This is a genomic window from Ruegeria sp. A4 (assembly GCF_056543025.1).
Window position 1 is genome coordinate 285571 of record NZ_JBQGAW010000002.1, and the last position, 57671, is coordinate 343241.

The 57671-nt window shown below is 56.8% G+C and carries 48 protein-coding genes and 1 tRNA gene (2 of these 49 only partly in view); 28 read left to right on the top strand and 21 right to left on the bottom strand.

Going from position 1 to position 57671, the window contains the following annotated elements; translation table 11 throughout:
* From ACR0E2_RS10575 to ACR0E2_RS10610, 8 genes are all read right to left on the bottom strand, one after another.
* Positions 1-1878 carry the 5' portion of a serine/threonine protein kinase gene (locus ACR0E2_RS10575; protein ID WP_480446373.1) on the bottom strand. 309 nt of this gene lie to the left of the window's left edge, so the window shows 1878 of its 2187 coding nt (coding positions 1-1878); its start codon is at positions 1876-1878; its stop codon lies off the left edge, out of view.
* Between the two features lie 341 nt (positions 1879-2219).
* Entirely contained in the window at positions 2220-3506 is a 1287-nt protein-coding gene (locus tag ACR0E2_RS10580) for a dynamin family protein (protein ID WP_480446374.1), read from the bottom strand.
* Positions 3503-5545 (bottom strand): dynamin family protein, encoded by a 2043-nt coding sequence (locus ACR0E2_RS10585; protein WP_480446375.1) that lies wholly within the window; start codon positions 5543-5545, stop codon positions 3503-3505. Before ACR0E2_RS10585 ends, ACR0E2_RS10580 begins: the two co-directional genes overlap by 4 nt.
* A gap of 68 nt (positions 5546-5613) precedes the next feature.
* On the bottom strand, positions 5614-6486 hold the full coding sequence (locus ACR0E2_RS10590) for a hypothetical protein (protein ID WP_480446376.1): 873 nt from the start codon (positions 6484-6486) through the stop codon (positions 5614-5616).
* A gap of 23 nt (positions 6487-6509) precedes the next feature.
* Positions 6510-6911, bottom strand: a complete 402-nt coding sequence (locus ACR0E2_RS10595) for a hypothetical protein (RefSeq protein ID WP_152460278.1) — start codon at positions 6909-6911, stop codon at positions 6510-6512.
* Between the two features lie 52 nt (positions 6912-6963).
* Complete coding sequence (locus ACR0E2_RS10600) at positions 6964-8715, bottom strand: dynamin family protein (RefSeq protein ID WP_480446377.1); 1752 nt, start codon at positions 8713-8715, stop codon at positions 6964-6966.
* 8 nt (positions 8716-8723) lie between these two features.
* Positions 8724-10736 carry a dynamin family protein gene (locus ACR0E2_RS10605; RefSeq protein WP_152460280.1) on the bottom strand — a complete coding sequence of 671 codons (2013 nt, stop codon included), beginning with the start codon at positions 10734-10736 and terminating at the stop codon, positions 8724-8726.
* Between the two features lie 2 nt (positions 10737-10738).
* Positions 10739-11161: a hypothetical protein gene (locus ACR0E2_RS10610; protein ID WP_480446378.1), complete on the bottom strand. Its 423-nt coding sequence runs from the start codon at positions 11159-11161 to the stop codon at positions 10739-10741.
* A gap of 834 nt (positions 11162-11995) precedes the next feature.
* Between ACR0E2_RS10610 and ACR0E2_RS10615 the strand changes: the two genes are divergently transcribed.
* Positions 11996-12080: transfer RNA gene (locus tag ACR0E2_RS10615), tRNA-Leu, on the top strand.
* Positions 12081-12536: 456 nt separating this feature from the next.
* Here the strand turns inward: ACR0E2_RS10615 and ACR0E2_RS10620 are convergent.
* From ACR0E2_RS10620 to ACR0E2_RS10630, 3 genes are all read right to left on the bottom strand, one after another.
* Complete coding sequence (locus tag ACR0E2_RS10620; protein ID WP_480446379.1) at positions 12537-13715, bottom strand: acyl-CoA dehydrogenase family protein; 1179 nt, start codon at positions 13713-13715, stop codon at positions 12537-12539.
* Between the two features lie 194 nt (positions 13716-13909).
* Entirely contained in the window at positions 13910-14929 is a 1020-nt protein-coding gene (locus tag ACR0E2_RS10625) for an AraC family transcriptional regulator (protein WP_480446380.1), read from the bottom strand.
* Between the two features lie 16 nt (positions 14930-14945).
* Positions 14946-15302, bottom strand: a complete 357-nt coding sequence (locus tag ACR0E2_RS10630) for a hypothetical protein (protein ID WP_480446381.1) — start codon at positions 15300-15302, stop codon at positions 14946-14948.
* Positions 15303-15326: 24 nt separating this feature from the next.
* Between ACR0E2_RS10630 and ACR0E2_RS10635 the strand changes: the two genes are divergently transcribed.
* The 6 genes from ACR0E2_RS10635 to ACR0E2_RS10660 are packed head-to-tail and all read left to right on the top strand — an operon-like array spanning position 15327 to position 21509.
* Positions 15327-16640: an amidohydrolase family protein gene (locus ACR0E2_RS10635; protein ID WP_480446382.1), complete on the top strand. Its 1314-nt coding sequence runs from the start codon at positions 15327-15329 to the stop codon at positions 16638-16640.
* Positions 16641-16667: 27 nt separating this feature from the next.
* Entirely contained in the window at positions 16668-17651 is a 984-nt protein-coding gene (locus ACR0E2_RS10640; RefSeq protein WP_480446383.1) for a BMP family protein, read from the top strand.
* Positions 17652-17667: 16 nt separating this feature from the next.
* Positions 17668-18021, top strand: a complete 354-nt coding sequence (locus tag ACR0E2_RS10645; RefSeq protein ID WP_480446384.1) for an amidase family protein — start codon at positions 17668-17670, stop codon at positions 18019-18021.
* Positions 18018-19538, top strand: a complete 1521-nt coding sequence (locus ACR0E2_RS10650) for an ABC transporter ATP-binding protein (protein ID WP_480446385.1) — start codon at positions 18018-18020, stop codon at positions 19536-19538. Before ACR0E2_RS10645 ends, ACR0E2_RS10650 begins: the two co-directional genes overlap by 4 nt.
* On the top strand, positions 19528-20571 hold the full coding sequence (locus tag ACR0E2_RS10655) for an ABC transporter permease (protein WP_171205142.1): 1044 nt from the start codon (positions 19528-19530) through the stop codon (positions 20569-20571). The genes ACR0E2_RS10650 and ACR0E2_RS10655 overlap by 11 nt, the downstream gene beginning before the upstream one ends.
* Positions 20568-21509, top strand: coding sequence for an ABC transporter permease (locus tag ACR0E2_RS10660; RefSeq protein ID WP_480446386.1), 942 nt, complete (start codon positions 20568-20570; stop codon positions 21507-21509). The genes ACR0E2_RS10655 and ACR0E2_RS10660 overlap by 4 nt, the downstream gene beginning before the upstream one ends.
* A gap of 255 nt (positions 21510-21764) precedes the next feature.
* Here ACR0E2_RS10660 and ACR0E2_RS10665 read toward each other — a convergent pair whose 3' ends face one another.
* The 4 genes from ACR0E2_RS10665 to ACR0E2_RS10680 all read right to left on the bottom strand — a co-directional run bounded on the left by ACR0E2_RS10665 (position 21765) and on the right by ACR0E2_RS10680 (position 25205).
* Positions 21765-22604, bottom strand: a complete 840-nt coding sequence (locus tag ACR0E2_RS10665) for a hypothetical protein (protein ID WP_480446387.1) — start codon at positions 22602-22604, stop codon at positions 21765-21767.
* 156 nt (positions 22605-22760) lie between these two features.
* On the bottom strand, positions 22761-23651 hold the full coding sequence (locus ACR0E2_RS10670) for a cation diffusion facilitator family transporter (RefSeq protein ID WP_171228774.1): 891 nt from the start codon (positions 23649-23651) through the stop codon (positions 22761-22763).
* A gap of 164 nt (positions 23652-23815) precedes the next feature.
* A complete protein-coding gene (locus ACR0E2_RS10675; RefSeq protein WP_480446388.1) occupies positions 23816-24724 on the bottom strand; it encodes a c-type cytochrome in 909 nt (302 codons plus the stop codon).
* Between the two features lie 13 nt (positions 24725-24737).
* Positions 24738-25205 (bottom strand): c-type cytochrome, encoded by a 468-nt coding sequence (locus tag ACR0E2_RS10680; RefSeq protein ID WP_480446389.1) that lies wholly within the window; start codon positions 25203-25205, stop codon positions 24738-24740.
* A gap of 86 nt (positions 25206-25291) precedes the next feature.
* Here ACR0E2_RS10680 and ACR0E2_RS10685 point away from each other — a divergent pair, with 86 nt between their 5' ends.
* The 3 genes from ACR0E2_RS10685 (at position 25292) to ACR0E2_RS10695 (ending at position 28428) form a co-directional block, all read left to right on the top strand.
* Positions 25292-26137: a LysR family transcriptional regulator gene (locus ACR0E2_RS10685; protein WP_480446390.1), complete on the top strand. Its 846-nt coding sequence runs from the start codon at positions 25292-25294 to the stop codon at positions 26135-26137.
* Positions 26138-26641: 504 nt separating this feature from the next.
* Entirely contained in the window at positions 26642-27784 is a 1143-nt protein-coding gene (locus ACR0E2_RS10690; protein WP_480446391.1) for a sensor histidine kinase, read from the top strand.
* Positions 27781-28428: a response regulator gene (locus ACR0E2_RS10695; protein WP_171330921.1), complete on the top strand. Its 648-nt coding sequence runs from the start codon at positions 27781-27783 to the stop codon at positions 28426-28428. The genes ACR0E2_RS10690 and ACR0E2_RS10695 overlap by 4 nt, the downstream gene beginning before the upstream one ends.
* A gap of 248 nt (positions 28429-28676) precedes the next feature.
* On the opposite strand, the gene ACR0E2_RS10700 is transcribed toward ACR0E2_RS10695, so the two are convergent.
* Positions 28677-29600, bottom strand: a complete 924-nt coding sequence (locus ACR0E2_RS10700) for a LysR family transcriptional regulator (RefSeq protein ID WP_480446392.1) — start codon at positions 29598-29600, stop codon at positions 28677-28679.
* 117 nt (positions 29601-29717) lie between these two features.
* On the opposite strand from ACR0E2_RS10700, the gene ACR0E2_RS10705 reads away from it, so the two are divergent.
* From ACR0E2_RS10705 to ACR0E2_RS10715, 3 genes are read left to right on the top strand one after another with little or no spacing between them, the layout of a single operon-like run.
* Positions 29718-30344, top strand: a complete 627-nt coding sequence (locus ACR0E2_RS10705; RefSeq protein ID WP_480446393.1) for a pyridoxamine 5'-phosphate oxidase family protein — start codon at positions 29718-29720, stop codon at positions 30342-30344.
* Between the two features lie 59 nt (positions 30345-30403).
* A complete protein-coding gene (locus ACR0E2_RS10710) occupies positions 30404-31384 on the top strand; it encodes an alpha/beta fold hydrolase (RefSeq protein ID WP_480446394.1) in 981 nt (326 codons plus the stop codon).
* A 55-nt stretch (positions 31385-31439) separates the two neighbouring features.
* Entirely contained in the window at positions 31440-32327 is an 888-nt protein-coding gene (locus tag ACR0E2_RS10715) for a PhzF family phenazine biosynthesis protein (protein WP_480446395.1), read from the top strand.
* 177 nt (positions 32328-32504) lie between these two features.
* Here ACR0E2_RS10715 and ACR0E2_RS10720 read toward each other — a convergent pair whose 3' ends face one another.
* Positions 32505-33725: an adenylate/guanylate cyclase domain-containing protein gene (locus tag ACR0E2_RS10720; protein ID WP_480446396.1), complete on the bottom strand. Its 1221-nt coding sequence runs from the start codon at positions 33723-33725 to the stop codon at positions 32505-32507.
* A gap of 348 nt (positions 33726-34073) precedes the next feature.
* Between ACR0E2_RS10720 and ACR0E2_RS10725 the strand changes: the two genes are divergently transcribed.
* The 10 genes from ACR0E2_RS10725 to ACR0E2_RS10770 all read left to right on the top strand — a co-directional run bounded on the left by ACR0E2_RS10725 (position 34074) and on the right by ACR0E2_RS10770 (position 48803).
* The gene (locus ACR0E2_RS10725; RefSeq protein WP_480446397.1) at positions 34074-35099 is read left to right on the top strand and encodes a LacI family DNA-binding transcriptional regulator; all 1026 of its coding nucleotides are present in this window, start codon (positions 34074-34076) and stop codon (positions 35097-35099) included.
* Positions 35100-35194: 95 nt separating this feature from the next.
* Entirely contained in the window at positions 35195-36499 is a 1305-nt protein-coding gene (locus tag ACR0E2_RS10730) for an ABC transporter substrate-binding protein (protein ID WP_152460299.1), read from the top strand.
* 109 nt (positions 36500-36608) lie between these two features.
* Positions 36609-37475 (top strand): carbohydrate ABC transporter permease, encoded by an 867-nt coding sequence (locus tag ACR0E2_RS10735; RefSeq protein WP_480446398.1) that lies wholly within the window; start codon positions 36609-36611, stop codon positions 37473-37475.
* A gap of 12 nt (positions 37476-37487) precedes the next feature.
* Positions 37488-38318, top strand: coding sequence for a carbohydrate ABC transporter permease (locus ACR0E2_RS10740; protein WP_480446399.1), 831 nt, complete (start codon positions 37488-37490; stop codon positions 38316-38318).
* 12 nt (positions 38319-38330) lie between these two features.
* Positions 38331-39335 carry an ABC transporter ATP-binding protein gene (locus ACR0E2_RS10745; RefSeq protein ID WP_171228787.1) on the top strand — a complete coding sequence of 335 codons (1005 nt, stop codon included), beginning with the start codon at positions 38331-38333 and terminating at the stop codon, positions 39333-39335.
* Positions 39332-40105 (top strand): L-iditol 2-dehydrogenase, encoded by a 774-nt coding sequence (locus tag ACR0E2_RS10750; protein WP_480446400.1) that lies wholly within the window; start codon positions 39332-39334, stop codon positions 40103-40105. The genes ACR0E2_RS10745 and ACR0E2_RS10750 overlap by 4 nt, the downstream gene beginning before the upstream one ends.
* A complete protein-coding gene (locus ACR0E2_RS10755) occupies positions 40105-41610 on the top strand; it encodes a mannitol dehydrogenase family protein (RefSeq protein WP_480446401.1) in 1506 nt (501 codons plus the stop codon). Before ACR0E2_RS10750 ends, ACR0E2_RS10755 begins: the two co-directional genes overlap by 1 nt.
* Before the next feature lie 473 nt (positions 41611-42083).
* Positions 42084-45002, top strand: a complete 2919-nt coding sequence (locus ACR0E2_RS10760; protein ID WP_480446402.1) for a M10 family metallopeptidase C-terminal domain-containing protein — start codon at positions 42084-42086, stop codon at positions 45000-45002.
* A 745-nt stretch (positions 45003-45747) separates the two neighbouring features.
* Positions 45748-47487, top strand: coding sequence for a type I secretion system permease/ATPase (locus ACR0E2_RS10765; RefSeq protein ID WP_371809250.1), 1740 nt, complete (start codon positions 45748-45750; stop codon positions 47485-47487).
* Positions 47487-48803: an HlyD family type I secretion periplasmic adaptor subunit gene (locus tag ACR0E2_RS10770; RefSeq protein ID WP_480446403.1), complete on the top strand. Its 1317-nt coding sequence runs from the start codon at positions 47487-47489 to the stop codon at positions 48801-48803. The genes ACR0E2_RS10765 and ACR0E2_RS10770 overlap by 1 nt, the downstream gene beginning before the upstream one ends.
* An 11-nt stretch (positions 48804-48814) precedes the next feature.
* Here ACR0E2_RS10770 and ACR0E2_RS10775 read toward each other — a convergent pair whose 3' ends face one another.
* Genes ACR0E2_RS10775 through ACR0E2_RS10785 form a run of 3 tightly spaced genes read right to left on the bottom strand, consistent with a single transcriptional unit; the run spans position 48815 to position 51838 of the window.
* Positions 48815-49822, bottom strand: coding sequence for an ABC transporter substrate-binding protein (locus ACR0E2_RS10775; protein WP_480446404.1), 1008 nt, complete (start codon positions 49820-49822; stop codon positions 48815-48817).
* Positions 49801-51180 (bottom strand): sensor histidine kinase, encoded by a 1380-nt coding sequence (locus ACR0E2_RS10780; RefSeq protein ID WP_480446405.1) that lies wholly within the window; start codon positions 51178-51180, stop codon positions 49801-49803. Before ACR0E2_RS10780 ends, ACR0E2_RS10775 begins: the two co-directional genes overlap by 22 nt.
* Positions 51170-51838 (bottom strand): response regulator transcription factor, encoded by a 669-nt coding sequence (locus tag ACR0E2_RS10785; RefSeq protein WP_152460309.1) that lies wholly within the window; start codon positions 51836-51838, stop codon positions 51170-51172. The genes ACR0E2_RS10780 and ACR0E2_RS10785 overlap by 11 nt, the downstream gene beginning before the upstream one ends.
* A 107-nt stretch (positions 51839-51945) precedes the next feature.
* Between ACR0E2_RS10785 and ACR0E2_RS10790 the strand changes: the two genes are divergently transcribed.
* The 5 genes from ACR0E2_RS10790 (at position 51946) to ACR0E2_RS10810 (ending at position 56932) form a co-directional block, all read left to right on the top strand.
* The gene (locus ACR0E2_RS10790; RefSeq protein WP_480446406.1) at positions 51946-52929 is read left to right on the top strand and encodes a Bug family tripartite tricarboxylate transporter substrate binding protein; all 984 of its coding nucleotides are present in this window, start codon (positions 51946-51948) and stop codon (positions 52927-52929) included.
* Positions 52930-52995: 66 nt separating this feature from the next.
* Positions 52996-53478 (top strand): tripartite tricarboxylate transporter TctB family protein, encoded by a 483-nt coding sequence (locus ACR0E2_RS10795; protein ID WP_152460311.1) that lies wholly within the window; start codon positions 52996-52998, stop codon positions 53476-53478.
* A 1-nt stretch (position 53479) separates the two neighbouring features.
* On the top strand, positions 53480-54991 hold the full coding sequence (locus tag ACR0E2_RS10800; protein ID WP_480446407.1) for a tripartite tricarboxylate transporter permease: 1512 nt from the start codon (positions 53480-53482) through the stop codon (positions 54989-54991).
* Entirely contained in the window at positions 54984-56168 is a 1185-nt protein-coding gene (locus ACR0E2_RS10805) for a CaiB/BaiF CoA transferase family protein (RefSeq protein ID WP_480446408.1), read from the top strand. The genes ACR0E2_RS10800 and ACR0E2_RS10805 overlap by 8 nt, the downstream gene beginning before the upstream one ends.
* A complete protein-coding gene (locus tag ACR0E2_RS10810; RefSeq protein ID WP_480446409.1) occupies positions 56165-56932 on the top strand; it encodes a citryl-CoA lyase in 768 nt (255 codons plus the stop codon). The genes ACR0E2_RS10805 and ACR0E2_RS10810 overlap by 4 nt, the downstream gene beginning before the upstream one ends.
* A gap of 4 nt (positions 56933-56936) precedes the next feature.
* Here the strand turns inward: ACR0E2_RS10810 and ACR0E2_RS10815 are convergent, their stop codons facing one another.
* Positions 56937-57671, bottom strand: partial view of an acetate/propionate family kinase gene (locus ACR0E2_RS10815; protein WP_480446410.1) — the 3' portion only. Its footprint extends 462 nt past the window's final position; only the last 735 of its 1197 coding nucleotides appear in the window; the start codon falls outside the window, past its right edge; the stop codon is at positions 56937-56939.

Consider the following 57671-nt stretch of genomic DNA (forward strand, 5'->3'; position numbering starts at 1 on the left):
TTGCGCCCGGGTCTGACCCAGCGGGCGATAGCGGGCAGCAACCCTTGTGTACCCATCGGCGTCAACCTTCAGGTTATCCAGAACCTGAGCCGCAAAAGGAACATCCTGACGAACCGGGCTGCCATTCAGGGTATAGATGACAGCGCCACGCTGTACCCAATCGCCGATCACGCTCATGTCCTGATTGGCGTCCACCCCCGTAACTGCGATCGTGGCTCCGGTCGAGCCACGGCGGCGGGATGTCTGGAAGGGGATATCGACATCCCAATGCGCAAAAGCCACCTGCTGTTCCGCCGGAACACCGGCGTTGGCAATTGCATCAGTCGCAGGTGTCTCGATCTCAGACACTGCTGCAACATCAGACGCTTCTTCCGACTGTGCCGGAACTTCGGAACGTTCAGTGTCTGCGGAGGCTGTTTCTGTGGCAGCTGGCTCCGCAGGTACTGGTTGTGCCTGCTCGACAGGCTCTTCCGGCTTGGGTTCGGGTGCGATGGCCACTTCGGGTTCGGGATCGGTGGCCTCTGTGACAGAAGGATCTGTAACGGGCGCCTCTGTCTCGGCGGATTGTATGTCTGCCGCGGGCTGCGCGACCGGTGTTTCTGCCTGGTCTTCCGTCTTGTCGCCGGACATCGCAAAGAAACCACCCGCGGCCAACGCAACTGCAACAACAGCCGCGCCTGCAATCAGCTTGCCGCTGCCGCCGGACCCGCTCTGAACCACTGTATCGACAGCGACCGGGGTTTCCTCTTTCTTAGAGATTTTGGTAAGATCGACATCTTTTTTGTCTTCGTTGCCAAGAACGATGTCCGAGTTTCCGGCCAGCAGGGCCGTAACTACGGCTTCGGCGTTTTCGCTTTCGGCCTTGATCCGGGCCTTTTCTTCCTCTTTATCTTTGCGATCCATTCCGACAATCACGGACACGGGCCGATAGGCGAATGTGTCGAACATGACGCCGGGGCCGCGGAACATGCGCAACCAATCCAATGCAGATTGAAGACGATCCGTGGCGTGAACTTCCATCGCCTTGTCAATCGCCTCGAGGAACCCATCTGGGTATCCTTCGAAACGACCGGTCAATGGCGTGTAGGGGTCATCCTGCCCGTTGTTGAACGCGTTCAGGCGGCTCTGGCCGTCGATGGGGCGTTCACCGCTGATTGCGTGATAAAGCGTGGCGGCCAGAACATAGAGGTCGCTGCTGGGCCCTTGATCCGCGCCCCGGACATAGAATTCGTGCGGAGAGTATCCATCCTTTATCACGCGCAGGGTCAGCAATGCTGCCGATTTGTTCGCCGCTTGCTCACGTGCGGCGCCAAAATCGATCAGGACGGGGTCTCCGTTTTCATCAATCAGAATGTTGTCCGGCGAAATGTCCCGATGCAACATGCCGCTCTGGTGAATGAAAGACACCGCGGACAACATTTTTTCGGTGACCTGAACGATGAAATCAGGACCGCCGTCATTCTCCGGGTTTTCCACGTAATCCAGCAGGTCGCACCCACGGATGAGGTCCATTGCGATATATGCGGTGTCATTGTCTTCGAACACCTGGTGTACGTCCACGATATTGGGATGCACCAGGCGCGCATGATTGCGTGCCTCCTGAATAAAGAGGTCAATGATCGAGCGCAGGTCGTCCTTGTAGGATGGATCATTGGGCTCAACCAGATCACCGTTGCGTCGGCACAGCGCTCCGGGGAAGCACTCTTTGATCACGACGTCGCGCTCCAGGCTGTCGCGCGCCAGGTAAGTGATCCCAAATCCACCGTTGCTGAGATAGCGGAGGATTTCATACTGCCCGCGCAACAGCTTTGCGCCTGGCTGCAATCCTTCAATTTTCGGTTCGTCGTGCGTCGCGCCGACAGCCTGGTTGTGGCTCATTTCAATCCGCCCGTTCTATTCATTTTGCGGCTTAGAAAAACCGGGCCGACAGCCCACGAACTCACAACCAAAAACAACCGCAGGACACTTGAGAACGGTTAGACGTTTCAAATTTGACTTTATTGGGGCCGCCTGATGGCTTCACTATGGATCGTTTTTCGCATGATGGCATATGTTGTGCCCAATGACATCTATCGCACAAAATATAGACATCGAATATGAGCTGATTGAAAACTTAAACCCGAAATCAAGCGTGTTGGTCCACGAATTCGAAACAATAAAGGGCCGATCCCTCGGCCCTTCGAATCGCTGCAATGCAGCTCAATCTTGACGGGAAAGCGTCAGGTTCCGGTTTTCGGTTGCGCCGCTGCGACCGTGCTGCCAGCCCAGGCAAGGTTGTCGCCCAGCTGCGCCAGAATGCTGATTGCGTCCTTCAATGGTGCGTCTCCGCTTTCGAATTGCAGCAACAAAAGCAAGTCTGTCGCCTTTTCGAATTCTGCTGGAATCCAATCAGCTTCGGGGTCGATTTCGCCACCTTGTTCCAGCCGCTCTGCAAAATCTTCGACGATCTCCTGACAGCTGTTCAGAAACGCGGCCGGTTCGATGTCAGAGGTTTCACGTAGATCTTCATAGATGCTTGCTATTGCGGCCAGCCAGTCCTCGAGAATGGGATTGTTCAACGGGGGCAGGGCAGACCCAAGTGTTGACTGCATCGATGTGGTGTCATTCGAAACAGGCTCTGGCTCTGCGCCCTTCAGCGCCTCAAGATAGGGCAGGAAGTCCTGTTGCAAATCTTTCCGCGCAGCCTCGAGATCGCCACGGCGCCGGTCGGATGCCGCTTCCAGCACGTGTTCCGCAAGGTTCTGCCCGCCGCAGGTTTCCCAAAGCGCAAAGTCGGGCTCGGGCTCTTGCGCCATGGCACGCACGGCGACCGGCGTACCAATTGGGACAACGGCGCGGAACATTCCTTCTTTTTCTTTGTTCAGGCGCGCAAGGACGCGGTCCAGGGCACCCTGCACAGGTGGCAGATCGGCATGTGTTACGGCAAGCAGGCTGTTGGCCCTCAGTTCGGGGGGTACCTGAGACCACAAGTGGCGCTCGGTCTCGCGCCAGGCATTGGTTCCATTTGTGCACCAGATGGCACAATCGACGAATTTCAGCAGATCCAAAGTCGGCTTGTAGGTATCATCCAGAGCACCCGAGCCCGGAAGATCAAACAGTGATATTTCCTTGAGAGCCGGTGTATTGATGCCGACCGATATGAAATCGGGCTGTTCCTCGGCCGCTTTTTCCAGCACTATGCCGGAATAGGTCTTTGGTTCTCTGTTCCACCAACCGACAGTCGTTTCGGGCGCATCCGCGTAGGCGACGATCACCAGCGGCAATTTCAGATGCTGCGGGCCAGTTGGCAGAATGTCCGCGCCAGCCAGCATGTTCGCCAGACTTGACTTGCCTGCGCCGAATTCCCCGGCGAAACCGATATTGACCGCGTTTGACAGACGTTCAGCGTGGGACAGAGCCCGCGCACGCATATCCTCCAACGCCTCGTCAGGCGTCAGGTTTTCAGTTGCGGTCAGGAAGCGCTCCAGTTGGCGTACTTCCTTTTCAGTTCCGGGAAATTCAATCATTCCGCAGCCTCTGCTTGTCTTTCATCCGCATCGGGTGTTCCAAAAACCGTCTCCAACTCGGCTGCAATGCGACGCGCCTTGTCGAATGCACCTTGCGCTTCCGCCTGGGCGTTCAGTTCTCCTGAGTTGGACCGGTGTTCAAGATGACCGGCCAGAAGGGCCATATAGTGGTCCAGAACCGTATTCAGCCGTTCCAACAGATCGTCGCGGGTCGTGTCGATCAGGTCATCCCCGATCAGTTCGAATTCCTGCACGATCAGCCGTTCTGCACGCGCCACAACGCTATTGCGCGAGATCAGACGCGACAACCAGTTTACACGCAATTCAACGGTAATGCCACGGGTCAGGGCGGTGGTGTCCGGCCGGAACCAACGTACAGCACTGGTATTCATGCGATTGTCGACCGGTTCTTGCCATCCCGGCAATGCCCGCAAGGCGGCATTGCAATGCATGTCGATCGCGTAAAGCTCGCTGAGCATGCGCTGCCGAACAACTTGCGACGCCCCCTGTACCAGTTCACGCATACGCTCGCGCAATGGTGTAAAATTGAGCTCGGTCTCTCCGCCCTTTGCCAGCAGAGGCGACTGGCCGTCCGGACCGCGCACAACGACAGCCACCGATTCCGAGACAGTGTCATCCATGACCCCGCGCAGATTCGACAGGACATCATCCATGTCACGCGTGATCTCCTGCGTTTTTTCAGCAATCAGCTTGCGCAGGTCGCCCAGTGTCGTGTCGCTTTCATCGGCATTTCGAACATCCGAGCCGTCTTCATCTTGCAGCGCCCGCAAGCGAACCTGAGATCGCTCAAGCTCCCCGCGTGCGAAGCTGTCGAGATGTTGCCAGGCCATCCGCAACTGTTCGTTGATCGGTCCGTCGGTCAAAGCCTGAGTGACATGACGGCGCAGATCGGGCAGGCCCGACGCGATCATTGCGGCAAAGCGCAGAACCGCTTCGCGGCTGATCGGTCCCGGGCCTTGTTTGATCTCGGCCACACCGTTGAGATATTGCTGCATCTGTTCCGGGTGGGCGCGCAGCCATGCCAGAACGTCGTCGTGGTTCACTCCGGTTTCATCACCGGTCAGAGCATAGTGCGCCCATTGCGCGCTGCCCATCAGGACATCGATGTTCGAGTTGCCGAGCGCCTTTTCCAACCCGTCCAACACATCCAGACGAACCTTGGCCGCGTCTTCGGCGCCGCCGCCCAGTTCATCCACACGGTTGATGAAGACGACGATCTGCCCAAGTTCCAGCGCTTGCATCAACCGGAACAATTTCAGATCCGCGCGCGACAATGCCTGATGCGCGGACAGTACCACCACAAAGAAATCGGATTCCTTCAGATACTGTCGCGAAATTTCTTCGCGGATCAGCAGGGGGTCATTCACGCCGGGCGTGTCGGTGACCGTCAGCGGAAACGGAAAATGGCCCAGGTCAAAATAGACCTCGGCCTTGCGGGTGATGTCGCTGTAAAGCCCGCGATCACTGCCCGGATCCAAAGCCCCGTCCTCGGACGGATCATCCCCGGCACAGACATATCTGGCCAGGTCATCTGACGTCAGTTCGTCCAGATCGTGCTGTTGGCCCAGCAGCTGTTCATAGCTGTCACCCAGACGTCGACGCGCCCGGACCTTCATGGCCTCGACCTGTTCTTCGATCATCTCGCGCTTGTAACTGTCCTCGTCATCGGGAAACATGTTGCGCAGTTCTTCACCTTCGGCGATCAGCGATTGCCATTGGTAATTGTCGAAGAAATGGAATTCGGCACCTTGGGTCCTGCCGGACGGGTGCCCGAAATGCATATCGGTGATAACAGTTGTCCAGGGGTTTACATCCGAAGGCAAATACTCGGCTTGACCGGTGAAGCCGTTGATCAGACGCGATTTTCCAGCCTTGATTTGGCCGACAAACGCAATTGATGGTTTAAGATTGCTAAGATCACCAATGATGCGCGAAATGAACTGGCGCGTTTCATCATTGCTTGCCCCGTTCATTTCTTCTGCTATGCGAATAAGTTCGCGACGATGTGTTTCACTCATTACTCATTACCCTGGTTACAATAAAAAACAGATTGAAGTAGTCGAAAATTTGAATTCAACGAAGGCAATCATTTTTCGGCCTCCTGCAAAGAGGTCCACAGGTTGACGACCGCCCCCAGTTTGCGGGCTTCGTGGATGGCGACCGCGATCTGACCACCGTCACTCAAAACGGCCAGACCGGCCCCTTTCCCGCCCGATGGCCGCATGACAATCAACTGCGGGTCTTCACTCTTTTGATGAGAGTCGCCATCCCAGCCGGCAAGATCAGCCACAAAACGGGCCAGCGTGTCTTGGTCGGGATGCATCGGCTCAGATGGCTTGCAAACGCCTTCCAAAAGGGGTGCGGCTTCGTCCGAACTGCCCACAAACACACGACCCGAGGCGAAGCGGCTCGACGCTTCAAAAAAACGTTGGGCAAGTGTTTCCGCTGCATCGGGTGTTGCCTCGGCGGGCAGAGAGTCATCAACAGGTTTCTCAGCACTCGGGACGACGGAAACAATTGGCTCGGACGGAAGCTCGATGGCGGCGCAGGCTTTCTCGATTTCGCTGAAGGTGATACCTACCTCATCCACTTCAAGCGCTGTGTCCGGTCTGCCCGACGTCAACTCAAGCGGGGCAGGCGAGGCCGAGATCTCCGACACCAATCCAGCCAGCTTCTCGATCAGTTCGGCGCGTGATTCCGTTTCAAAGTCCGGAACCTCACCTGACGGTACCTTGAAGACATCGGTGATCCGGGAGCTGTTCACCTCGATTGCCAGACAATCCCCGTTTGCGGCGGTGAATTCCAACCGGCGCGGCAATACTGTGCCACGGATTGCCCGCAATACCGCAGAACGGCGCGCGGCCGCTGTTTCTCCTGCGATCCTCACGGTCGGAGACAGCCGTGCGACCGAGGTCCGCCTGATATCTTCAAGCAGGTCGAGAATGTCCGTGTCCATCATGCCGTGACCCCCTCTGGTCCCGTTCAAACCGCAGCCGCAACCGGCCCCAGACTGAGATGTGATTTGGTAAGCGCCAGTCCGACATTCGCACTGTTGCGGCAGATATAGCAGACCACATGATCAGGATATTCCTTGGTCCGCAGAAAGATGTTTAGCCTGTCCTTGGAAAAAACGGCGACTTCCCCAAAGCCAGCGCTTTCTTCGTCTGCACTGCCAGCCTGACGCAAGAGCGCTTCAAAGGCTGCAACCCCGCGCCCCTGAAACAGATTGGCCACAGCCACCGCCAAAACATCCAACGAATCCGCGCAGTCGGGATCTGAAACAGAGCTGCCCAAAAGCATCCCTGTCTCCATGTCGATATACCCGGCTGCTATACAGTCGGGTATCGTTTCCATGGCGGAGTTCAGTGCGGTTTGAATAGACATCTAATCCATTGTTTTCATTTATGAGTTTCTCACTAGCTCGATTCGGATACCCTTACAACACATGCCATTCAGCGCCGCTATTTTCTTTGGCTTTCGGAATGGATCGAAGTGCCTCTCTGGTCTGCTTTTCGTTGTGCTCAATGGCGATCTGATCGAACTCGGCCAGAAAAGCCTTGAATACGTTCTTCAACCCTTCGGCATCCTGCGGCAGGTCTTCATTTCTTGAAACTTCCTGCCACATATCCGACGCGCTGAGAGGCGATCCGACCGCAACTTCGGGCAGGCCACCCAGCGTGGCAACGTTTCTTTCAACTGCGTCAACCTGTTCGGTGGTGGCCGCTTCGATCAAACCGCTGGTTTCGGGTTCCGGCTCATACTCATCCGCAGTGTTGCCGTTTTGCGCGGCCATCAATGCCGTAATCGAGGAAACAGAAACTTCTATGCCGCGATCTTCAGCCAAATCGGCCTGCTCGGATTCCTCTTCTTCGCCATCCGGCACGATCGGGTTCTCTTGCATCGAAGTGTTCAGCGAGGCAAGCACATCATCGGAATTGTCAACAGCCGCAAGAGGCGCGGGGCTGATTTCAGCATCATCCAGAGCGCCCGTGTCGTCATCCAATGCGTCCTCCAGATCGGCGTCAACGGACAGCTCGAATTCGTCTTCGTCATCCTCAAGGCCCGCGACATTCGTCAATTCCAGCGGGTCGTTCGAGGTGTCCTTGAAAAAGGAACGCAGATCATCGCTTGTGTCGGGTTCAACGGGCAGCGGAACCGGCTCTGCCGTCATCTCTGCGCGCAGCCGTTCAGCCTCTTCCGCATCGATCCGAACCCGCTCGGCCTCATCCGAGCGCCGCTCGACCCGGGCAGGTCGTACCGGGAAGCTGGTTACAACTGTTTCGCCTACAGCGTTCGATTGCCCGGCGTCCTCCAGCGGGTTAACCAACCTCAAGGGTGTGGCTTCGTCTTTGGCCGTCGGCTCGTTTGATGAACGGGCAGGGCGCAAAGGTTTGACTTTGGGTGCGTCGGCCTGGCTCTTGTCGATCTGGTAGCGAGCCAGCTGATCGGCACGGTTGTCCATAATCTGTTCTGTGATCTCCAGGAAACTGTCGATCATCTTGCCTCCGCCGCTGCGCGACCACATCTCGGCATCGCCTGTCTTGTCCCGGGCCGTGATCGCGTCGCGGGCGGAAAACAGAATGGACCGATTGAACAGGTGACCCGCCTCGCGGTTCACGCGGCGCAGTACTTTTTGACGGTCTTTGAGGCTCAGGGCATCTGCCCGCGTCACCAAAAGCAAAGAGTTGTGTTGCAACCTCTCGGGTAGGGAAACCCATGTCGCGCGTTCGGTTTCGCGCCAGGCTTGTGTCGCGTGGGTACACCACAAAACGCCGTTTGCCTGACCCACCGCGCGTTGCCACACATCCGTCGAGATCTTGGGGTCCGAAATGCCGGGTGTGTCGATCAGGTCGACAGCCTCCAGAATATCGGCCTCAAGGAAGATGCGGATGAACTGTGCGTCATTGACGCCAACGGTTTCAAGCTGATCCAGCTCGATCAGTTCAGTGCTTCCGTCATGGCGTTTGATATAGGGCGCTTGATTGCCCCAGCTAAACCAGACCGGTGGCAACTGGGTTGCCGTCACCTGCGTCGGCAAGGTCTGCGTTCGCAGCAAAAAGTTCATCAACGTGGATTTACCGGCGCTGAACTCGCCCATCAGGGCGAAAACCGGTTTGCGACGGGACCACTGCTCGATGCGTTCCCATGCCTTCGGAGAAACAAAGCGTGTTTGTGTATCTTTTGCCATTTTTCTACTTATGCCGCTTCGTTGCTTAGATCTTTCAGTATGTCACCCAGAATCTCGTCCTTGGATTTCTGTGGCTGCAAGCCCGCCATCGCCGCCGCAGTCTGACCCGGGTTCTTGTCGGCAGAAGACGAGATGCTCAGCAGTGTTTCCTTCTGCTCACGCAGGAAATCCGTCAGGATCGCGCGGACGTTTTCCAGAACCGCCGCGATCTGGTTTTCCTCGATATCCTTGGTGATCGAATTTGCCTCGGACGCGATCAACCGCGTGTAATCCGCCGCATATGCCTCAAACCCCTTTCGGCGTTGCCACCAACGTCGCCACCAGGTGCTTTGCAAGTCCAGTGCGATCGTCCGGCCGATGCCGAGAGGCGGCGGAACACGGGGGACAATGGGCGCTTCGATGCTGAATTCGCCCAGATGGTTGCCGAGTATCTTGTGATAAAGCGCTTCGACGTCCGCAGCAGCGGTTGCGTACAACGCCCCGGCATCCTTTCGCATGGCGCGGGCGAAACTGAAATAGGCAGCCTTTTGCAGCGTCCGCAAGCCCGCGGGATCGTATTGCCACGTGCCTTGTTCGCCATTTTTTTCAAGATGCGCGATCAGAGAGTCCGTTGCGCGTTTGACGAAATTGTCCTCTGCTGACTTCAGACGCTCCAACACTTTGTCGCGCAGCGCATTTGTCAATTCGGCGGCTTTCTTTTCGTATTCGGCTGACACCGTGTTTATCGCCTCTTCGGGCGATACGCCGTCAAGATCCCGTGCAACGCCTTCGCCTTCGGACAGATTCTTGGCAACCGCAGTCGCGCGGATCTGACTGGCAATGTTACGCGCCCGATGGCGGACGCGGTCCATCAGGCGCGCTCCGGCACCGTCTGCAATGCGCTCATTCATGGCCAGCAGCAGATCGGGCAGACCGGACAGCGCCCAGATTTTGTCGAGCGAGGCCGCCTGATCACCGAAACCGGCGGCCAGGTAGAACGTATTCAAGGCCTGGCGCGACTCTTCTGTCAGAATATCCGGGTTCCCGGTCAACGCCGCTTCGGCCCACAGTGCGCTGCCAAAAACGACGCTGGTATTTGTGTCGATATTGTTCTGTTTCAGCGTGTCCTGAATGCGGTCACGGATCTCTGGAACCTGGTTCACAGGATCGGACAGCTCGTCGATCCGGTTGACGAACAGGATGATCTGCCGGTTCTCGAACTGCGCGATAATGCGCATCAGGGCCATGTCCATTGTCGTCAGGGCCTGGCTTGCCGCCAACACCACAACGCAGACTTCGGATCCGCGCAGGCTGCGCAGAGTGATTTGTTCACGCACCATGAACGTATCGTTCACACCCGGCGTGTCGCACAGTTTCAGCGCGATGGGGTATTGCGGAATGTCCATATACAGCTCGGCTGATTTGGTAACATCAGCAAACCGGCCCGTTTTGGGATCAATATCGGGATCGTCTTCATCGCCCAGGCAGACATAACGCTGAATCAGTTCCTCATCGAAATGATCATACTGATGGCTTTGACCTAGGATCAGGTCGAAATGTTTGCCAAGACGTTCCTCTGACTTGGCCTTCATCTCACCGATCTGGCGGCGGATGTCTTCCATCTCGTCATCAGCGCCGGCGCGATTGGCCAATTCGCCAAGACGACCGCCACCGACCATCAGGTTGTCCCATTCTTCCTGCTCGAAAAACGTGAACTTGGCCTTTGTATCACCGGGTGGGCGCGTGTTGATGTTCAAGGTCGTAACCACCGACGTCCACGGGTTGACGTCTGACGGAAGCAGGCCGGGGTGCCCGGCAAGAATATTGACGATCGAGGATTTTCCGGCCTTGACCTGGCCCACCATCGTGACGCTGGCGGTAAAGTTCTCCATCCGGGTCTTGAGCGTCGCCAGCCGTGCCGAGGAGCGCGCATCAGCCACCTCAGTCAGTTGATCAATCTGAGCCGTCAGTGAAGCCATGGTTGCCGTCATCGGTGCCAGTGCTTCGTTGCCCACAGACAAAAGGTGATCGTTGCGCGCCATGCTTAACCTCCGGTTCCCGTTGCAGCAATTTCGGGTGCGTGCGCGACACGCCCCGCCGGAACGCTTGTCAGAGTGTCGATCCGCGCGATCAGGTCCAATGCGTTGCCCAGTATTTCGGCCTCGGCCCGAGGTGAAATGGTCTCGTACGATTTGGAATCGGCCAGAACTTCGATCGAGCTGAAGCGGTCGCCGTTCTCGAGGCAAGCAACGCGGCGCCCGGTTGGGAAACCTTCGGATTTTGCAGCTGGCAGCGGCATGCGTGCGTTCGCAAGCAGGTAATGTTCACCGGAATGCGTTCGAAGGGAAATACCAAAGCCTGTGGTCGGGTGGTCGCGATTCAGAGTCTTGAGCTCACCAAGGAAACTCTCACGAGCGAAGAAGACAGCTTCTTGCTCGGCGGCAGCGGAGGGATTCAAATCGGTCACAGCAGAAAGCCTTGTATTGGAGTTGAGCAAAAAAAACTCGTACAGGCGCCAAAGTGGCAAAAAGACTCATTAACTCCTGATAAACAACAAGTACCTTCAAGGCGGTGTTATTTTGGCGCGAATAAGATTTTTTAGCGGTTGAATTGTGGCGGCAATGTGGTCGATTTCTCATAAGAATGCCTCAACCGATGCGAGTATTTCGATGCGGCAGATCAGACCGAGAAACGTCCGGCAAGCTTGTATGTATGCATAGTCGGCGCAGTCAATTGGGGCAGAGGTGACGTCTTTTCCGGTGCATTCGAGTGATTGGAGGGTCGAAAACCTGTTGGCTTCATACTTTTGAATAAAAACACATATTTATGTTTCGTTGCTTTTCTGAAAACACCGGATTTGTAGGATGAAGCTATGTGCCTTGGCAGATCCAGCAGCACAGTCTGGAACAGTTTTCCGGGTCAGACTGCATCAACTCTGGCCCGTTGTGGCTTGATTCTCCACCAAGTCTGGCGGCACAAGTTCCGACCTGTAGTTCTGGCGTCTATTCAACGTTAGCGCGTTTTTGAACGACCCGATTATGCCGGGCGCCAACCTGTCACCCAAAAGCCGAAATGCAGCATCCTATAGCTGCCTGAAAACCGGTTGCAGGTGGCGTTTCAGACGTTTCTGGTTTTGCGGCCGTTGCGTTGCTTGCTGTATCAACCAGGCCGAAAACAGGTTGCCGTTTTCAACCGTGCTGCCCGGCAAGTCACAAACTTTGCGTTCCTCGAATTTTCCCTCTCGCACTCCGATGCAAGCTTTGTTATTGACCGCTTCATTCCAGCGCAAACGCGCTTGGTTGCGGGTGTGGCGAAATTGGTAGACGCACCAGATTTAGGTTCTGGCGCCGCAAGGCGTGGGGGTTCAAGTCCCTCCACCCGCACCAAATGAATTTACCATAATCATCATTATACGTACTATGAGTGCGCCCGTCTTCAGAGATTGTGGGCACCTTCAAGCCCTTCGTTTCCCAAACATACCGGTGGACCCAATTGACTGGGGTACTGCAATGCCCAATGGAGCATATCTGCTTTGGCAGATCCCGGGTTCGTCAGACTGCAATGTTCCGCAATCGCGATTGGCTTGTTTTGGGGGTTGATTGAGTGGTCGGGATTATTGATGTTCTCGACCCCCGTGCCCCTGCCCTTTGCTGGTCACCGTCCCAAATGTCAGTGCCGTCAGAAAGCAAAGCTTCATACGCTTTGCGCGACCTTGTTCATGGCGAGTTAGCACCACGGTCAACCATTCAGGCAACCGGCCGCAATAATGCGGCCGGCCTTTTGATCTTGCTGATGTCCGCGCAGAATCTCAAATTGGCGCCGATCGAACCGGTGCGGGACATTCAGCCGGTCTCGCCAAAACCTTTCGGTACCGGCAGATCAGGCAGAGTTGCCGCACGTTTTTGCAAGGCCCGCCCGATGACCATACGGCTGATTTCCGTCGTCCCGTCCACGATCCGCAGCATTTGCGCAAGGCGGGACAAGCGATCCAGGCCGTAGGGTTGCAACAACCCCGCACCTCCCAGAACCTGCGTACAGGTGTTTGTAGCTTTCACGGCGGCATCAGGCACAAACCTTTTCGCATGGGCAGCCATCAATGGACCTTCGGGCGTGCCAAGGGCTTCTGCTGCCTTTCGGTAGAGAAGCTTTGAGGCTTCAAGGTCGGTTGCAACCTCGCCCAGCATCCACTGGATCCCGTCCAGATCAAGGTTCCTGCCGCCAAACATCTTGCGGTTCTTGGAATAGGACAACGCCGTATCCAGCGCGGATTGCATCAATCCACAACATCCCGAGGCAATCGAAACACGGGCAATGTCGATGGCCATGAGCGCGCCCTGTAAACCCTGACCAATGGGCAGGATGATGTTGGTTTCATCGACCACGACCTTGTCCATGTACATTTCGGCCAAGGGCAGGAAGTTGTAGGACGGGGTATCATAAAGCGGCCCAAAACTGAGGCCCGGTGCACCGGCGGGAATGGCGATCATCGCCATGTCCTTGTGGCCGGGTGCGTCGCTGGTCTTGACCACGGTGAAATAGATATCCGCCTCGGTCGCCAGGCTGACCCATGCCTTCGCGCCGTTGATCGTCCATGTGCCGTCGTCATTGACCACGGCGCGTGAATACATGTTTGTTGCGTCCGATCCGGATTGTGGTTCGGTCAGTGCAAAGTTCGCCAGCTTGCGTCCAGATGTCAGGTCCCGCGCCCACTTTTCCTTGAAGGCATCCGTGCCATAGCCGCAGCCCGCGAAGGTACAGATGTTGTGCATCGACAGCGCAAAAGCATATGCGCCATCGCCCTGTCCCAGTTGTTCATAAACCTGTATGCCTTCTGCCAGCGGCAAGGCCTGCCCGCCAAACTCTTCGGGGGCGTAGAGCCCCGTCAGACCAGCGGACCCGGCCTTGTCCGAAGCATCGCGCGGCCACTTCTTAGCGGCGTTCCAGGCATCCAAATTGGGCAGGATCACCTGCTCGGCGTGGCCGCGTGCGGCTTGGAGTATGGTGGCGAGTTTGTCTGACATTGGCGGATCCTTTCACGACGGTCATTCTCAGATGGCGCCACAACCGGGAAGCCATGGATGAGCGGGATGATGAGTTTTGGAGGGCAAAACTTCCGATAAGAAGTTTTATCTACAACAAGATCTAGCGAGCCTGCCCGCTGGGGACCATCTCGTGCAATGACAGATCATTGTCCAAAAGTGACAAATCGGGCACCCTACATTTGCACCCTGCGGTATGAGCTTGGCGTGCTTCCCGTCCAACGCTGAAAGGCCCGGTGGAAATTGGCCGCCGACGAAAAACCGACATCATGTGCGATGGCTTCAACGCTTTTGCGCCCCGCCTGAAGATCACGGATAGCGATGTCACGCCGCAGGGCATCCTTGATGGCCTGAAACGATGTACCATCCGCATGCAGCCTGCGGATCAGGGTGCGGGGGGTCATGTGCATTGCGGATGCCGTCTGGGTCAGGGTTGCCGCGTCCCATCCCGATTGGACCAGATAGGTGCGCACCCGCAGCGATTGAGTGTGCTCTCGTGAACTGGTGAAGATCCAGTCTCGGGGCGCGTTTTGCAAAAATCTGTCAAGGTCATTTGTGCTGCGCGCCTGCATCGGACCCAGCGCATTCGGATCGAACGAAATCGCTGTGGCACCTTGGCCGAACCGCAGCGGTGCCGGAAAGATGACCGCGTAATCCTGATCAAAGTCGGGGCGCTCAAACACGAAATCGACAGCCTTGACCGGAACTTCGTGCCCCGCCAGCCAAGACATGAGCCCGTGGGCAAGTTTGAGTATCAGCATGTGCCCGAACCGCTGAACCTGGGCCGCGCCCCGTGGCTTCAGGGTAAGCACCAACATGTTGTCGGCGTCATCCAGATCAAACCGATAGTCATCCAGCAACAAGTTCCAGAAGGTCGAAAAGCGATAAAGTGCCGATGAAAGAGACGTAGCTTCCCGGACTGTCGTCAAAAGATGTTGCAGGGCTCTCGGCCGGATCGGGCGGCTCCAAAGCCCCATCATCTCATCACCGGTCTCAACTGCGGCAAGTTGATAGAGACATACGATTTGATCCAACGTGACGCGACCATGTGGGTGACGCGTATCCGCGACCAAACCAGACCGGGCGAGAAGCGACGTCATCTGAGCCTCGGGGCATAGCGTACGCAATGCCGCCAGCCAGTCATCGATAAACTGGCTGGAAACCGTGGAAAGGATCGTTGGTGCGACATTGGTCATGACGTGCAAGGAGGTATCACCAATTCCGGTCGAGATGAAACACGGCACTTTCAGATGGCGGATTATCAATGCCTTCACCAAAAAACGCTTTGGTTGAGCTTATTTCAGTGGGCTGGCGCCCCTGTTCGCCGCACCGGTCATCGAATATCGCTGTGCGTCGGCGGGCCAGAGCTTTTGTTTGCGTCAGCAAGCAATCTTGCGGCTGAAATGGGCGCTCTTTTGGCTCGGGCCGCCAGTGCCCCAAATCCCGGGCTGTAGACGGCCAAAATTTAATCAGTCGGGCTTTGATAATGAGCAGCTGAGAGGCTGAAACAGGCACCAGTTCCAGAACACCGTAAAAATAAATAGCAATTTTTTTGAATACTTTTACCATGTGGTCAAATTAGGGGGCGGATGAATGTTTGACATCATCATCAGAAAGGCCAGCTTGCCGGATGGCCGCGAACCGTTGGATATTGCGATCAAGGGCGACCGTGTTGCGGAAATTGCCGCTGACATCATGGGTGAGGCGCGCGAAGAAATCGATGCAACGGGCCGCCTGGTTTCACCTCCGTTCGTCGACCCGCACTTCCATATGGACGCCACGCTGAGCCTCGGGTCGCCACGTATGAATGTTTCGGGCACGCTTTTGGAGGGCATCGCGCTTTGGGGAGAACTGAAGCCCCTTCTGACGCCCGAAGCGGTGATCGAGCGGGCCATGCGATATTGCGATCTGGCCGTGTCGCAGGGATTGCTGGCCATCCGTTCGCATGTGGATGTTTCGTCAACTCCGTTGGTGGGTGTCGAAGCTTTGCTGGAAGTGCGCAAGCAGGTTGCCCCCTATATTGACCTGCAATTGGTGGCATTCCCGCAAGATGGACTGTATCGCGCGGAAAATGCAGAGAAAAATCTGATCCGGGCGCTCGATATGGGGGTCGATGTGGTGGGCGGCATCCCGCATTTTGAACGCACGATGTCGGAAGGCGCCCGATCGGTCACCAGGCTGGCCGAAATTGCCGCGGATCGCGGCCTGATGCTGGACCTGCACTGTGATGAAAGCGACGATCCGATGTCGCGCCATGTGGAAACCCTCGCCTATGAAACCACGCGCCTCGGGCTCGGGGGTCGTGTGACTGCAAGCCACGTCACCGCGATGCATTCATACGACAACTACTATGCCTCGAAGCTTGTTCCGCTGATCGCGGAAAGCGGCATGAACGTCGTACCGAACCCGCTTATCAATATCACGCTGCAAGGCCGCTCGGACACTTATCCGCGCCGCCGTGGCCTGACACGCGTACCAGAATTGCGTGCAGCAGGTGTGAACGTTTCCTTCGGGCAGGATTGCACCATGGATCCATGGTATTCTCTTGGCTCTGCCGACATGTTGGAAGTGGCCCATATGGGCGTGCATGCGGTGCCGATGACATCCCGCGAGGCGATGGAATGGGCTTTCACATCCGTTACCCAGAACGGTGCCAAGACCATGGGTCTGCCCGACCCGACAATTCGCAAAGGCGGCCCAGCCAACATGGTTGTGCTGCAAGCGCGTGACCCGATTGAAGCTGTTCGCATGAAAGCCACACGTCTTGCCGTCATCAAACACGGCAAGGTGCTGGCGCGCACCGAACCAAGACTGGCCGCGCTTTCCTTGCCCGGCCGCCCCTCGACCCTGGATCCCGCGGATTACGCGCCCAGGCCCAATATTCAGGAAGACCAAGAACAAGAATAGTTGCCACCAACAGAAGAGGATACTCCGATGAAACTCACCACAACACGTCGTCAACTGATGGTCGGCGCTGCGGCCACGCTGGCCCTGCCGGCTTATGTCCGCCGCGCCAATGCACAATCTGCGATCCGCGTCGCTGGCGTGCATATGTCTCCGGTCGAAAACGCATGGAACAGCCGGATCCATGTGGCGATGCAGGAAGCCGCCGAGGCTGGTCTGATCGAATATGAGTTTTCCGAGGGTGTGGCCCCGACCGACTATCCCCGTGCGATGCGCGAATATGCCGAAGGCGGTGCGCAAATCATTTGGGGCGAGTCCTACGCGGTGGAACGCGAAGCACGCGAAGTGGCGGGTGACTACCCCGATACCGCGTTTCTGATGGGGTCTTCCGGCGGACCGGAGGGCGACAATTTCGGTGTTTTCGGCACCCGCAACCACGAGGCGGCCTATCTGGCCGGAATGCTTGCCGGCCGAATGTCGGAAAGCAATGTCTATGGTTCGGTCGGCGGTTATCCGATCCCCGAGGTGAACCTGCTGATCAATGCTTTCCGGATGGGCGTCAGTGAAGTGAACCCTGACGCCACTTTCCTTAACGGTTTCATCGGAGCATGGTTTGATCCGGCTCGCGCGCAGGAAGCCGCGATTGCCCAGATCGACGCGGGCGCGGACATCCTGTTTGGTGAACGCATAGGCACCGCAGATGCCGCTCAGGCGCGCGGCGTGAAGGCCATCGGTTCACTGATAGATTATACGCCGCGCTATCCCGGCACGGTCTTTGCCAACGCGATATGGAACTATGGGCCAACCATCGAAGCCATCGTGGCGGATGTTAAGGCCGGCAATCCAACCGGACGCAACTATACCGAATATTCCTTCATGGCCCATGGCGGCAATGAGCTGATCTATGTCGCCGACGAGGTGCCTGCCGACGCCATCCCTGCGATGAAGGCCAAACAGGCCGCGATCCAATCCGGCGAATGGGACGTTCCGATCGACGAAAGCGAGCCCTCCTGATCCCGGCGGCTTTGACGTGACCGATGCCACGGCTCTTGCTGCTGCCGTTTCTGCGGGGCAGATCACTGCCACCGATGCGATGGAAGCAAGCCTTTCCGCCTGCCACGCGCAGGCGGATCTGGGCGCCGTGGTGTTTCTGGACGAAGACATGGCGCGGCTGGAGGCCTTTGCCCCGAACGCGGCACTTGCCAATGTTGCAGGCTTGCCGGCTTTGGCATTGCCTTTTGGCATGGCAAATGGCCTGCCAATCGGTGTGCAACTGATGGGACCACCCGGCTCGGATGATGCGCTGCTGAAACTTGGTGCTCTGATCGAGGCGCGTGCGCCCGAACTTACCTTTCCGTCTCCAATCGCAGGCCTGCCCACATGAACAAGGTTCTGGAACTTCACGGCATAACAAAGCGTTTTGGAACGCTAACCGCCAATGATGATGTGACACTGTCATTGGCCCAGGGTGAAATCCTTGCATTGTTGGGTGAAAATGGCGCAGGCAAAACGACGCTGATGAACATCCTTTTCGGCCATTACGCGGCAGACGAAGGCTCTGTCAGGGTGTTTGGCAAAGCGTTGCCTCCGGGTCTGCCCCGCGCAGCGATCGAGGTGGGTGTGGGCATGGTACACCAGCACTTTACGCTTGCGGGCAACCTCACGGTTCTTGAAAACGTCATGCTGGGTTCAGAACCCCTGACACGCGCACGGTCCGCACGTGGCGAGGCGCGCGCAAAGTTGTTGCAGATCGCGGATCGGTTTGGTCTGCCCGTGAACCCCGACGACAGGATCAAGTCCCTTTCCGTGGGTGAACGTCAACGCGTCGAAATTCTGAAAGCGCTGTACCGAGACGCGCGCATACTGATCCTGGATGAACCCACGGCCGTTCTGGCCCGGCCCGAGGCAATGCGCCTGTTCGAGACGCTGCGCGACATGACGAAAGAGGGCCTGTCGCTTATCTTCATCAGTCACAAACTGCATGAGGTCATGGCGGCCTCTGACCGTGTGGCCGTTCTTCGTGGCGGTAGGTTGGTCGCGGAACGCAGGACTTCGGAAACCACCCCCGGAGAGTTGGCGGAACTGATGGTTGGCCGCAAAGTGGAACGACCCGTTCGTCAAGACCACGAGATTGGCGCGCCGGTTCTGGTCGCAAACGATGTGCGCGTGAAAGAAGACGGTGAATTGCGGCTGGATGACGTATCATTCACCGTCCATGCAGGCGAGATCCTTGGTATCGTTGGCGTATCAGGCAATGGTCAGGCCTCGCTTGGCGGGCTGTTGTCTGGACTGATCCACCCTAACGCCGGGCAGTTGACACTGCTGAACAAGGATATCGGCCATTTGGGCCCGCGTGGCATGATCCAGGCTGGCGCCGGCAGGGTACCGGAAGACCGCCATGCAGAAGGTGTCGTGGGTGAATTGAGCCTGTGGGAAAATGCAGCTCTTGAACGTCTGCGCACACCGGAGTTTTCGCGCCGAGGCTTTGTCCGACAACGCGCCGCCCGAGAATACACCGCAGGGCTTATCGAACGGTTTGATATCCGAGGGGCCAGTCCCGACACGCGCACACGGCTGCTGTCTGGCGGCAACATGCAAAAATTGATCCTGGGGCGGGTCCTGACCAACGGACCGCGTTTCGTGCTCGCCAACCAGCCGACGCGGGGCCTTGATGAAGGGGCAATTGCCGCAGTTCATGCCGAGCTTCTGGCCGCACGGGCCGAGGGTGCTGCGATCCTGCTTATTTCAGAAGAACTTGAAGAAGCCGTAGCTCTTTCAGACCGAATACAGGCGATCGTTAAGGGTCGATTGTCGAAACCGATATCCGCTGATGATGCTGACCCGCAACGCCTTGGCCTGATGATGGCAGGCGTCTGGAAGGAAGATTATGATGCGGCTTGAACGACGCACATATGTACCGCTGTACCTTGTGGTCATTGCGCCGCTGGCCGCGATCTTTACCGCGTTGTTATTGGCTGCGGGTTTAATCGCAGCGGCAGGTGTGAACCCATTGACTGCCTATGGTGAAATGCTGACCGGCGCCCTTGGGTCACGCCTTTCGATCACCGAGATGCTGACCCGCGCCACGCCGCTGATATTTACCGGGCTTGCCGCGGCCGTCGCCTTTCGGGCCCGTCTTTGGAACATCGGCGGCGAGGGGCAGTTCTTTGTCGGCGCACTGATTACCGCCTGGATCGGGCATTCTCTCGGGGTTCCCGGGTGGATCGGTATACCGATTTTGATGCTGGCGGGCATGGCGGCGGGTGCGGCCCTGTTGGCGGGCCCCGCTTATTTGCGCCTGCGTTTCGGGGTGGATGAGGTGGTGACGACCCTGCTGCTCAACTTCATTGTGATCCTTTTCGTCGGCCTCATGATCGAGGGTCCGATGCGCGATCCGATGGCCTTTGGTTGGCCTTCCTCAGTGCCCGTGGGCGGAGAGTACCGCCTGCCGGATCTTATTCCCCGCACGCGCCTTCATATCGGGTTGCTTTTTGCCATCGCGGCAGCAGGTGTTGTTTGGCTGATCCTGGCCCGCACGGTTTTTGGGGCTGAAACACGCGCCGCAGGCTTGAACGCCGGTGCCGCCGCCTTTGCCGGAATTTCCCTTCCCAAAACGATCATGGGTGTGGCCCTGCTTTCAGGCGCTTTGGCAGGTCTGGCAGGTTCCGTCGAAGTCATGGGCGTCACAGCCGGGGTCACCACGACCATGAGCCCCGGATTCGGATATGCCGGCATCGTCGTCGCAATGCTGGCCGCATTGCATCCGGCGGGCGTGGTCGCCGCCGCGGTTTTCGTCGCCACCGTCTTTGTCGGGGCCGACGCCATGAGCCGCGCAACCGGCGTTCCCAGCTTCATTGCCGACGTGATCGTGGCGCTCTGCCTGCTCACCATGATCGTGGCCCTTCTTTTCACAACGTACCGGGTGCGCCGATGAGTGATGCAATTGATCTGCTGCTGAACACCAGCCTCTGGGCGTCCGTGCTGCGTATCGCAACGCCGCTTATTTTCGGAGTCCTCGGCGCGTTGCTGTGTGAACGTTCGGGGGTTCTCAATCTGGGGATCGAGGGGATCATGACCATGGGCGCGATGAGCGGTTGGCTTGCCGTCTACATGGGCGCGCCTTTGCTGGTTGGCCTGATGATCGCGGCACTTTGCGGCGCGATGTTGGGATTGCTGCACGCCATACTAACGGTCCCGCTTGGATTGTCGCAACATGTCTCGGGGCTTGGCATCACGCTGTTTGCATCCGCGCTGGCCTACTACCTTTACCGGTTGCTTGTCGAAGTGGGCGATCTGCCCCCGACGATAGAACCTTTTCAGCCACTCGATGTTCCGGGTGTTTCCGATATCCCCATTCTGGGTCCGATCCTGTTTTCCCAGGCTCTGCCGACCTACCTCGCGCTGTTTGCGGTGGCTGTGATGGCTTACGTTCTTGCCCGGACACCGCTGGGGCTGGCCATTCGCATGACTGGTGAAAACCCGCACGCGGTTGAGGCGCAGGGGCTGAACCCCATTCGCATTCGCATTGGTGCAGTGGTTGTCGGATCGGCGTTGATGGCAGTGGGTGGTGCATTCCTGACGACAACGGCGTTCAACAGTTTTTTCCCGGGCATGGTTCAAGGACGCGGCTGGATCTGCATCGCGCTGGTTGTGTTCGCAAGTTGGCGACCGGGCAAGGCGTTGATCGGTGCCGTGCTGTTTGCATTTTTCGATGCATACCAGCTGCGGCTGCAAACGTCGATCGAAGGCGTGCCATATCAACTCTTCCTGATGGCGCCCTATGTGCTTTCCATCGTCGCGCTCGTTCTCGTCGCCCGCAGGGCCGAGGTGCCTGCCGCGCTGATGGCACCCTATCGGCGCGGTGAACGTTAGGATCAGGGTTCACAACCAGTGGATGACTGGTCGTTGCAAGCGAGAAAGGGGCAGGACTTACATGACACATCGCTCATGCCGGTTTGCGGAGTTGGTGCCCGTCCCTTTCATGTTGGGGGGACTTTGAGCCAACACCTTGGGCAAGAAGCCATTGATCCCAATGCAGTACGCCAATAACCGCTGGCAATGACGTAAATGAAAGGCGGCCTCTGACGATGAGAAGCCGCCCTTTGTCTTTCGTTCTGACGCAGTTGCCTAGTTGCCTGCCGACTGCAATCTCCGACGGTCAGCGGCGGTTGCATTTCTCTCAACGACAGTCCGGTTGTATGGGTCTTTCAACTCATACCGGCCAAATTCGATCTCTTCTTTCCAGCCATTGGCATAGTTTACTTCGATGTTGTTGCCCTGGCGTTCGATTTTTGTGGGTCGACTTCCAGCAGTGCCGCCTTGCCCTGAAGAGCGCACGTTGTCGATGGAGATACCATTAGCCAATGACCGGAGCCTTGAGACATCGGCGCCTGTCGCCAGCCGTTCTTCCACAGTGCGGTTCTGAGCATTCTTTCTTTCATACCGACCGTTTTCGATTTCTTCCTTGGTTCCATCGGCATAGCGCACTTCGATGCCGTTGGCGTTGGTCTCAACCTTCGTTATGCCGGCAGAGCGTGATGATCCGCCGCCTGACCGGGATTGATCCTTTTTGCCGCTGCCTCGATTTGAACGCTTCGAGTCATCATCGTCGTCATCGTCATCGTCGTCGCGACCACCTTTGCCGGATCCGGAATTGTCGTCCCGATCATCGTCACGGTCATCATCCCTGTCGTCGTCCCTATCATCGTCCCTGTCGTCGTCGCGATCACCACCGCGACCACTGTTGCCCGACCCCGAATTGTCGTCCCGTTCGCCGCCACGATCATCCCCCCGGTCGTCATCGCCACCATCTCCATCTTTTCCGCTGCCGCTTTTGGCAAAGGCATAGGCTGGTTCAAGGTGCAGGCGACCTTCCGTGTCAAACTTCGGCACGTAAGGCGTCGCGGCAATCAACGAAGCCAGTGCTGCTGTGCTGAGAAGCTGGCCCAGTTTTCCTTGAAGTTTCATTTTTTCGCCTCCAGTTCTGTTCGACCCAACTCATGGTGTCGGTGACAGATTATCCGGGGCTTTGCGTCCCGACATCGGGCTTAGGTCTGATGAATTGCAGGCCGAACGTCCTATCCATGACCACGACTTGCGTCGTATTCGATTGTACCGATTGGTTTAAGAAACCTGGCTGGGTTTTGCTCCGTTGCCCTTCAACTCATCATCGGGTTCGAGATGAATGAAAAAGACGGAACCCGGATAAAGACGTTCCAATGCGTGTTCGATTTCATTGCAGATGTCATGGGCTGCGCTGACCGACATTGCGCCGTCCACAACGAGGTGAAACTCGACGAAGATGACATTCGCGGATCTGCGCCCCTTGAGGTCGTGATATTCCAGCGCAGCACCTAGGTTGCTTTCAATGGTGCTGGAAACTACCTGCAAGTCATGGTCAGAAAGGCTTACATCCATCAGCCCGTCAACGGACGCACGAATGACTTTCCAACCTTCCCACAGGATGTTCAGCGCGACCAGTATCGCTAGGATCGGGTCAAGGATCAGCCAGCCTGTGACAAGTGCAAGTATGAGCCCCGCGATGACACCCGCTGACGTCATGACATCTGTAAATATGTGCCGCGAGCTTGCCTCCAATGCAGGTGAACCTTCGCGCCTGCCGATTTTGAGCAACAAGTAGGCCCATGCGCCATTCACACCCGTTGCAATGACATTGACGGCGATTCCAAGAAAAGGCGCATCCTCAAGATGTGGGGTGGGAAGGGCCAGCCCGGCCTCTCTGATGATCAAGAACGCCGCCAACACAATCAATACGCCCTCGACGACGGCGGAAAGATACTCGGCTTTCTTGTGACCAAAGGGGTGGTTTTCATCAGGGGGCTTGTTTGCAACCCGAACCGCGAAATAAGCCAGCAGGGCCGCTGCGACGTTGACGGTGGATTCCATCGCGTCCGACAACAACGCCACCGAACCTGTCAGCCACCAGGCCAGCAGCTTCAGGGCCAGTACCGCCAGGGATATCGGAATGGACCAAAGCGCGATCTTTTGTGTCATTTGGCCACGACCCTCAAACAATCTTGAACGGACACCCGGGCGATTGCTGCGCTCCGGTGCCCAGAACGTAAAACAGGAGTTTGGCGAAAAGGGAATAGGCCTTGCGGCTTCGTGCTGACGGCTGGCAAGGACATCTGGCATCCGATACATGGCGCCAAAGAGGGTTACTCTGACGGCGAGCCTGTCGGTGACGCGGGCACGGCCTTGAGATAGGCCGCAATCGCCAGACGGTCGTCATCCGTAAGGCGGGATGTGTTTTCGATGACTTCAACCATCTCGCCACCCGCGCTGTCATAATCCGGCGTGAAGCCGGATTTCAGATATTCGGCAATATCAGCCTCGGACCAATCCAGTTGTGCAGAGGTCAGCCCGGGGATGCGTCCCTTTCCGCTGGGGTTTGGCGCACCTGTCAGCCAGAGATCGCGTTTCAGCCCCCCTAGCGCGTTGCGCGGCGTGTGGCATTCTGCGCAATGTCCCAACGCCTCTACCAGGTATCGGCCTTGAATTTGCTGGTCAGTCAGATCACCTTGCACAACCCAGCCCGGTTTCAGATACAACAGCTTCCACCCGCCCAGCCCGCGTCGAATATTGAAAGGAAAGCCAACCTCGTGCGCTGCGCTTTGGGTTGGAACCGCGGGCAGAGTGCCGAGGAAAGCATGCAGCGAAACCACGTCCTCGGCTGACATGTTGGCGTAGGACGTATAGGGAAATGCGGGGAAATAATGCTGTCCTTCGGGCCCGGTCCCGTGAAGCAGAGCATTGGCCAGATCCAATGCGGACCACGATCCGATGCCGGCAACCGGATCACTGGATATGTTCGGGGCTATGAACGTGCCGAAATCCGACGCAAACCGACGACCGCCAGCGAGCACCAGCTTTTCCCCGCCCGTTGCGTTCGGTGCAGAATGGCAGGACGCGCATCCAGCCGCGTAAAACACCGCCTCACCTCGACTGAGATCAGGGACGACTCCGTTCAGTTGTGTCTGGTCAACTGTTTTCGGACGGGTCAGCACCAAACCGACCAACCCGACCAGTACAGCAATACCTGCGGCGAAAATGAACAAACGCCGCATGGCCAGCGCTCCTTTAGTCTTTCGGCGCCCTGTAAGCTTTGTGACAGGCCGAGCACGATCCGCCCAGATCACCCATCGCCGCCTTCAGGGCATCGACATTCTGGCCTGCCGCCGCCTGCATCGCAACCGCGGCTTCGGCCATGGCCTGACCTTTTGCGCTTACATCCGGGAAGTTTTCCCAGATGGCTGGCAAGGCTCGGGTGGACGGGTCGGACGCATTGTCGGATCCGGCAGGCCACATCGCAGATTGATCGATCTGCGCCAGAACAACCAGGTTGTTTGCGGCCCGTGTTGCTGCTTCGGCATCATATTCAACCTCTCCCTTGGCCATGCCGCCCAATGTGCCAAGATTGAAGGCATAGAGTTGCATGATTGAGGTCCGAGCCTTCACCGCAGGATTTTCGCTTTCATGGGCGATGGCTGATCCAATGATGGCTATCGACAACAAACCTGCCGCAACGGCCGGGATTTTCTTGATCATTGTGCGTCTCCCTGTTCAATGCGTCTAATACTAGCCTGAACAAATTTTCTTGTAATTGTTTGTTATTCGTCGTTCCTTGTTAATTTATGCACAATCAAAACTGGGATGATCTGCGATACGCGCTGGCCGTAAGGAAACACGGATCACTGAATGCGGCGGCCGGGGCGCTGGGTGTCACTCATGCAACGGTGCTGCGCAGAGTAGCCGCGCTTGAAGAGCGATTTGGATGCGTGATCTTTCAAAAACACCCGTCAGGGTACACCGCCCTGCCTGAGGCCAGAGCCATTCTTTCGGCGATGGAAAGCGTTGAAGAGGCCGTACTTTCCGTAGAGCGGGCGATAGTGGGGGCAAACCGGTCCCCTGCGGGCCAGGTCCGCATTGCGTCCACGGACAGCCTTTGCCAGCTTGTATTGCCCCAAATACTGACCGAGATATCGCGGCTCTACCCCGACCTGGAACTGACTTTGTTAAGCGGCAACAGCCATCATGATCTGTCGAGGCTGACCGCAGACATCGCCGTGCGACCCTCGATCAAACTTGAGGAAGGGCTTGTCAGCGAACGTGCGGGAACGTTGTCATTCGGCGTTTTTGACGACGGTTCCCCAAACCGAAAATGGATGAGGCTTGATGGGGCGTTGAGCCGCTCGCTTCCCGCCAGATGGCTGGCCGAGCATGTCAGCGCCGATGAGATGACCAATGGAGCAGATAGTTTCCTTGTGCTTCAGCAGATGGCGGCCTCCGGGGTCGGCAAAGCGTTTCTGCCTTCGTTTATCGGGAACGCGGATCCTCGGCTTCATCGGTCGTCAGAAATTGATCCCGGAATAGATGTTCCGCTCTGGGTGGCGACTCTGGACGAGATAGCGCGCACTCCGAGATTTGCCATCGTGCAAAGAGCTTTGGTTGAACGCCTGTCCATTGCTCTGCCGGGGTGACAAATCAAAAAAACTTGCCCGTAGGTGTGGCTCCTCCGAGAACGGCTTTGGGCCGATGCGCTGATTGCCTGGACGGAATTTTGAACGAACTCCGTGCACCTCCTGCAAGGCCACGCGTGCTTTCTGTCCGCCGCCTGCGCGATCAAGGGGTTGACATGATCCAAATTCTGAAGCCGAACGCTGATGAGTTCAGACCAAGGTCGGTGGCGCGGTCAGGGATTGTCGTTCATAGTTGAACACGAAATGAGACCCGAGATTTCCGATCTGTCAGTTCGCAATTGGTCATTGTCGCGAGTTTTTCTTGCGGCCTGCATTGTCGTGATGGGAACGGCCACCGCGATAGTTGGCGTATGGGTGTCAAATCGGATCGAGAATGCAGTTGTCCAAAATTCAGCCAATTCCGCGGCGCTGTATATGGAGAGCATCGTATCCCCTCTCAGTCAGGAACTTGCATACGGGGATCGTCTTTCCGATCAAGCAAGGCGGGCACTGGACGAAATATTCATGACCCAGCCAATGCGGGACCGCATTGTGTCCTTCAAGTTTTGGAAACAAGGCGGCGTGATCGCGCACGCGTCGGATCCAACCATCATTGGACGCCGTTTCGACCCGACTGACGATCTGAGCCGAGCCTGGAGCGGAGAGATTTCGGGTTCTTTCGAAGATCTCGACCATGCCGAAAGCGCCGCAGAAGCAGCACTTGGGATCCCGCTGCTTGAAGTGTACAGCCCGATCCGCGAACTCTGGTCAGGAGATATTATTGCAGTTGCAGAGTTTTACGAGCAAGCTGAACAGCTGGAAGTTGATATGGCCAAAGCCCGTCGGACAAGCTGGCTGGTCGTCGGGTCAGCATTTACAGCAAGTACAATCGTGCTGTTTTCCATCGTGGCAATCGGTGACAACACCATTCGACGCCAGGGGCTCCTGTTGGAGCGGCGTCTGAAAGAGAGTGAGCAGATGGCAGAGCAGAACGCCAGGCTGCGGTCGCGCGTGGTCGAAGCGTCGGAACGATATGCCACGCAAACAGACCGGTTTCTGAAGAAGCTTGGTTCCGAGCTTCATGACGGTCCCGCTCAATATCTGTCCCTCGCGGCCCTCAGGTTGGAGGCGGCATTCTCGGACAGGCCTGAAAAGCCTGCGGAGGCCGAGGAGATTCAACAGTCTTTGCAGAAGTCCTTGGCCGAAATTCGAGCGTTGTCGCGGGGGTTGTCCGCTCCGGACATCGACAATCTGGCGCTGATTGATGTGGTGAAAAGAGCGATAGAAGATCACTCGGAACACAGCCCGTTGCGGCCGGATATTTTACTTCAGGGAAGCCAGACGATCGAGTTGTCCGTGTCCGACAAGCTGTGTGTTTTCCGGTTCCTTCAGGAAACGCTTTCCAATGCCGCCAGGTATGCTCCGAATTCTCGATGCACCGTCATTTGCGAGGCGCATAACGATCGGGTCGTCATTCATGTCAACGATGAGGGGCCCGGATTTGACCCCTCGGACGGAAAAGTACTGCGTGACGATGGAGGCCAGGGGCTCTTGGGCTTGCGAGATCGGGTTGAGAGTATCGGCGGCAGGTTCGAAGTCAGGTCAAGCCCTGGCAAAGGCACCTCTGTCACAATGACACTATTTCCCAGAAAGATGAGTACGTCATGACAACATCTGTCGTAATCGCGGATGATCACCCGATTTTCAGGGACGGTTTGCACCGGACATTGGACGAAGCCGATGGGTTCGAAGTTCTCGCTGCCGGCTCGAGCGCGGATGAGGCAATTTCACTTGTCGGCATTCATCAACCTGACATCGCCATCCTTGATCTTTCGATGCCCGGGGGCGGCATTAATGCGACGCGAAAAATCGCGGCCATGGCAAACCCGCCATTCATCGCGATACTGACGGTCTCGGAAAACAACAGTGACGTTGCGGATGCTTTGGAAGCAGGGGCAATCGGCTACATCGTCAAAGGTGTGACGGCTAGCGAACTGACGGCTTCACTGCGCAGCATCGCCGCAGGTGAAGGATTCGTGTCACCCGGGTTGGCCTCGCGCGTGCTGCTTCAGATCAACAGAGAGGCAGAAGCTTCCAAAGACGGTGATGTTCTGGATGATCTCACGCATCGCGAGGAAGAAATACTTCGACGTGTGGCGAAGGGGATGAGCAATCGGGAGATCGCAGATCAACTGGATCTTCAGGAAAAAACCGTAAAGCACTATATGACGGCAATCCTGTCCAAGCTCCACGCCCGAAACAGGGTCGAGGCCGCGCTGATCGCGCACGATGCTTGGGGCAAGACCGACTAAACCATGGGTCAAACGTGATTGCATGCTTAATGCAGGCCCTATCGCTTCGAAAAGCGTGTGCACCCGGAACCTGAGATTTCAGTTTTGTGCCGGCAGATCCAGTTGGTGGCAAGCTTGGTTGCACATGTTCGCATATGGGCAGGCCTCGCGCTGTATCACCTCAAAGGGCATGCCCAGAGTGATCTGTCGGTCAGGACCCTGGCGACCCTGGCCGCGACCGGATGGCGTGGTTCGGCGGATCTTTTGGCCTAACTCACAGGCCTGTGTTGGAATCCATCCAAATAGGGGTCGGATTTGAGACGCTTGGCCGCAAAATCGACAAAGGCGCGCACTTTTGCAGACACGGTGCGGCCCTCTTGATGCACAAGATGGATGGGGACCTCGGGTGGTTCGTACGAATTCAGAACGGTCCTGAGCCGCCCCTCCGCAACGTAGGGTGCAACCTGATAGGATAAAAGCCGCCCGATGCCATGCCCTTGCAGCGCCAGCTCGATCACCGCGTCATTGGTGTTCATGCTGATGCGCGGGTTCACGCGCTTTGTCACGACCGTTTCGCTTTTTTGAAAATGCCATTGGACCGAGGCGTGCAGGGCGGTTGAGTTTATGATCGCGTGATTGGCCAGGTCGTCGGGTGTGTCTGGTTCGCCGCGCGCATCAAGATATGCCGGAGCGGCAAACACGACCTGCCTCACCGCACCGCATCTCACCGCCATCAGGCTTGAGTCTGCAAGATTTCCAATCCTGATGCCGACGTCGAGGCCCTCATCCACCAGATTGACCACGCGGTCCACATAGAGAGTGCGCGCAGAGAGCTTTGGATGCAGTTCCAGAAATTCACCCAGAATCGGAGTGACGAACATACGCCCGAACAACACAGATGCGGTTACGCTGAGTTCCCCGGTCGGTTCGGCATAGGATCCGACAGCGGCACGCTCTGCCTCCTCGAGATCCATCAGAATGCGTCTGGCATCTTCAAAAAACCTTCGCCCGCTGTCCGTCAGCATGACTGATCGCGTGGTGCGCACAAAAAGACGAAGCCCCAGGCTGCCCTCCAGCACGGAGACCAGTCGGGTTACCGTTGGTGGCGACATATTGAGGTGGCGCGCCGCGGCGGCGAAGCCGTTCAGCTCGGCCACCTTCACAAAAACGCTCAGTGCGTGAAATCTATCCAAACAATTATTCCATATTTTGGAATAATATATTGCCAAATAGGGATATTCTGCAACACCAAAGCTTTGACTAGCTTCATCTCAACCCCAGGGCACTGCCCGGCTGAGATGGAGAATTCAATGTCACGCCCTTTTGCAGAAATCAGTTTTACGCCTTCGGTACGTGCAACACAGGCCAGGAACGGATCGGCAGAAGGCTATGCAAAGTTTCTGGCCGGTGCCGTTCAGGAAGACCTCATCAGCCCGGTCGAAGCCAGCTTCATCGCACAAAGGGACGGCTTCTATCAGGCGACCGTCTCTGAAACCGGCTGGCCTTATGTCCAATTCCGCGGCGGACCGGCAGGTTTTCTGAAAGTGCTGGATGAACGGACGCTTGCCTACGCGGATTTTCGCGGCAACCGGCAATATCTGAGCGCAGGCAATCTGCTGAACAACGACCGCATTTCTCTGATCCTGATGGACTATCCCAACCGGAGACGCCTCAAGATCTGGGGCCGGGCGAAACTTGTTGATGGCGCGGATGATCCGGCCCTGATGCAACGTTTGCATGACCCGAATTACAGGGGCCACCCAGAGCGGGCCATTGTGATCAAGCTTGAAGCGATGGACTGGAACTGCCCGCAGCACATCCCCCAACGCCTGACCCTGGAAGAGTTTGAAGAGCATATGGCGCCGCTTCGCGATGAACTGGCGGAACTGAAAGCACAAAACCCAGAGCACAAAGAAAAGCCCGGCCAGCAACGCTGACCGATGCTGAACCTCGCGCGTCCAGACGCGCTCCCAAAATCCCAAGAAAGGAAATTCCCATGTCGCGCAATCTGAAATCCATCCTGAGCGCCAGTCTTCTCGCGCTTACCATCGCGGTGCCCTTGACTCCGGCCCCTGCAATCGCAAGTGAGACCGCCATTGAGGCCACCCAAGCGGTCAAATTCCGCGCCGAAAAAATCGGCGAAGTCAATATCGCCTATCGTGAGGCCGGAGACCCAAGCAGGCCAACCGTTCTTTTGCTTCATGGGTTTCCGACCTCGTCACATATGTTCCGCAACCTTATCCCCGAACTGGCCAAGCACTATCACGTGATCGCGCCCGATTTCCCCGGATTTGGGGCGTCGGACATGCCGCAAGCTGAAGACTTCGAGTATTCCTTTGCGAATATCGCCGAAATCATGACGTCCCTGCTGGATCGGAAGGGTGTCGATCAATACGCGGTCTATCTGATGGACTACGGTGCCCCGGTTGGATTCCGGATGTTTGCGGAACAGCCCGAACGGGTCACCGGCTTCGTCATTCAGAACGGCAATGCGTATGAGGAAGGGCTGCGCGAATTCTGGGACCCGATCAAAGCCTATTGGGCCGACCCCTCGAAAAAGAATGGCGACCAGCTTCGTGGGTTTCTTACTCTGGATGCGACCAAGTGGCAGTTCACCCACGGTGTACAGAGGCCGGAACTGATCAGCCCTGACAACTATTGGCACGTCCAATACCTGCTTGATCGCGAAGGCAATCAGGAGGTGCAACTTGAACTTTTCCTGGACTATGGCACCAACGTTGCCGAGTACCCGAAATGGCAGGCGTTGTTTCGTGAGCATCAACCACCTGCGCTGCTGATGTGGGGTAAGAATGATCACATCTTTCCGGCCGAAGGCGCCCTGCCCTATCAACGCGATCTGAAGGATCTTGAGTTTCATCTGCTTGATACCGGACACTTCGCGCTGGAAGAATATGGGCCTGAAATTGCGGAACAGATGACTGCATTCCTGAATCGCATCACTGCTGCCGGCAACTGATGCGCAACTGGCCACGCCTCGATCAAGGGCGCGGCCTCATGTTTGGAGACGATCAATGAACACGCAAGCAAACACTGCCAAGGAAGTCACGGTTGAAATCGTGCACGGGTTTGTCGATGGCGGCACCGGAGGAAATCCCGCAGGCGTCGTTGTGGACGCTGATGATCTGAGCGCGCAAGATATGCAAACCGTGGCGGCACGAGTTGGATTGTCCGAGACGGAAGGCTTCAAGCTGGATTTCTTCACACCGAACCGGCGCATCGCTCATTGCGGTCATGCAACAATCGCCGCCTTCTCTCACCTTGATGCGCTGGGCCGGATCCCCAAGCCCGATACCTCAAAGGAAACTGTTGATGGCCCCAGGCGCATACTCACGAAAGACGGCGCCGCCTATATGGAACAATTGGCCCCACGCTACTCGGGTGCTCAGGAATGGATCGAAAAGGGCGTGAAACTCGACGATGTGCTGAGCTCTCTCGGGGTCGACAAAACTGACCTGGATCAGAGGTTTGCTCCGGTTTTGGTCAACACCGGCAACAGCTTCATCCTCGTCGGTCTTTCGGATGCGGCGAGCATTGCCAAAATCAGACCAGATTTGGCCAAAATCAAGCAAATCAGTGAGCAACTGGATCTGATTGGCTATTATGTATTAACGAAAGACCCTTCAATCACCAGCCGGGACGCCACAACCCGTATGTTCGCACCCAGATACGCGATAGATGAAGAAGCCGCCACGTGGATGGCAGCCGGGCCACTTGCATGCGTGTTGCATGATTTCGGCGGCACGTCTCAGCGATCATTTGAAATCGAACAAGGGGTGTTTATGAACCCGGCAAGCCCGAGCCTGATAAAGGTCGAACTTGACATCGAGAATGGTGCGATCACGGGCCTCATGGCGGGTGGTTACGGAAAAGCCATGACCTCGGCCCGGATTGCTTTGTGACGCGAAAAGGCCAGGTGTGTCCGCAGCACCAGCTTTGGATGCGCCCAGGTCCTTGAGCGCGAATACGTCTCGTCGAAGGGTCCAGCGACGGGACCTTAGTCAGCGCGGTGCGAGGCCCGGTCGCCCGCAGCCCAAATTGAAACCGGCCATTGCGGACAATGTAGAAGCTTGCGATTCTCAATCCATGTTGTCCGGATCAATGTGGCGATCCGGCATGGGGCTGGCTTGATGCTCCTTTTCGACGAGAGAATACAGCTCGATGGATCCGGCAAACCCTCGAACTTCGTGAAACCCGCAAGCAGAGAACAGTTCAGGCGAAGCCGCGGCAACGGCTGACGTCGCCAGCACTCTGTGGCCCAGGGATTTCGTCAACCCCTCGATACGGCTTGCGAGGTTGACTGCCCTACCCAGAACAGTGAAATCCAGCCTGCCAGGGCTGCCGATATTGCCATAGCTGACCTGCCCGACATTGATCCCGATGCCTATGTCCAACGGCGGCTTCCGAGCCTCTTCGCGGTGATGGTTGAGTGCGGCCAAACCGGTCAATACGCTTTGAGCGGCCCGCGCTGCCCTTTTGCATTGGGCGTTCAAATCCTCCTGTGTCGCAACGGTGAATATCGACAGAATGCCGTCTCCCATAAACTTGAGAATGTCGCCGCCATTCTCTTCGACAGGCTGCACGACCAGATCAAAATATCCACTCAACATGTCAAAAACGTCCTCTTCGGATGCCCTGTCCGAAAGAGCGGTGAAACCGCGCAGGTCAGAGAACATGACAACTGCGTCAAGGGTCGTGCGTTCCCCTCGCTTGATCCGCCCGTTCCACACAGCATCAGAGGGCCCATCGCCAAGATAGGTTCTCAGAAGACCTTTGGACGACTTGCGCATTGTGACCGGTTCCAGAGCAGAGGACAAAGCGGGCAATGCATCCTCAATCATTTTCAGATGCCGGGCTGAGAACCCTTCTGGCGACCGGGTGACAAAAGTGCAGCCGTGCAGCGATCCGTCTCCGTAATAAAGCAGCGTAGCATAGTAATCGGTGCCACCCAACTCAGCGAATTCAAGATATGATGAGTGCTCAGTCCTGGGATCCAGTTGCCGCAGACTTTTGTGAAGTGGCTTCCGGTGTTCAAGAATGTATTCGAATGAGCTTCCGACATACCCATCCGTCAGCATGGTCTCATGTGTTACGTCATAGCTTTCGGTGCCATCCGGCGTCCAGACGATCCCCCATGCGATGAGCAGCGGATTGGCGAAACGCTGACCGATATTGACCCGCCAGAGCGGCACACCCGCCTTGATCAGCGACGAACAGAAATATGACACCACTTTTTCCGGGTCATCCGAACGACGCCCCTCGGCAATCATCCAATTGGTCAGTTGGGCAATAGCATCCATAGTTTAAAACCAATCGCTTAGATAAGATCGTCACGAATTTGGGTTCAGTGTTCGATCATATTATTCTAGCCTTTTTCTTACCCCGTCCAAGCCTGCTGTCGGTCCACAGTTATCGGCCGTAAGCGCCGGCCAATCCACACGCAGACCTTCCTGGATACGTTTTTCCAGCTTGGTCAGCAACTTTAATGAACCTTGTCAAAAGGCCGGCTTCGCTCTCGAAATCCCTTTGAACGCCTTGTCGAGCGCTGGTTGCACGAGGCCGCTCTGGCTATTGATTTATTAGCGCGCGCAAAGAATATGTAAATCTATGATAAGTTCACGACGAACAAAACCAGCAGGCAGACTGGCATGACCAAGATAAAGAATATGGAAGAGTTTGCAGCGCTCAGCGGCATCTCGCGCCCGACGGTATCCAAGTACTTTCACGATCCCGACAGCGTTCGCGCCACGACGCGGGCCCGAATCGAAGAGGCGCTGGAACGGTTCGACTATCGCCCCAACATTTACGCAGTGAACCAGAACCGGAAGCTTACCAAGAATATCGGTATCGTCGTACCGTATCTGGCCGATCCGTTCTTTGCTGAAATCGCACGCTATCTGGAACAAAGCTGTATCGCGGCCGGATACCGTCCGTTCCTGTTCAGCTCTCATGGTGAACAAAAGCTGGAAAACGAAATTCTGGACGGTCTGCAATCCATGAAGCCGGCAGGGGTACTTTTGGCGCCTCTCGGACGCGTTTCGGACAGATCAGCAATAGAGAAATTCTGCGCCAATGTTCCGACGATCTTGTTTGACAGTAATCTCGATGGTTTGGGGGCTGCATTCGTTGGTTCTGATAACTTCAGCTTTGTTTCACAAACTGTCGAATACATGACCCGCACTGGTGAACCGCCTTCGTTTTTTGAAATGCGCACACCTGCGAACCCAAACGCCAACAAGCGAAGGAAAGCCTATATCAAAGTGATGGAACGTCTTGAGCTCGAGCCGCACATAATCAAAGTTGAAGGCAAGGGTTGGGCGTTTGAAGAAATCGGCCAAAGAGGGGCGCTGAAAGTTCTGGAAGAACGCGGTTTGCGAACCGACTCGGTACTATGCAGCAATGATCGACTGGCCATTGGCTTTCTTGCAGCTTGCTACAAACAGGGGATTCGCGTCGGTCGTGATGACAGTTGCGCGCTGCGCGTGGCCTCAAATGATGACCATCCCTTCGCGCAGTTCACTTGCCCATCCCTTACAACGGCGGCTCATGACTATGACAATGTTGCGGGTCGCAGCGTCGAAACCCTGTTTCAACTCATTGAAAGCGGAGGGAAATTCAAGACGAGATCAGAAACGTTGTTTCCCGCAAGACTGGTTTTGAGGGATTCCGCGTAACCTACAACTTTTAACGCGCGTAAAGTTTTTATTGACGCCGCGACAATTTACACACTACTTTCTGTGTACGGCATCCAAGCTCAGGGAGGACAAGGATGTATTTGAAGAATGCACTTCGTGCGGCGACGGCATTAACCTTTGTCGCAACGGCCGCGGCCCATGCAGAAACGATCACGATCGCAACCGTCAATAATGGCGACATGATTCGGATGCAGGGCTATACCGACAACTTTACCGAGGCGACTGGTATCGACGTGGAATGGGTGACGCTGGAGGAGAACGTCTTGCGTCAGCGTGTTACCACCGACATCACCACCAAGGGCGGTCAGTTCGATATCATGACCATCGGCATGTACGAAACGCCGATCTGGGGCGCGAATGGCTGGTTGGTTCCTTTGGATGGACTGTCAGAGGAATATGATGTCGGCGATCTGCTTCCTGCGATGGCGGGTGGCCTGAGCCATGAGGGTACGCTGTATGCGGCACCGTTCTATGGCGAAAGCTCGATGATCATGTATCGCACCGACCTGATGGAAAAGGCCGGAATGGAGATGCCTGAGGCGCCAACATGGCAGTTCATCCGCGAGGCGGCGGCTGCGATGACGGACCGTGACAACGATATCAACGGCATCTGCCTGCGTGGCAAGGCGGGTTGGGGTGAAGGCGGTGCCTTTATCACCGTGACCGCGAATTCCTTCGGCGCACGATGGTTTGATGAGGACTGGAAGCCTCAGTTCGACCAGCCTGAGTGGAAAGAGGCGCTGACTTTCTTTGTCGACATGATGAATGAATCAGGCCCTGCCGGCTACGCGACCAACGGTTTCAACGAAAACCTGTCTCTGTTCCAGCAAGGCAAGTGCGGAATGTGGATCGACGCCACCGTTGCGGCGTCCTTCGTGACAAATCCGGATGATTCAACTGTCGCGGACAAGGTCGGGTTTGCTCTGGCACCAAATTCGGAAGGCGTCGACAAGCGCGCCAACTGGCTGTGGGCCTGGGCACTGGCCATTCCGGCGGGAACCCAGAAAGAGGATGCAGCCAAGCAGTTCATCGAATGGGCGACCTCGAAGGATTACATCGAACTGGTGGCGGAAAACGAAGGTTGGGCCAATGTCCCTCCGGGCGCGCGTACCTCGCTTTATGAGAACGCGAACTACAAGGACATTCCGTTCGCCAAGATGACGCTCGAGTCGATCCTGTTGGCCGACCCGCAGAACTGCTGCGCCAAGCCGACACCCTACACTGGCATCCAGTTCGTTGCGATCCCGGAATTCGCGGGCATTGCCACACAGGTCAGTCAGGAATTCTCGGCGGTTTATGCCGGACAGCAGACTGTAGATGAAGCGCTTGAAAAGGCGCAGGCCTTTACGGCTGAAGAAATGGAAGCCGCAGGGTACTGAGGCATCCCTCCCAGTAGGGGACAGGTGATCTGTCCCCTGCTCTCTCCACTTCCACAACTCGCGTTTTTCTCGCAGGCTGAGTTACGCCTGAACAGAGAGGGTTTGCGTAATGGCTACTCAACACTCCCGATCCGTTGCTCGCCTGATGATGGCCCCCGCAGTGGTCCTGCTGCTTGGCTGGATGCTCGTGCCATTGACGATGACGCTATTCTTTTCTTTCAAAAAATATCTGCCTCTGCGCGGGGGTGATCTGGGCTGGGTCGGGTTCGACAACTACGTCCGCTTTGTCTCGTCCAGCACATTCTGGCCCGCGGTGCAGGCAACACTGGTCATTGTTGGCGGTGTTCTGATCATAACCGTCATTCTCGGAATTCTGCTTGCCATGCTGCTGGATCAGCCGATGTGGGGGCAAGGCATTGTCCGAATCCTTGTCATCGCGCCGTTCTTCGTCATGCCCACCGTGTCTGCGCTGGTGTGGAAGAACATGTTCATGGACCCGGTCAATGGTTTGCTGGCCCATCTGTGGCGTTTTTTCGGGGCCGAGCCGATCTCGTGGTTGTCCGAGGCGTCGATGACCTCGATCATAATGATCGTTTCGTGGCAATGGCTGCCCTTTGCAACGCTGATCCTGTTGACCGCCATTCAGTCGCTGGACAGCGAGCAACTGGAAGCAGCCGAGATGGATGGTGCACCGCCGTTGAAGCGCTTTTATCACATCATTCTGCCGCATCTGGGCCGTGCGATCACCATTGTGATCCTGATCCAAACAATCTTTCTTTTGTCGATTTTCGCCGAGATCTTCGTGACCACCGGTGGCGCTTTCGGCACCCGTACACTCACCTACTTGATCTTCCAGCGCGTGTTGGAAAGCCAGAATGTCGGCCTTGGATCAGCCGGAGGTGTCTACGCAATCATCCTTGCCAATATCGTTGCGATCTTCCTGATGCGCATCGTCGGCAAGAACCTGGACGCGTGAGGAGGAAAACCCATGGCCCGCGCTGTCACATCTCGACGCAAATCGCTGAACACCGCCCTTGCCTGGGCTGTTGGACTGCTGATTTTCTTCCCGATCCTCTGGACGATCCTGACCAGCTTCAAAACCGAAGCGCAGGCCATTGCCAGCCCGCCCCTGTTTTTGAACTTTGACTGGACGCTGGAAAACTACGCCATCGTGCAGGAACGCTCGGACTATATGCGTTTCCTGTGGAATTCGGTGATCATCGCCGGTGGATCGACCATGCTGGGCGTGATCATCGCCGTGCCCGCCGCTTGGGCAATGGCGTTTGTTCCGTCCAAACGAACCAAGGACATCCTGTTGTGGATGCTGTCCACCAAGATGTTGCCAGCCGTAGGTGTGTTGTACCCGATCTACTTGCTGTTCATCGAACTGGGTCTTCTGGATACGCGCGGAGGGTTGGTCGTGGTGCTGATGCTGATCAACCTGCCGATCATCGTCTGGATGCTTTACACTTATTTCCGCGAAATTCCGGGTGAAATTCTGGAAGCCGCGCGGATGGATGGGGCGACGCTGAAAGAGGAAATCCTCTATGTCCTAACCCCCATGGCCATTCCCGGCATCGCTTCGACCGTCCTGCTGAACTTTATCCTTGCGTGGAACGAGGCGTTCTGGACCCTCAATCTGACCGCTGTTGACGCGGCACCGCTCACGGCCTTCATCGCCAGCTATTCCAGCCCCGAGGGCCTGTTCTTTGCCAAGCTCAGCGCGGCCTCGACCATGGCAATTGCACCGATCCTGATCCTTGGCTGGTTCAGCCAGAAACAACTTGTCCGCGGCCTGACCTTCGGCGCTGTGAAATAAGGAGCATTCCTCATGGGACGCATACAACTCAAGTCCGTGACCAAAAGCTTCGGCGACGTTCAGGTCATCCCTCCGCTGGACCTGACCATTGAAGATGGCGAGTTCACCGTTTTCGTCGGCCCTTCGGGCTGCGGAAAATCCACGCTGCTGCGCCTGATCGCAGGGCTGGAAGACATCACCAGTGGCCACATAGAAATCGATGGAGCAGACGCAACAGAAGTACCGCCCGCCAAACGGGGGCTGGCAATGGTGTTCCAGTCTTATGCGCTTTACCCGCATATGACCGTTCGCAAGAACATCGCATTTCCGTTGCGCATGGCGAAACTGGATCAGGCTGAAATCGATAAGCGGGTTGAGGGCGCGGCCAGTGTCCTGAACCTGACCGATTACCTGGATCGCCGCCCGGGCCAGTTGTCCGGTGGTCAACGCCAGCGCGTCGCCATTGGTCGGGCTATCGTTCGTGAACCGGCCGCGTTCCTGTTCGACGAACCGCTTTCAAACCTCGACGCAGCTTTGCGGGTGGGCATGCGGTTGGAGATCAGCGAGCTGCATGAACGCCTCGCGACAACGATGATCTACGTCACCCACGATCAGGTCGAAGCCATGACGATGGCGGACAAGATCGTTGTGCTCCAGGCTGGCGTGATCGAACAGGTTGGCAGCCCGCTGGAACTGTACCGAACGCCTCGCAACCTGTTTGTTGCAGGATTCATTGGCTCGCCCAAGATGAATTTTATCGAAGGGCCCGAAGCGGCAAAGCACGGCGCACGAACGATCGGCATTCGACCGGAACACATCGCGGTGTCGGACTCCGAAGGAGAATGGTCCGGGCGTGTCAGCGTCTCTGAGCATCTTGGTTCGGACACGTTTTTCCACGTCCACGACACCGGACTGGCCGAGACAATCACTGTTCGTGCCGATGGCGAGGTTGGTTTCCGCCATGGGGATCGCATTCATCTGACCCCACGTGCCGATGTGATCCACAGATTTGACGCAGACGGTCTGCGGATCGAATGAAACGTCTGACGGGCAAAACCGCCCTGATTACAGGGGCTGCGCGGGGAATTGGATTGGCATTTGCCAAGGCCTACGTGGCAGAGGGCGCGCGGGTCGCCGTCGCCGACATCGACATCCAGCGCGCGCAGGACGCGGCCGCTGGAATCGGCGCGGCAGCTTTCGCTGTCGAAATGGACGTGACCGACCAGCAGAGCATCGATCAGGCCATAGCCAAAACCGCGGCGCAATTCGGCCCAATCGACATTCTGATCAACAACGCGGCCATCTTCAGCGCCGCACCATTCGTCGAGATCGAGCGCGCCGACTACAATCGGGTGTTTGACATCAACGTCGCGGGCGCGCTGTTTACGATGCAGGCCGTCGCCAAACATATGATCGAGCACGGAACCAAAGGCCGAATTATCAATATGGCCTCGCAGGCCGGGCGAAGGGGTGAACCTTTGGTCGCTGTCTACTGCGCCAGCAAGGCGGCGATCATATCACTGACCCAATCGGCGGGGCTGAACCTGATTTCTCATGGGATCAATGTAAACGCGATTGCCCCCGGTGTCGTCGATGGCGAACACTGGGATGGCGTGGACGCCTTTTTTGCAAAACACGAAGGCAAGCCCCTTGGCCAGAAGAAGCGCGAAGTGGCGGCAGCTGTTCCATATGGCCGCATGGGGCGCGCGGAAGACCTGACGGGCATGGCGGTTTTTCTGGCCTCTGACGAGGCCAAGTATATCGTCGCGCAGACTTACAATGTCGACGGCGGAAATTGGATGAGCTGATGGACCCTGTGGCGAACGCAAAAACCCCTGCACGGCTGCGGCAAGAGAGCCTTTCCAAGCTGCCAACCACCGTGAAGACTCCGATGTATGAACGTACGGATCTGACGCCGGGCATAGTTCATATAGGATTGGGTAATTTCCATCGCGCGCATCAGGCCTGGTATATCCATCAGCTCATGCAGCAGGGGTTGGCCCATGACTGGGCAATCGTCGGAGCGGGTGTGCGAAGCTATGACGCTGTCATGCGAGAACGATTGCTGGCGCAGGATTGCCTCACAACGCTGATCGAGTTGGGGCCAAACGGAATGTCCGCCGAGGTGATTGGCCCGATGATCGATTACCTGCCGATCGAAGAAAACAACGCTGCCCTCATCCACGCGATGGCCGACCCGGCCACCCGGATCGTTTCGCTGACTGTTACCGAAGGGGGATATTTTCTGGATGCCAACAGCGGCGCATTCGATTTCGACCACGCAGATATCCGTCATGACGCAGAAAACCCCAATCAGCCCCGTACGGCCTTTGGCGCAATGGTTGCGGCACTCAGACGACGGCGCGCCGAGGGGTTGACCCCGTTCACGGCGCTCAGCTGCGACAATCTTCAGGGCAACGGAACGATTTTGCGAAACTGTGTTGTGGGATTGGCGCGCATGTTCGACCCGGAACTGGCCGACTGGATCGACAGGCATGGCGCGTTTCCGAACTCGATGGTGGATTGCATCGTACCAGCGACCACCGACCAATTGGTATCGCAATGCCGCGCCCTTGGCGTCGATGACAGAGCGCCCGTCTCGCATGAGAACTTTCGTCAATGGGTCATCGAGGATGCCTTCTGCGCCGGGCGCCCGCCCCTCGAAAACGTCGGCGCAATACTGACTAACAACGTCCATGGTTACGAGACCATGAAGTTGCGCATTTTGAACGGAGGTCATCAACTGTTGGCGAATGTCGGAGAAATACTGAGTGTTCCGACGATTGCCGACTGCATGAAGGACCCGGACATCGTGGCGTTTTTTCGAAAAGTGCAGGTCGAAGAAATCCTTCCGCATGTCGAAGCGGTTCCCGAAACCACTGCAAGTGAGTACCTTGAGTTGATCGAAAGCCGATTTGCAAACACGGCGATTCACGACACCACACGCAGGGTTGCATTCGACGGATCGGCAAGACATCCCGGATTTTTGCTGCCGTCGCTGCGTGATGCTCTGGCATCAGGGTCTTCCGCAAACGGGCTCGCTCTCGCCGAAGCGTTCTGGTGCCGGATGTGCGCGGGTATTCGTGAAGATGGCTCCGAGATCACTCCCAATGATCCCCAGTGGGAAAGCCTGAACAGCACCGCAAAAGCGTCCAAAGCTGATCCTGAGCTTTGGCTGGAACAGGGTTTCTACAGCGGTGATTTTGGAATCAGCACACAGTTTTCCAACGCCTTTGCCCGCTGGCTGACCCTGATATGGCAGCGTGGCAGCCGGGCCGCCATTGCTGAGTATGTTGCCAACGGTTCAACGTAGCAAATCAATCTCGGCGCTCGGTTCAATCGGGACCCATGCGGTGCGGTATCTGACCCTTGGAGCCTTGTCTGACGTTGACGCAAATAGGGCCTGCAATCTGCCGAAAATGGCATGGATGTCACCCTCGGCGGCTCTGACCGGTTCACCGCCTTGGGCAAATCCCCACTACAGAGTCCATGGAATAAGCGAAAGTTTGCCACCGGATCAAAAGCTCCGATAACGGGTCCCAAAAAATGAAAAAATATTGGGCAGAATGCCCAAAACCCTAAACGGCCGCAGATGCCCGGTTCAGCCAAGGATCGCGGGTTTCTGTTGCACTTATGCGACGGTTCTGCCGTTGAAAGAAAGTGTCATTTGAAACATGGTGTCACCTGCTGTTTCAAAAGGATTGGTGCATAGTAGTTTGTCATAAAAAGAACAATTTAAGCGTGCATCCGAGTGCAATCAAATCTTCCGAGGTACAGGGCTGAGCAATGGCTACTACGACTATAATACCAAGACCTTCCGCTTCTTCTCCGCTCAGTCCAATACAAGGTTTTGTTGCCTACGGTGACGGCAATCCTGCGACCACCACCGTAATTTCTTATCACTTCGAACAATACGCGGGTACACAAGCGTGGACTGCGGAATACAAAGCAGAATTCCGAGCGGCTCTCTCTGCAATTGAAGCAGTCGCAAATGTGACTTTTGTCGAATCCGGCAGTGCCTCTGCCGACTTGGTGGAAGTTATTGCGCCCACAAGCTTTTTTTCAAATCCCAGAACGCTTGGCTACCACTACACGCCATCGCGCAACCCCTCCGAAGGCGCCTTCAACACCGCTTACTGGACTGCCGGAACAAATGGAAACGGCGATCCGGGCGGGTTTTTCTTTACTACGTTGCTCCACGAACTGGGTCACGCGCTAGGGTTGGGTCATCCCCACGACACCGGTTTGGGTACAACCGTGATGAATGGCGTTACATCGCCATTTGACTCTTTCGGGACCGGCAGCCTGAATCAGGGTGTCTACACGGTGATGTCGTATAATGATGGCTGGACCGAAAAGAACGGAATTCTCTCTGTCAACGCGACTTATGGTGGTTCAACGGGTCTTGGCGCTTTGGACATTGCTGCGTTGCAGGCGATGTATGGCGCCAATACCAGCCACAACTCAGCCAACAATACCTACACGCTTCCTTGGGCAAACGTTGGGGGTACCGGCTATCAGTCTATTTGGGATACTGGTGGAAACGATACCATCCAGCATGTCGGCAGTTCGAAGGCGCGGATCGACCTGCGGGCCGCAACACTGGATTATTCCGAGACCGGCGGCGGCGTAGTGTCCTACGCAGAGGGCATAAAGGGCGGCTTTACAATCGCGCATGGCGTTGTGATTGAAAACGCGATCGGCGGGACCGGTGACGACGTGATCGTCGGGAATACCGCTCAGAACGTTCTGAATGGCAACCATGGACACGATAAGATCTATTCAGTGTCCGACGGAACCAACAACAACACCGTTTATGGCGGCTTGGGGAACGACACCATCTATCTGGCGAACGGTTCCGGCGCAGACCAGGTTTTCGGCGGCCAGGGCGACGATTGGGCCATTGTGACCAACAATGCCGGCTCGTTTTCCGGAGGAAGCGGTACTGACACAATCCGATTTGTCAGCGCCATCAGCAGCTATCTGTTCATTAAAAACGGCACGAAATACGAATTTATCGATGCCGTTTCACGTATCACCTTCACGGTAGAAGATGATGTCGAGGCCATTCAGTTCCTGAATGGATCACAGGCGTATACTCGTTCGAATATCGAAGCTGCCATGCAGCTTTCGGATATCGAGACGACCGGCACCACACTGAAACATGCAAGTCAGGGCATTTACGTTCTGGATGCAGGCAGCTCGAACGTGACGCTGGTATTTAATGGTCAGGCTGTTGGTCAAAACACGATCGCCGGCTGGCAGGCCATTCAGGCCGAGGCTTCGGGTGGCGGTTACAAAGTGCTGTGGAAAAACGTGGATGGGACGTACGGGGAATGGACCGTCAATGCCAATGGTCAGTTCCTCAGCAGCAGTAGCATCGGCAACGTGGCTGATGTTGAGGCCTTCTATGGTGCTGATTTGAACAATGACGGGCTGACGGGTCATGGTACGGTCACGGTTGAAACCACTGGCTCCACGACACTCGTTTCGTCAAGCTTGGGTTCATACTTGATTAATGGCACCATTGAACTGACCCTAAACGGTGCCAAAGCCGGCGCGGGCAGTTTCCCTGGCTGGCAGGCCATTCACGCCGAGGCTTCGGGCGGCGGCTACAGGGTGCTTTGGAAGAATGCGAATGGCACGTTTGGGGAATGGGTGACGGATGCTAATGGTCGTTTTGTCAGCAGCAGCACCATAGACGACGTCAGGGATGTCGAGGTCTTTTATGGCGCAAATCTGAACAATGATGGGCAAATCGGCCATATCACGACCAGCATCGAATCCAACGGTTCCACGACGCTGGGATCGTCAACCAATGGCGCATATGTAATCGGCGGCAGCATCGACTTGAAGCTCAACCAGGCTAATGCCGGTCCTGGCAGCTTCCCGGGTTGGCAGGCCATTCAGGCCGAGGCCTCCGGTGGCGGCTACCGGGTGTTGTGGAAGAACTCGGATGGGTCCTACGGTGAATGGACGACGAATGCGGCCGGTGAATTCCTAAGCAGTACAACAATCACCAATGTTGCGGATGTAGAGGTCTTCTATGGTGTAGACCTGAACAATGACGGGCTGACGGGTCATGGAACGATCAGCATTGAATCCAACGGCGCGACAACGCTGGGGGCGACAACCCAAGGTGAATATCTGATTGGCGGCACCACCAAGTTGACATTCAACAACGCCACTGTCGGACCGAACAGCTTCGTGGGCTGGCAGGCCATTCACGCCGAGGCTTCAGGTGGCGGCTACCGGGTATTGTGGAAGAATTCGGACGGAACTTACGGTGAATGGGTCACGGATTCCAATGGTGTATATGTCAGTTCCAACACCGTCCCTGACGTGGTCGCGGTCGAAACTTTCTATGGCTTTGATATCGATGGCAGTGGGACAGTGGGATACGGATTGCCCAAACTCGCTCGGTTTACTGAAGGCGATCAGAAAACGCCGATGGGCGAAGAAGTTTTGGGTGTGCCCGATTGGGATGAAACGGTCGATATTCTAAAGTTCGTCCCTGACCTTGAGGCTCCCGAAGACGTAGAAGACGACTACATACTGGTGAACTTGCATCAGGCTCAGGACGGGGCGCTTAACGTTTCCGAAGACTCATTGGCCGCCGTATTGAGTGGGAACTTGGACGTCAAGGATGACGAGGCCAGTCCGACACTTACACCCCATTTGGACGAAGACAGCTTTTGGATTTAAAGATCCTTTGGCGCTGGAGGCGGCCCGTTCGGTTAAACTGACGGTGCCGTTTCTGGCGTAGATCGGCGAATAGGCTTGCGATTTCGATCGGTGTCCCGGCCCTGCAGTCCCGCCTTGTCAGCTCTGTCAAACCAAACAGCAGAGTGAAAGCAAATCGCCAAGGTTTGAGCGGAGCCGTAGCAACATACCCTGCCGCCAGCAAGCCACCACCGGTGTTTCCAGGCAGTTCTGGCAACATCTTAAACCCATAGTGTGCCGCGCGAAGTTCCGCGATCGATCACGGTGATACTCCAAACATCTTTGCAAGGAGGTATTATTCGTTTGTCCTATTGGCCCTGATAGTTTGTGCGGTCGCGCCGCTGAAATGCGCGAACACGCATCTTGTGTGCAGCCTGAGTAGGCGCTCTTATTTTGATCTCGGGCGCTGACCCAGGCTTTGCAATCAGTCATCACCTGATGCGCATCGTGTGGGCCATCATTGGCGTATCCGTCGCCGACAACCTGACCTTGCGTTGGCCCAGACCTCGGAACTGGTCAGGTGCTTTTGGCCGCGACCGCATAGTTTCCGTGCGTCGGAACCACCGAGTTCAAACGTTGAGACAGTCTTTGCGACGTTGGCCAAAAAGTGCTTCTTCCAGCCTGCTGTCTGCGGTTTCTTGCTCAAAAAAACATGTGCAAACTTGGCAATGCTGAACTAACTTTCTAAACGCGGCGATGCCTGTCCGAATGATGTGGATTTTAAACTGTGAAACCTCAACACCGCCTGTCAGCGGCCCCTCGCCATGAATTGCGCAACGTGCGCAATCAGGGCATTGCCTTTCTGGCCTTGGCGTTTTTGTTCAGCATCTTCGTCAACCTGCTCATGCTGACAGGTCCACTGTTCATGCTGCAAGTATATGATCGGGTTCTTGGTTCCCGGGCAGTTGAAACTCTGACCGCACTGTTTTTGCTTGTTGCGTTGCTTTATGCGCTGATGGCCATGCTGGACTATGCACGCGGTCGTATTGTTGCCCGCTTTGGTGCGCGGTTCCAGTCGCAGCTGGATGAGCGCGTTTTCGAAGCCACAATGCGCCGATCTCTGGTGCCTCAGGTGCGATCGGCTCCGGCGACTGCATTGCGCGATCTCGAGACCATTCGCACCTTGTGCTCTTCGCCCGTGTTGCTTGCAGTTATGGATATTCCGTGGACACCTGTCTTCCTGGGGGCGATATTCATTTTTCATCCACTTCTTGGCTGGTTGGCCGTTGCAAGTGGCGTGCTGCTTGTGGTGATCGCATTACTCAACCAGGCCCTGACCAGCCGTAAGGTGGCCGAGGCACAATCCGCGGCGGCTCGGGCGAATGCCTTTTCCGAACACGCAAGGCAAGCAGCTGAGGTTGTGCGCTCTCAGGGAATGCAGGCGGACGTGACCAGGCGGTGGTTGAACCAGCGTTCCGAAGCTTTGCGTCAAAGCATTTCCGCCAGTGACTGGACTGGTAGCTTCACGTCGCTGACGAAATCGCTTCGGCTTTTCCTGCAATCTGCCATGCTGGCTTTGGGCGCGTGGTTGGTACTGCAAAACGAAATGACGCCCGGGGCGATGATTGCGGGCTCGATTCTCTTGGGACGGGCCTTGGCCCCGGTGGAACAGGCTGTCGGCCAATGGAGTTTGGTCGAACGGGCACGCACGGCGTGGAGTTCGTTGAACCGGTTTCTGGACCAGACGCCGCCAGAGGAACAGCGGATTCGTTTACCGATCCCAAAATCCCAATTGGAAGCCAAATCCCTGACGGTAATCCCTCCGGGTGCTACTGCGCCAACACTGCGGAACGTTAACCTGAAACTGGAACCGGGAAAGGCGCTTGGTGTGATCGGGAAAAGTGGGTCGGGCAAGACGACCCTGGCCAAGGCTCTGCTTGGGCTTTGGAGACCGGCGGCTGGCGAGATCCGGTTGGGCGGGGCCACGTTGGACCAATATGATCCCAACGATCTGGGCAGCCATATCGGATACTTGCCGCAGCAGGTGACCCTGTTCAACGGAACCGTTGCTGAAAATATTGCACGGATGTCGGAAAACCCGGATTCAGAAGCGGTGGTTGCGGCGGCCAAGAAGGCCAAGGCACACGAACTGATTCTGTCATTGGAAAAGGGTTACGGCACCTTTCTTGAAGGCAATGACAGTCAGTTGTCGGGCGGTCAGAAACAGCGCATTGCGCTGGCCCGTGCGCTGTATGGCGACCCGGTCCTTCTTATTTTGGACGAACCGAACTCGGCCCTCGACGCAGATGGCACCGAAGCTTTGAATGCAGCCGTGCGCGGCCTCAAGGAAGCGGGAAAGGCCGCCATCATCATGACGCACCGCCCGCAGGCCATTTCGGAATGTGACGATCTTGCTGTTGTGGAAAAAGGCCAGGTGGTGAGGTTTGGCAGCCGCGACGAGGTTCTGAACGCAATGGTCCAGAATGCGGGCGCGATTAAGCGCAAGCTTAGCCCCGTAGGTGAATAATGGCGAAAAAATCAACCAAGACACCCGTCCCCGTCTGGGGCATCAAAATACCTGCGCTGGTGGGATTTCTTGCCCTTGGCATTCTGGTCGGCGGGTTGGGCCTTTGGGCCGTGAAAACGCGGCTGGCCGGGGCGATTGTATCTTCGGGCGTCATTGAAGTTCAAAGCAACCGTCAGGTCGTTGAACATCCTGACGGCGGCGTGGTCGGCGAGATTTTCGTGCGCGACGGGGATACGGTTGCCTCGGGCGATTTGCTTTTGCGGTTGGATGACACATTTCTGTCTTCAGAACAGACGATTGTAGAATCTCAACTCTTTGATCTGCTGGCCCGCCGCGCCCGGCTGGAGGCCGAGCGGGATGGCCTGACATCCGAAGAATTGGCCACGCGCCTGGCTGAGGTTCAAAAAGAATACGATATCGATCCGGACCTGATTGCAGGGCAACAGAACCTGTTCGATGCCCGGCTGGAAACGCTGTCCAAGCAGGACGAACAACTGCGCAAACAGTTGGTTCAGATAGAAAGCGAGATCGCAGGCACGCAGGCTCAGTTGGTCTCGCTGCGCCGCCAGACAGAGTTGATCGCGGCGGAGTTGAAAGATCAAAAGAGCCTGTTGAGCAGGGGTCTGACACAAAACAGCCGCGTGCTGGCGCTGCAACGCGAAGAAGCCAGTCTGACAGGCGAAATCGGCAAACTTGAAGCCTCCGTTGCGCGCCTCAAGGGACAGATTGCATCAACCGAGATCAAGATTGTCGAATTGACCGCGACCCGGCGGGAAGAAGCGATCACCACTTTGCGGGACGTTCAGGCGCAGGTGGCAGAGCTGTGGGAACGACGTTTGTCCCTGGCGGAACGTCTGGCCAGGCTTGAAATTCGCGCACCTGTCAGCGGAACCGTTTACGGCAGTCAGGTCTTTGCCCTGCAATCGGTCATTCAGCCGGGCGAACCCATGATGTATGTGGTTCCGCAGGACACGCCGCTGTTGGTGGCAGCGCGGGTGGATGCGATCCATGTGGATCAGTTGCATGTCGGGCAATCCGTTGCCCTGCGCTTTCCGGCGTTCAATCAACGCGAAACGCCCGAACTCGAAGGACAGGTCAACAACGTCTCGGCGGACACCTTCACGGATGAACAGTCCGGTTTCACCTTTTACCGCGCCGAAGTGGTGCTGAACGACGGTGAGATCGACCGGCTCAATGGTCAGGAACTTTTGCCGGGTATGCCGGTTGAGACTCTGATCAAGACCGATGAACGCACGCCGTTGTCCTATCTTGTGAAACCGATGGCAGACTACTTCAACCGCGCGTTTCGCGAATGATGCGGACGCGGTTATCGCTGGATGACCGCGTTTTCCCATTCAGCCAGAAAACGGCGGCGTTTCAGCCTGTCCAGAAATGTCATGAGCCCCGGGTCCAGCCCAATCATTTCGCGATCGGTGCCAGTTTCGTGTGGGGCCAAGGGCGGCAAGGTAACAGGGTCGCCTACCCGCTTGGTTTGGTTGGAAATCAGGTGTTTGAGAAAAGACGTGGCCGCGTCCGGTTGCGGGGTGCCATTCAACACCATGGCCGTGCGCATCATGGTCGTCTGAAAATCCGACGGCAGAATGATTTCCACAGTGTCCTTGCTTCCGGCGCGGGCTTCGGCATAGCTGCCCAGAACGTTGTAAGCCACTGCAATCTTACCTTTGACGAGGTCATCGATCATATCCGCCGAACAACAGTACAGGCGTACGTCCAATCCACCCATCACCTCCATAAGCCGCCAATACGTCTCGGACGCGCGGGCATCCTGCGTTGCGAACAAATATCCCAGACCTGATTGACGGATGTCATAGGTGCCCACACGGCCCCTGAAATCATCGGGACGCAAACGAAGGATTTCGATCAGTTGTTGCCGGGTCTCGGGGATGGGGCCGCCAGCAAAGGCCGCGCGGTTAATCACGATTGTCGCCGGTTCCGATGTGAACGCGAAAAGGCTTTGATGCCATTGCGCCCAGGATGGCAGCGGTATGTCGTCGATGATTCGCCCGAAACCGTCGTTTGCCAGCTTCAGTTGCAGATCCATCGCGCTGGATATGACAACATCGAAGTCTTCCGGCGCGGCGCGGACTATTCGGTCGATATCTGCGGTGCCGGTCACCAGGTATTCAACAGAGATACCGGGGTTTTCTTCGATGAAACCCGCAATCAAGGGTTCGAACAGAAAGGTGTCCGTGCTTGAGATCACGCGTAGATGCGCCTCATTTGCTGAGGCGTTGAAAACCTGCCTGTCCTCCCAGGTTTGGGCGGCAGCAACGACAGGAAGGCTGAAGAAAATCAAAGCGATAAGATAACGCACGCGCCGCCCCCCTGCCGATTGGTCAATTCCAGTGAGCCACCATGCGCAGATGCCACGTCCTGAACGATTGTAAGGCCCAATCCGGATCCGATGGTTCCGCTTGCGTTCTTCCCGCGCTCAAAACGGCGCGTCAAAGTGCCGATCTCGTCAGGAGGAAACCCCGGCCCACGGTCTTTGACAATTATCTGAATGCGTGGCTCCGAAACAACCTCGATGCGTACAAAACTGTCCGCAGGGGCATATTTCAGAGCGTTGTCGATCATGTTGCGCACAGCGTTTTGAATAAGAATCGGATCTCCCGAGTAGGAAACCTTTGGATCGCCACTCAGGGAAAGCGACAAGTCCTTCATCTCGGCGATTGGCGTGAGACGCTGCACCAGATCACGGACCAAAGCATTGAGATCAATGTCTTCGCGCTCCAGATGATCGGCGCGGAACGTGATCATCGCATGATCCAGCAATTGCCCCGCCGCGCGCGAGCTTTCATCAATCGCCCGCACCATTGAGCGCAATGCTTCGCGATTTTCTTCCTTTTCAACCCTCTGCAACGTGGCATCGGCATAAGATCGAACGGTTGCCAAAGGGGTGCGCACCCGGTGGGCCGCTTCGGCGATGAAATCTTCCGATTGGCTCAGTGACTGATCCAGTCGCCCCATCAAAGAGTTCAATGACGCCACCAAAGGCGCCATTTCGCGGGGTACGGGTTTCTTGAACGGGCTCAGGTCCTGCGGGCCGCGCCGGGTGACAGAGGTCGTAAGCCTGTTCAATTGGCCAATCGTGGACGAGGTGGCCCAGAATGACAGCGCAGCGGCAAGAGCAAAGAACCCGATGCCCAAAATCGCCGCGTTGCGTGAAATCTGGTCCAGAGTTTCCGCAAGCGCATCCTGCGTTTGGCCCAAAGCGACCTCGATGACGGTTTGTTTGTTCAGGCCCACCAGGGTTCGCCGAGCACTGACCTGACGTATGGTTTCACCCCTTATCCGACTGGTTTGAAAGCTCCACTTGCCGTCGAATTGCCCAGTGGCCGGCGGCAGATCTTCATATCCTGACAGAAACGCGCCATCCTGAAAAATCGCGTAAAAAACCCGATCGTCGGACGGCGTGCTGAGCATGGCGAAAGCTGCATAGGGAATATCAACCTCCAACTGACCGTCGCGCAAGGCGGCCGCGTCCAGAATTGAGGTAACCGATGCCCCCAGGATGTTGTCCTGCCCTTGCTGCGCGACCTGTGCGGCATAGTTGCGAACCGCGACAAACAAAAGAAACGCCAATATCGCGGCACCACCGATCAAAGTCAGGACCAGCCTGTTCCGAAGCGATCCTGACACATAGGGATCAGGAGGGGGATCAGGAGGCATGATCCAGCCTGTATCCTAGACCGCGAAGCGTGGTGATCTTCAGGTCCGACGGTTCAAGATGTTTCCGAAGGCGGCCAACGTAAACCTCGATAGCATTGTCCGAGACATCGTCATCATATGAAAAAAGCCGGTCGGTCAGTTTCTGTTTCGAAAAAACCTGACCAGGCGCGCTGATGAACAGTTCCAGAAGGCGCAGTTCCCGATTGCGCAACGAAACAGTCTCATCCCCTACGGTCAGATGACCTGCCAATGGATCAAAGACTATTCCGCCCACTTCAATCGTTGTCCGTGAATTCCCGGATTTGCGACGCAGAACGGCGCGGCAGCGGGCCTCGAGTTCGGCGTGGTCGAACGGTTTGGTGACATAGTCGTCGGCCCCCAGATCCAGCGAACCGATTCGATCCGAAACCTGGCTGCGTGCGGTCAAAACGATCACGGGGGTGTCCAGGCGACCTGCGCGATGCCGTTTGAGAAAGTCGCGCCCATCCCCATCCGGCAACATGATATCCAACAGAATAAGGTCATATTCCTGAGTTTCGGTAAAGGCGGTCGCCTCGTCCAATTTAGACGCATGATCAACCACATGGCCGTCTAACCTCATGCGCGAACAGATGGCGTTCGCCAGATCAAGATTGTCTTCCACAAGGAGGAATTTCATGGGATTTTTGCTATTTTTCGTGCGTGACAGGTTGATGTCAGGTTGATGTGTTGTTGTTCCACCCAATCTGAGCCGCCATGCGGCTGGTTGTCAAATGGGAGGACATCATGACGACATTCACACTGGGCCGTCGCGCCCTGATCGCGGCTGTGGCCGCAATTGGCCTGGCAGGGCCGGCTTTGGCTGATGGCCATCAGGTCGTGGACAGCATTCACTTTCTGATCCCCGGTGGCGCCGGTGGCGGCTGGGACGGAACCGCGCGCGGCACAGGCGAAGCGCTGACAAAAGCTGGCCTTGTTGGCACGGCGTCATACGAAAACATGTCGGGCGGCGGTGGTGGCAAAGCCATTGGATATCTGATTGAAAATGCCGACAGCAACCATGGCACTCTGATGGTGAATTCGACGCCGATCGTGATCCGCTCATTGACCGGTGTATTTCCTCACAACTTCCGCGATCTGACGCTGGTTTCGGGCACTATCGGCGACTATGCCGCGATCGTTGTAGCCAAAGACAGCCCGATCAACTCGATGGCGGATCTGCTTGCCGCTTTTGATGCGGACCCAGGCGGCACAGCGATCGGTGGCGGCTCGGTTCCCGGCGGCATGGACCATCTGGTGGCGGCGATGGTGATGGAAGCAGCGGGCAAGGATGCGCTTGGCGTGAAATACATCCCCTATGATGCGGGCGGCAAAGCCATGGCGGCCCTGCTGTCGGGTGAAATCGCCGCCTTGTCCACCGGTTTCTCGGAAGCGGTCGATCTGGCGAATGCGGGTGAAGTCAAGATTATCGGCGTGACATCCGAAGAGCGCGTTGATGCGGCTCCTGACGCGATGACGATGAAGGAACAGGGTATTGATACCACTTTCGTGAACTGGCGCGGCTTCTTCGCGGCCCCCGGCCTGCCCGAAGAAAAACTGGCCGCCTACCAGGAAGCGATTGCCAAGATGTACGACACCCAGGAATGGGAAGAGGTTCGTGCACGCAACGGTTGGGTCAACATCCACAACTCGGGCGCAGATTTCCAGACCTTCCTGGAGCAGCAGGAACAGCAGATCGGCGATCTTATGAAAAAGCTGGGCTTCCTCTAAGTCCGTTTTCGGCAGAGCGGATCCGCCGCTCTGCCTTCCCACGAACAGGAACAGGGAGAGGCTCTCATGGCGCTGGATCGCTGGATCGCGCTCATTCTTCTGGGTGTGTGTTTGACATATGGCTACGCCGCCTGGTTCACGATGGACGGCAGCCTGCCCCCTTTCATGCAGCGAAATCCGATCTGGCCCAGCACCTTCCCCAAAGTGCTGTCGGTTCTGGGTGTCGTTACCACCACGATCATTTTGCTGGGTTTTGAAAAGGCGGAACCAAAGGAAGCCGATATCGATTACCGGCGACTGGGGGAATACCACCTTGATCAAGCGCTTATGTTGCTGGCCTTGATGGTGATTTACGCGCTTTGCCTGCGCCCTGTTGGGTTTCTGATCTCGACCTCGGCCTTTCTGATCCTCGGGTCTTTCATTCTGGGTGAGCGCAAATGGCACGTCATGCTACCCGTCGCGCTGATCGCCACAGGCGCGGTCTGGTATCTGGTTCAGGAAGTTCTTGGCATCTACATGCGCCCATTGCCGGGCATTTTCGGAGGCTGACATGCTCGAAGGACTTCTGATCGGTCTGCAAACGGCGTTTTCAATTCAAAACCTGCTGATGGTGATCGCAGGGTGCCTGATCGGCACGTTCATCGGCATGCTTCCGGGTCTTGGGCCGATGTCGATCATCGCCATCATGATCCCGGTCGCGATTTCCATGGGCGACCCGTCCGCAGCGCTGATCCTGCTGGCCGGAGTGTATTACGGCGCCATCTTTGGCGGTTCGACATCTTCGATCCTTCTCAACGCGCCGGGGGTCGCGGGCACTGTTGCGTCCAGTTTCGACGGCTATCCGATGGCTCGCCAGGGCAAAGCGGGCAAAGCGTTGACTGTTGCAGCTATTGCAAGTTTTGCCGGCGGTACGATCGGGGCGATTTTGTTGATGGTCTTTGCCCCTGCTCTGTCTTCGGTGGCATTGCTGTTCCACTCGGCCGAGTATTTCGCGCTTATGGTCGTGGGCCTGTCGGCAATCGCAGCCTTCGCAGGCACCGGTCAAGTGGCCAAAGCCGTCATCATGACGCTACTTGGGTTGATCATGGCAACAGTCGGTGAAGGTGCATTGTTCAACCTGCCACGTTTCACAATGGGTATCATGGATCTGCAATCGGGCTTTGGCTTCATCACGCTTGCCATGGCCATGTTTGCCCTGCCCGAAGCGCTGTTTCTGGTGCTCAAACCAAAGAACCTTCAGGGGGATGACGGCGAGATCAAGGACCTGCGCATCACAGGCAGTGAAGCCAAGGCCATCGCGCCGGTGATCGGCCGCCAATCTGTACAGGGCTTCTTCATCGGGGTTCTGCCCGGTGCAGGGGCAACGATTGCCAGCTTCCTCGGCTACGCGGTCGAACGCAACATTGCCCCGAAAGAGGAACAGGACGAATTCGGAAAAGGGTCAATAAAAGGTCTGGCTGCGCCCGAAACGGCGAACAACGCGGCATGTACCGGGTCTTTCGTGCCGCTGCTGACGCTGGGCATTCCCGGGTCCGGCACCACCGCGATCCTGCTTGGCGCCCTGATTGCCCTGAACGTGACACCCGGCCCACGGCTGATGCTGGACGAGCCGCAGATATTCTGGGCCGTCATCATGTCAATGTTCATTGGCAACCTTGTTCTGCTGATCCTGAACCTGCCGCTGATCCCATATATCGCAAAGGTTCTCTCGGTTCCGCGCAATTACCTGATCCCCTTCATTTTGTTCTTCACTCTGATGGGAGCCTATATCGGGCAGAACAATGCGACCGAGCTTTTGATACTTGTGGGCTTCGGTGTTTGTGCCACGGCGTTGAAATTTGCCGACTACCCGCTTGCGCCGCTGCTGATCGGTTTCATCCTCGGGGGGATGATGGAGGACAATTTTGCCCGCTCGATGCAGCTCTATGACGGTATTGCTTTCATCTGGGAACGTCCGATGACGCTGGGTCTGCTTGTTGTCGCGGTGCTGCTGGTGCTGTTGCCCAGCTATCGCGCGCGCCGGGCACGTGCCCGGGCCGCAGGGGTTGCCGAAGGTGACTGAGCCACTGGCAGGAATACGGGTTCTCGATCTGACGAATGTCCTCGCGGGTCCGTATTGCTGCTATCAACTGGCGCTCATGGGCGCCGAAGTGATCAAGGTCGAACGCCCTGACGGTGGCGACCTTGCCCGCGTTCTGGGTGCTGATCCTGCCAGAAACAAGGCCGGTATGGGCGTCAGCTTTCTGGCGCAGAATGCTGAAAAAAAGTCCATCACGCTCAACATGAAATCAGAACGGGGCAAGGCGCTTCTGAAACGCCTTGTCCAGACAGCCGACGTATTGGTAGAGAACTTTCGCCCCGGTGTGATGGATCGGCTTGGACTTGGGTATGGCGTCTTGCGCGATGTGAACCCCAGCCTGATTTACTGTGCCATAAGCGGGTTCGGTCAGGACGGCCCCCGCCGGGGCGATCCGGCCTATGACCAGATCGTGCAGGGTATCAGTGGCGTGATGTCTGTCACCGGCGGCCCTGACACCGCACCCTATCGCGTTGGCTATCCTTTGGCGGACACAATCGGTGGGATGACGGCTGCTTTTGCAGTGTCCGCCGCCCTGAACGCTGATCCTCGCGGGGCCTATCTGGATGTGGCAATGTCCGAAGCCGTGATCTCGACAATGGGTTGGGTCGTGTCGAACCACCTGATCGCCGGTGCCATTCCCGGGGCCCATGGCAACGAAAACACGACGTCAGCGCCGTCAGGAACATTTGCAACTTCTGACGCGCCCATCAACATTGCCGCAAACCGCGACGAACAATGGCAGGCACTGGCCCGGCATCTGGGCCGGCAAGACCTACTGGCCCACCCGGATTATGAAACGCGCGAAGACCGCAAGCGCAATCGCCACGCCCTGCGCGCGATGCTGGAGAAGACCTTGCGGACCAGAGCGGCATCAGACTGGGTCAGCGAACTCAACGCAATAGGAGTGCCGGCCGGGCAGGTATTGACCGTGCCCGAGGCGCTTGATGACGAACAGCTTGCCGGTCGCGGCCTGATCGGGTCTTTGCGGGTGCAGGGCGAAGACATGAAACTTGCAGGCAGCCCCATTGTCATGGACGGCGAACGGCAAATGCCCCAAACCGCGCCGCCTGAACTTGGGGCAGACAATAACGCGATCTGGCCTGAAATTGGGTTGTCCGGCGCGGAAATTGACGCTTTGAGCAAGGAAGGCATCATATGAGCGATGTGTCCGATTGGTGGACGACTTCCATCATCGATATGGAACCAGGCCGGATCGACCTGCGCGGAGAGCCGATCCAGAATCTGATAGGTCATCTCAGTTTCAGCGAGATGATCTGGTTCATGGTTCGTGGCGACCTACCATCAGGGGCGCAGGTCCGGTTGTTCGAGGCCGCGCTGGTCGCCGCCGTGGACCACGGACCTCAGGCGCCTTCGATCGCAACGGCGCGGATGGCTGTAACCTGCGGACTGCCCCTGAACAACGCGATGGCGAGCGCTGTGAACATGTTGGGGGATATTCACGGCGGGGCTGGCGAGCAAGCGGTTATGCTGTACCATTTCGTGGCGCAACATCCTGGCCGGTTGGATCAAACGCTGGACGAGTGGATCGAGCGTGAAGGAAAGATATTGCCGGGTTTTGGCCATCGTTTCCACACGCCAACGGATCCGCGCGCACCACGTCTGATGGCGTTGGTCCGTGATGCTGTGATGGACGGGGCTTGCGATGGTCAGTTCCTACAGATCGGGCAGGCGATCGAAGCAGAGTTGGCCCGGCGCAAGGGAAAGCCCGTTCCAATGAACATAGATGGTGCCACCGCGGTGATCTATGCCGAGTTGGGCTTTGCGCCCCCACTGGCACGCGGTCTGTTTTGCCTATCCAGATCTGTTGGCATTCTGGCCCATGCGTGGGAACAGATGCAGCAAGGCGGCCGGAACAAGGGACCGACCCCGCCTGCCTATCGCTGGACCTATGTCGAAACGTAGATCGCTAGGCAGTTCTGAGCCGTGGGCGTTTGGCCAACAGGTCAGCCGCCGCACGGGCAATGACCAGTTCTTCATTGGTCGGGATTGCCATCACCACGACGCGGGACAGATCGGTTGAAATGATCCGGTCATTGTCCGCATTTGCGTCAGGATTGAGCTCGATGCCCAGCCATCCCATCCCAGAGCACACCCGGTCACGCACCAGACGTGAGTTTTCTCCGATCCCACCGGTAAACACCAAGGCGTCGATACCGCCGAGAATGGCCGCCATCGCGCCAAGCTCGCGCCGGATACGGAAGGTGAAATAGCTGATCGCCTGTCGGCTTTCGCGTGTGTCCGCCTTTTCCAGGGTACGCATATCGTTGGACAGCCCGGACAGGCCCAAAAGCCCCGACTTTCGGAACAACAGGTCTGAGATTTCGTCAGCGCTCAGCCGTTCCTGGTCCATCAGATACAGGACCACGCCGGGATCAAGTTGACCACAGCGGGACCCCATCGGTAGCCCGTCCAGTGCCGAAAACCCCATGGTCGATCCGACGGATCGCCCGCCGATCATCGCACACATCGATGCGCCATTGCCCAGATGGGCCACCACCACGCGCCCTTCGTGCAAAAGCGGCGCTGTCTTTGCCATGTGATCCGAAATGAATTCATAGCTGAGCCCGTGAAAGCCATAACGCCGAACACCTTTGTCGTAATACTCACGCGGCAAGGCAAAAACGTCATTCTCCCACGGATG

Bases quoted from the DNA above. Each gene is read 5' to 3' on its own strand.
- ACR0E2_RS10580 (WP_480446374.1), bottom strand. From the start codon at position 3,506: ATGATTGAATTTCCCGGAACTGAAAAGGAAGTACGCCAACTGGAGCGC.
- ACR0E2_RS10585 (WP_480446375.1), bottom strand. From the start codon at position 5,545: ATGAGTGAAACACATCGTCGCGAACTTATTCGCATAGCAGAAGAAATG.
- ACR0E2_RS10590 (WP_480446376.1), bottom strand. From the start codon at position 6,486: ATGATGGACACGGACATTCTCGACCTGCTTGAAGATATCAGGCGGACC.
- ACR0E2_RS10595 (WP_152460278.1), bottom strand. From the start codon at position 6,911: ATGTCTATTCAAACCGCACTGAACTCCGCCATGGAAACGATACCCGAC.
- ACR0E2_RS10600 (WP_480446377.1), bottom strand. From the start codon at position 8,715: ATGGCAAAAGATACACAAACACGCTTTGTTTCTCCGAAGGCATGGGAA.
- ACR0E2_RS10605 (WP_152460280.1), bottom strand. From the start codon at position 10,736: ATGGCGCGCAACGATCACCTTTTGTCTGTGGGCAACGAAGCACTGGCA.
- ACR0E2_RS10620 (WP_480446379.1), bottom strand. From the start codon at position 13,715: ATGTCAGACAAACTCGCCACCATACTCCAAGCCGCACGCGGCCACGCC.
- ACR0E2_RS10625 (WP_480446380.1), bottom strand. From the start codon at position 14,929: ATGACCAATGTCGCACCAACGATCCTTTCCACGGTTTCCAGCCAGTTT.
- ACR0E2_RS10630 (WP_480446381.1), bottom strand. From the start codon at position 15,302: ATGGTAAAAGTATTCAAAAAAATTGCTATTTATTTTTACGGTGTTCTG.
- ACR0E2_RS10635 (WP_480446382.1), top strand. From the start codon at position 15,327: ATGTTTGACATCATCATCAGAAAGGCCAGCTTGCCGGATGGCCGCGAA.
- ACR0E2_RS10640 (WP_480446383.1), top strand. From the start codon at position 16,668: ATGAAACTCACCACAACACGTCGTCAACTGATGGTCGGCGCTGCGGCC.
- ACR0E2_RS10650 (WP_480446385.1), top strand. From the start codon at position 18,018: ATGAACAAGGTTCTGGAACTTCACGGCATAACAAAGCGTTTTGGAACG.
- ACR0E2_RS10655 (WP_171205142.1), top strand. From the start codon at position 19,528: ATGCGGCTTGAACGACGCACATATGTACCGCTGTACCTTGTGGTCATT.
- ACR0E2_RS10660 (WP_480446386.1), top strand. From the start codon at position 20,568: ATGAGTGATGCAATTGATCTGCTGCTGAACACCAGCCTCTGGGCGTCC.
- ACR0E2_RS10665 (WP_480446387.1), bottom strand. From the start codon at position 22,604: ATGAAACTTCAAGGAAAACTGGGCCAGCTTCTCAGCACAGCAGCACTG.
- ACR0E2_RS10670 (WP_171228774.1), bottom strand. From the start codon at position 23,651: ATGACACAAAAGATCGCGCTTTGGTCCATTCCGATATCCCTGGCGGTA.
- ACR0E2_RS10675 (WP_480446388.1), bottom strand. From the start codon at position 24,724: ATGCGGCGTTTGTTCATTTTCGCCGCAGGTATTGCTGTACTGGTCGGG.
- ACR0E2_RS10680 (WP_480446389.1), bottom strand. From the start codon at position 25,205: ATGATCAAGAAAATCCCGGCCGTTGCGGCAGGTTTGTTGTCGATAGCC.
- ACR0E2_RS10685 (WP_480446390.1), top strand. From the start codon at position 25,292: ATGCACAATCAAAACTGGGATGATCTGCGATACGCGCTGGCCGTAAGG.
- ACR0E2_RS10690 (WP_480446391.1), top strand. From the start codon at position 26,642: ATGACCCAGCCAATGCGGGACCGCATTGTGTCCTTCAAGTTTTGGAAA.
- ACR0E2_RS10695 (WP_171330921.1), top strand. From the start codon at position 27,781: ATGACAACATCTGTCGTAATCGCGGATGATCACCCGATTTTCAGGGAC.
- ACR0E2_RS10705 (WP_480446393.1), top strand. From the start codon at position 29,718: ATGTCACGCCCTTTTGCAGAAATCAGTTTTACGCCTTCGGTACGTGCA.
- ACR0E2_RS10710 (WP_480446394.1), top strand. From the start codon at position 30,404: ATGTCGCGCAATCTGAAATCCATCCTGAGCGCCAGTCTTCTCGCGCTT.
- ACR0E2_RS10715 (WP_480446395.1), top strand. From the start codon at position 31,440: ATGAACACGCAAGCAAACACTGCCAAGGAAGTCACGGTTGAAATCGTG.
- ACR0E2_RS10720 (WP_480446396.1), bottom strand. From the start codon at position 33,725: ATGGATGCTATTGCCCAACTGACCAATTGGATGATTGCCGAGGGGCGT.
- ACR0E2_RS10725 (WP_480446397.1), top strand. From the start codon at position 34,074: ATGACCAAGATAAAGAATATGGAAGAGTTTGCAGCGCTCAGCGGCATC.
- ACR0E2_RS10730 (WP_152460299.1), top strand. From the start codon at position 35,195: ATGTATTTGAAGAATGCACTTCGTGCGGCGACGGCATTAACCTTTGTC.
- ACR0E2_RS10735 (WP_480446398.1), top strand. From the start codon at position 36,609: ATGGCTACTCAACACTCCCGATCCGTTGCTCGCCTGATGATGGCCCCC.
- ACR0E2_RS10740 (WP_480446399.1), top strand. From the start codon at position 37,488: ATGGCCCGCGCTGTCACATCTCGACGCAAATCGCTGAACACCGCCCTT.
- ACR0E2_RS10745 (WP_171228787.1), top strand. From the start codon at position 38,331: ATGGGACGCATACAACTCAAGTCCGTGACCAAAAGCTTCGGCGACGTT.
- ACR0E2_RS10750 (WP_480446400.1), top strand. From the start codon at position 39,332: ATGAAACGTCTGACGGGCAAAACCGCCCTGATTACAGGGGCTGCGCGG.
- ACR0E2_RS10755 (WP_480446401.1), top strand. From the start codon at position 40,105: ATGGACCCTGTGGCGAACGCAAAAACCCCTGCACGGCTGCGGCAAGAG.
- ACR0E2_RS10760 (WP_480446402.1), top strand. From the start codon at position 42,084: ATGGCTACTACGACTATAATACCAAGACCTTCCGCTTCTTCTCCGCTC.
- ACR0E2_RS10770 (WP_480446403.1), top strand. From the start codon at position 47,487: ATGGCGAAAAAATCAACCAAGACACCCGTCCCCGTCTGGGGCATCAAA.
- ACR0E2_RS10780 (WP_480446405.1), bottom strand. From the start codon at position 51,180: ATGCCTCCTGATCCCCCTCCTGATCCCTATGTGTCAGGATCGCTTCGG.
- ACR0E2_RS10785 (WP_152460309.1), bottom strand. From the start codon at position 51,838: ATGAAATTCCTCCTTGTGGAAGACAATCTTGATCTGGCGAACGCCATC.
- ACR0E2_RS10790 (WP_480446406.1), top strand. From the start codon at position 51,946: ATGACGACATTCACACTGGGCCGTCGCGCCCTGATCGCGGCTGTGGCC.
- ACR0E2_RS10795 (WP_152460311.1), top strand. From the start codon at position 52,996: ATGGCGCTGGATCGCTGGATCGCGCTCATTCTTCTGGGTGTGTGTTTG.
- ACR0E2_RS10800 (WP_480446407.1), top strand. From the start codon at position 53,480: ATGCTCGAAGGACTTCTGATCGGTCTGCAAACGGCGTTTTCAATTCAA.
- ACR0E2_RS10810 (WP_480446409.1), top strand. From the start codon at position 56,165: ATGAGCGATGTGTCCGATTGGTGGACGACTTCCATCATCGATATGGAA.